Source organism: Streptomyces sp. NPDC058221 (genome assembly GCF_042882365.1).
In the GTDB taxonomy this organism is placed as follows: Bacteria; Actinomycetota; Actinomycetes; order Streptomycetales; family Streptomycetaceae; genus Streptomyces.
Map to the genome: position 1 here is coordinate 1 of NZ_JBHVWF010000037.1, position 55,161 is coordinate 55,161.

At 70.3% G+C, this 55,161-nt stretch carries 52 protein-coding genes and 2 pseudogenes (1 of these 54 only partly in view); 26 read left to right on the forward strand and 28 right to left on the reverse strand.

Features of this window, described 5'->3' with window-relative positions; all coding sequences use genetic code 11:
- On the reverse strand, positions 1-903 hold a 903-nt coding region (locus ACFVW8_RS14745), incomplete at its 3' end, for an iron-siderophore ABC transporter substrate-binding protein (RefSeq protein WP_389689776.1).
- A 119-nt stretch (positions 904-1,022) separates the two neighbouring features.
- The gene (locus ACFVW8_RS14750) at positions 1,023-2,372 is read right to left on the reverse strand and encodes a lysine N(6)-hydroxylase/L-ornithine N(5)-oxygenase family protein (protein ID WP_389689778.1); all 1,350 of its coding nucleotides are present in this window, start codon (positions 2,370-2,372) and stop codon (positions 1,023-1,025) included.
- A 249-nt stretch (positions 2,373-2,621) separates the two neighbouring features.
- On the opposite strand from ACFVW8_RS14750, the gene ACFVW8_RS14755 reads away from it, so the two are divergent.
- Positions 2,622-3,569, forward strand: coding sequence for a methionyl-tRNA formyltransferase (locus ACFVW8_RS14755; protein WP_389689779.1), 948 nt, complete (start codon positions 2,622-2,624; stop codon positions 3,567-3,569).
- Positions 3,570-3,701: 132 nt separating this feature from the next.
- Here the strand turns inward: ACFVW8_RS14755 and ACFVW8_RS14760 are convergent, their stop codons facing one another.
- Both ACFVW8_RS14760 and ACFVW8_RS14765 read right to left on the reverse strand, forming a co-directional pair.
- A complete protein-coding gene (locus tag ACFVW8_RS14760; RefSeq protein WP_389689781.1) occupies positions 3,702-4,553 on the reverse strand; it encodes a helix-turn-helix domain-containing protein in 852 nt (283 codons plus the stop codon).
- On the reverse strand, positions 4,550-5,458 hold the full coding sequence (locus ACFVW8_RS14765) for a helix-turn-helix domain-containing protein (RefSeq protein WP_389689783.1): 909 nt from the start codon (positions 5,456-5,458) through the stop codon (positions 4,550-4,552). The genes ACFVW8_RS14760 and ACFVW8_RS14765 overlap by 4 nt, the downstream gene beginning before the upstream one ends.
- Positions 5,459-5,767: 309 nt before the next feature.
- Here ACFVW8_RS14765 and ACFVW8_RS14770 point away from each other — a divergent pair, with 309 nt between their 5' ends.
- Positions 5,768-6,172: a hypothetical protein gene (locus tag ACFVW8_RS14770; RefSeq protein ID WP_389689785.1), complete on the forward strand. Its 405-nt coding sequence runs from the start codon at positions 5,768-5,770 to the stop codon at positions 6,170-6,172.
- Positions 6,173-6,322: 150 nt separating this feature from the next.
- Here ACFVW8_RS14770 and ACFVW8_RS14775 read toward each other — a convergent pair whose 3' ends face one another.
- Positions 6,323-8,713, reverse strand: coding sequence for a DNAJC11 domain-containing protein (locus ACFVW8_RS14775; RefSeq protein ID WP_389689787.1), 2,391 nt, complete (start codon positions 8,711-8,713; stop codon positions 6,323-6,325).
- Between the two features lie 440 nt (positions 8,714-9,153).
- On the opposite strand from ACFVW8_RS14775, the gene ACFVW8_RS14780 reads away from it, so the two are divergent.
- The gene (locus ACFVW8_RS14780; protein WP_389689789.1) at positions 9,154-11,856 is read left to right on the forward strand and encodes a glycoside hydrolase family 97 catalytic domain-containing protein; all 2,703 of its coding nucleotides are present in this window, start codon (positions 9,154-9,156) and stop codon (positions 11,854-11,856) included.
- Positions 11,857-11,909: 53 nt separating this feature from the next.
- On the opposite strand, the gene ACFVW8_RS14785 is transcribed toward ACFVW8_RS14780, so the two are convergent.
- From ACFVW8_RS14785 to ACFVW8_RS14815, 7 genes are read right to left on the reverse strand one after another with little or no spacing between them, the layout of a single operon-like run.
- Complete coding sequence (locus ACFVW8_RS14785; protein WP_389689791.1) at positions 11,910-12,641, reverse strand: N-acetylmannosamine-6-phosphate 2-epimerase; 732 nt, start codon at positions 12,639-12,641, stop codon at positions 11,910-11,912.
- 26 nt (positions 12,642-12,667) lie between these two features.
- Complete coding sequence (locus tag ACFVW8_RS14790) at positions 12,668-13,612, reverse strand: ROK family protein (protein WP_389689793.1); 945 nt, start codon at positions 13,610-13,612, stop codon at positions 12,668-12,670.
- Positions 13,609-14,364 (reverse strand): GntR family transcriptional regulator, encoded by a 756-nt coding sequence (locus ACFVW8_RS14795; protein WP_389689795.1) that lies wholly within the window; start codon positions 14,362-14,364, stop codon positions 13,609-13,611. Before ACFVW8_RS14795 ends, ACFVW8_RS14790 begins: the two co-directional genes overlap by 4 nt.
- Positions 14,365-14,389: 25 nt before the next feature.
- The gene (locus tag ACFVW8_RS14800; protein ID WP_389689797.1) at positions 14,390-15,292 is read right to left on the reverse strand and encodes a carbohydrate ABC transporter permease; all 903 of its coding nucleotides are present in this window, start codon (positions 15,290-15,292) and stop codon (positions 14,390-14,392) included.
- Complete coding sequence (locus ACFVW8_RS14805) at positions 15,292-16,245, reverse strand: carbohydrate ABC transporter permease (RefSeq protein WP_389689799.1); 954 nt, start codon at positions 16,243-16,245, stop codon at positions 15,292-15,294. The genes ACFVW8_RS14800 and ACFVW8_RS14805 overlap by 1 nt, the downstream gene beginning before the upstream one ends.
- Positions 16,246-16,250: 5 nt before the next feature.
- Entirely contained in the window at positions 16,251-17,585 is a 1,335-nt protein-coding gene (locus tag ACFVW8_RS14810) for an ABC transporter substrate-binding protein (protein WP_389689801.1), read from the reverse strand.
- Between the two features lies 1 nt (position 17,586).
- Positions 17,587-19,104, reverse strand: a complete 1,518-nt coding sequence (locus ACFVW8_RS14815) for a DUF4127 family protein (RefSeq protein ID WP_389689803.1) — start codon at positions 19,102-19,104, stop codon at positions 17,587-17,589.
- A 779-nt stretch (positions 19,105-19,883) separates the two neighbouring features.
- On the opposite strand from ACFVW8_RS14815, the gene ACFVW8_RS14820 reads away from it, so the two are divergent.
- Entirely contained in the window at positions 19,884-20,948 is a 1,065-nt protein-coding gene (locus tag ACFVW8_RS14820) for a biotin/lipoate A/B protein ligase family protein (protein WP_389689804.1), read from the forward strand.
- 27 nt (positions 20,949-20,975) lie between these two features.
- On the opposite strand, the gene ACFVW8_RS14825 is transcribed toward ACFVW8_RS14820, so the two are convergent.
- On the reverse strand, positions 20,976-21,659 hold the full coding sequence (locus tag ACFVW8_RS14825; RefSeq protein WP_389689806.1) for a response regulator: 684 nt from the start codon (positions 21,657-21,659) through the stop codon (positions 20,976-20,978).
- Positions 21,656-22,804: a sensor histidine kinase gene (locus ACFVW8_RS14830; RefSeq protein WP_389689808.1), complete on the reverse strand. Its 1,149-nt coding sequence runs from the start codon at positions 22,802-22,804 to the stop codon at positions 21,656-21,658. The genes ACFVW8_RS14825 and ACFVW8_RS14830 overlap by 4 nt, the downstream gene beginning before the upstream one ends.
- A 168-nt stretch (positions 22,805-22,972) precedes the next feature.
- On the opposite strand from ACFVW8_RS14830, the gene ACFVW8_RS14835 reads away from it, so the two are divergent.
- Positions 22,973-23,956, forward strand: a complete 984-nt coding sequence (locus ACFVW8_RS14835) for a carboxymuconolactone decarboxylase family protein (RefSeq protein WP_389689810.1) — start codon at positions 22,973-22,975, stop codon at positions 23,954-23,956.
- Positions 23,953-24,762: a class I SAM-dependent methyltransferase gene (locus ACFVW8_RS14840; protein WP_389689812.1), complete on the forward strand. Its 810-nt coding sequence runs from the start codon at positions 23,953-23,955 to the stop codon at positions 24,760-24,762. The genes ACFVW8_RS14835 and ACFVW8_RS14840 overlap by 4 nt, the downstream gene beginning before the upstream one ends.
- Positions 24,763-24,765: 3 nt before the next feature.
- Here the strand turns inward: ACFVW8_RS14840 and ACFVW8_RS14845 are convergent, their stop codons facing one another.
- Both ACFVW8_RS14845 and ACFVW8_RS14850 read right to left on the reverse strand, forming a co-directional pair.
- Positions 24,766-26,217 (reverse strand): amidase, encoded by a 1,452-nt coding sequence (locus ACFVW8_RS14845; protein WP_389689814.1) that lies wholly within the window; start codon positions 26,215-26,217, stop codon positions 24,766-24,768.
- A 190-nt stretch (positions 26,218-26,407) separates the two neighbouring features.
- The gene (locus tag ACFVW8_RS14850; protein WP_389689815.1) at positions 26,408-26,770 is read right to left on the reverse strand and encodes a hypothetical protein; all 363 of its coding nucleotides are present in this window, start codon (positions 26,768-26,770) and stop codon (positions 26,408-26,410) included.
- A 200-nt stretch (positions 26,771-26,970) separates the two neighbouring features.
- On the opposite strand from ACFVW8_RS14850, the gene ACFVW8_RS14855 reads away from it, so the two are divergent.
- The gene (locus ACFVW8_RS14855) at positions 26,971-27,744 is read left to right on the forward strand and encodes a hypothetical protein (protein WP_389689817.1); all 774 of its coding nucleotides are present in this window, start codon (positions 26,971-26,973) and stop codon (positions 27,742-27,744) included.
- Here the strand turns inward: ACFVW8_RS14855 and ACFVW8_RS14860 are convergent.
- From ACFVW8_RS14860 to ACFVW8_RS14870, 3 genes and pseudogenes are all read right to left on the reverse strand, one after another.
- Positions 27,707-29,257, reverse strand: a complete 1,551-nt coding sequence (locus ACFVW8_RS14860; RefSeq protein ID WP_389689819.1) for an NCS1 family nucleobase:cation symporter-1 — start codon at positions 29,255-29,257, stop codon at positions 27,707-27,709. The two genes, ACFVW8_RS14855 and ACFVW8_RS14860, sit on opposite strands and share 38 nt — an antisense overlap.
- 65 nt (positions 29,258-29,322) lie before the next feature.
- Positions 29,323-30,324, reverse strand: a complete 1,002-nt coding sequence (locus tag ACFVW8_RS14865; protein ID WP_389689821.1) for a TIGR03842 family LLM class F420-dependent oxidoreductase — start codon at positions 30,322-30,324, stop codon at positions 29,323-29,325.
- An 11-nt stretch (positions 30,325-30,335) separates the two neighbouring features.
- Positions 30,336-30,524: pseudogene (locus tag ACFVW8_RS14870) on the reverse strand (dihydropyrimidinase); the annotation flags it as partial.
- A 510-nt stretch (positions 30,525-31,034) separates the two neighbouring features.
- Here ACFVW8_RS14870 and ACFVW8_RS14875 point away from each other — a divergent pair.
- A pseudogene (locus ACFVW8_RS14875) lies at positions 31,035-31,154 on the forward strand (IS5/IS1182 family transposase); the annotation flags it as partial.
- 30 nt (positions 31,155-31,184) lie between these two features.
- Here the strand turns inward: ACFVW8_RS14875 and ACFVW8_RS14880 are convergent.
- A complete protein-coding gene (locus ACFVW8_RS14880; protein WP_389689823.1) occupies positions 31,185-31,961 on the reverse strand; it encodes an IclR family transcriptional regulator in 777 nt (258 codons plus the stop codon).
- A gap of 134 nt (positions 31,962-32,095) precedes the next feature.
- Between ACFVW8_RS14880 and ACFVW8_RS14885 the strand changes: the two genes are divergently transcribed.
- From ACFVW8_RS14885 to ACFVW8_RS14925, 9 genes are all read left to right on the forward strand, one after another.
- The gene (locus ACFVW8_RS14885; protein WP_389689825.1) at positions 32,096-33,283 is read left to right on the forward strand and encodes an amidohydrolase/deacetylase family metallohydrolase; all 1,188 of its coding nucleotides are present in this window, start codon (positions 32,096-32,098) and stop codon (positions 33,281-33,283) included.
- Positions 33,280-33,690, forward strand: a complete 411-nt coding sequence (locus tag ACFVW8_RS14890; RefSeq protein ID WP_389689827.1) for a hypothetical protein — start codon at positions 33,280-33,282, stop codon at positions 33,688-33,690. Before ACFVW8_RS14885 ends, ACFVW8_RS14890 begins: the two co-directional genes overlap by 4 nt.
- A 47-nt stretch (positions 33,691-33,737) precedes the next feature.
- Positions 33,738-34,121, forward strand: a complete 384-nt coding sequence (locus ACFVW8_RS14895) for an SFCGS family glycine-rich protein (protein ID WP_389689829.1) — start codon at positions 33,738-33,740, stop codon at positions 34,119-34,121.
- Positions 34,118-34,453 carry a DUF4312 family protein gene (locus ACFVW8_RS14900; RefSeq protein ID WP_389689831.1) on the forward strand — a complete coding sequence of 112 codons (336 nt, stop codon included), beginning with the start codon at positions 34,118-34,120 and terminating at the stop codon, positions 34,451-34,453. Before ACFVW8_RS14895 ends, ACFVW8_RS14900 begins: the two co-directional genes overlap by 4 nt.
- A gap of 134 nt (positions 34,454-34,587) precedes the next feature.
- On the forward strand, positions 34,588-35,376 hold the full coding sequence (locus ACFVW8_RS14905) for a DUF4311 domain-containing protein (RefSeq protein WP_389689833.1): 789 nt from the start codon (positions 34,588-34,590) through the stop codon (positions 35,374-35,376).
- A gap of 13 nt (positions 35,377-35,389) precedes the next feature.
- A complete protein-coding gene (locus ACFVW8_RS14910; protein ID WP_389689835.1) occupies positions 35,390-36,103 on the forward strand; it encodes a DUF4310 family protein in 714 nt (237 codons plus the stop codon).
- A 68-nt stretch (positions 36,104-36,171) separates the two neighbouring features.
- A complete protein-coding gene (locus ACFVW8_RS14915; RefSeq protein WP_389689837.1) occupies positions 36,172-37,272 on the forward strand; it encodes a DgaE family pyridoxal phosphate-dependent ammonia lyase in 1,101 nt (366 codons plus the stop codon).
- 30 nt (positions 37,273-37,302) lie between these two features.
- Positions 37,303-37,620 (forward strand): HPr family phosphocarrier protein, encoded by a 318-nt coding sequence (locus ACFVW8_RS14920; RefSeq protein ID WP_389689839.1) that lies wholly within the window; start codon positions 37,303-37,305, stop codon positions 37,618-37,620.
- Between the two features lie 41 nt (positions 37,621-37,661).
- Positions 37,662-38,309 (forward strand): bifunctional 4-hydroxy-2-oxoglutarate aldolase/2-dehydro-3-deoxy-phosphogluconate aldolase, encoded by a 648-nt coding sequence (locus ACFVW8_RS14925; protein WP_389689841.1) that lies wholly within the window; start codon positions 37,662-37,664, stop codon positions 38,307-38,309.
- 230 nt (positions 38,310-38,539) lie between these two features.
- Here ACFVW8_RS14925 and ACFVW8_RS14930 read toward each other — a convergent pair whose 3' ends face one another.
- Positions 38,540-38,989, reverse strand: a complete 450-nt coding sequence (locus tag ACFVW8_RS14930) for a DUF5707 domain-containing protein (protein ID WP_389689843.1) — start codon at positions 38,987-38,989, stop codon at positions 38,540-38,542.
- 346 nt (positions 38,990-39,335) lie between these two features.
- Between ACFVW8_RS14930 and ACFVW8_RS14935 the strand changes: the two genes are divergently transcribed.
- The 8 genes from ACFVW8_RS14935 (at position 39,336) to ACFVW8_RS14970 (ending at position 47,180) form a co-directional block, all read left to right on the forward strand.
- Positions 39,336-41,702 (forward strand): histidine kinase, encoded by a 2,367-nt coding sequence (locus ACFVW8_RS14935; RefSeq protein WP_389689845.1) that lies wholly within the window; start codon positions 39,336-39,338, stop codon positions 41,700-41,702.
- Positions 41,699-42,376 (forward strand): response regulator, encoded by a 678-nt coding sequence (locus tag ACFVW8_RS14940; protein ID WP_389689847.1) that lies wholly within the window; start codon positions 41,699-41,701, stop codon positions 42,374-42,376. The genes ACFVW8_RS14935 and ACFVW8_RS14940 overlap by 4 nt, the downstream gene beginning before the upstream one ends.
- A 46-nt stretch (positions 42,377-42,422) precedes the next feature.
- Positions 42,423-42,737 (forward strand): SCO4225 family membrane protein, encoded by a 315-nt coding sequence (locus ACFVW8_RS14945; protein ID WP_389689849.1) that lies wholly within the window; start codon positions 42,423-42,425, stop codon positions 42,735-42,737.
- A 189-nt stretch (positions 42,738-42,926) separates the two neighbouring features.
- Positions 42,927-43,478: an RNA polymerase sigma factor gene (locus ACFVW8_RS14950; protein WP_389689851.1), complete on the forward strand. Its 552-nt coding sequence runs from the start codon at positions 42,927-42,929 to the stop codon at positions 43,476-43,478.
- Complete coding sequence (locus ACFVW8_RS14955) at positions 43,475-44,302, forward strand: zf-HC2 domain-containing protein (protein ID WP_389689853.1); 828 nt, start codon at positions 43,475-43,477, stop codon at positions 44,300-44,302. Before ACFVW8_RS14950 ends, ACFVW8_RS14955 begins: the two co-directional genes overlap by 4 nt.
- An 88-nt stretch (positions 44,303-44,390) precedes the next feature.
- A complete protein-coding gene (locus tag ACFVW8_RS14960; RefSeq protein WP_389689855.1) occupies positions 44,391-45,203 on the forward strand; it encodes an ATP-binding cassette domain-containing protein in 813 nt (270 codons plus the stop codon).
- Positions 45,204-45,270: 67 nt separating this feature from the next.
- The gene (locus ACFVW8_RS14965; protein ID WP_389689857.1) at positions 45,271-46,590 is read left to right on the forward strand and encodes a hypothetical protein; all 1,320 of its coding nucleotides are present in this window, start codon (positions 45,271-45,273) and stop codon (positions 46,588-46,590) included.
- Complete coding sequence (locus tag ACFVW8_RS14970) at positions 46,587-47,180, forward strand: hypothetical protein (RefSeq protein WP_389689859.1); 594 nt, start codon at positions 46,587-46,589, stop codon at positions 47,178-47,180. Before ACFVW8_RS14965 ends, ACFVW8_RS14970 begins: the two co-directional genes overlap by 4 nt.
- Positions 47,181-47,234: 54 nt before the next feature.
- Here ACFVW8_RS14970 and hydA read toward each other — a convergent pair whose 3' ends face one another.
- The 6 genes from hydA to ACFVW8_RS15000 form a co-directional block, all read right to left on the reverse strand.
- Positions 47,235-48,626: a dihydropyrimidinase gene (hydA, locus tag ACFVW8_RS14975; RefSeq protein WP_389689861.1), complete on the reverse strand. Its 1,392-nt coding sequence runs from the start codon at positions 48,624-48,626 to the stop codon at positions 47,235-47,237.
- Positions 48,627-48,819: 193 nt separating this feature from the next.
- Entirely contained in the window at positions 48,820-50,103 is a 1,284-nt protein-coding gene (locus ACFVW8_RS14980; protein ID WP_389689863.1) for an aspartate aminotransferase family protein, read from the reverse strand.
- Positions 50,100-50,942, reverse strand: a complete 843-nt coding sequence (locus ACFVW8_RS14985; protein WP_389689865.1) for a nitrilase-related carbon-nitrogen hydrolase — start codon at positions 50,940-50,942, stop codon at positions 50,100-50,102. Before ACFVW8_RS14985 ends, ACFVW8_RS14980 begins: the two co-directional genes overlap by 4 nt.
- A gap of 423 nt (positions 50,943-51,365) precedes the next feature.
- Positions 51,366-52,784: a hypothetical protein gene (locus ACFVW8_RS14990; protein WP_389689867.1), complete on the reverse strand. Its 1,419-nt coding sequence runs from the start codon at positions 52,782-52,784 to the stop codon at positions 51,366-51,368.
- 151 nt (positions 52,785-52,935) lie between these two features.
- Positions 52,936-53,316: a PPOX class F420-dependent oxidoreductase gene (locus tag ACFVW8_RS14995; RefSeq protein ID WP_389689869.1), complete on the reverse strand. Its 381-nt coding sequence runs from the start codon at positions 53,314-53,316 to the stop codon at positions 52,936-52,938.
- A gap of 49 nt (positions 53,317-53,365) precedes the next feature.
- Positions 53,366-53,635 carry a helix-turn-helix domain-containing protein gene (locus ACFVW8_RS15000; protein WP_389689871.1) on the reverse strand — a complete coding sequence of 90 codons (270 nt, stop codon included), beginning with the start codon at positions 53,633-53,635 and terminating at the stop codon, positions 53,366-53,368.
- A gap of 41 nt (positions 53,636-53,676) precedes the next feature.
- Between ACFVW8_RS15000 and map the strand changes: the two genes are divergently transcribed.
- Entirely contained in the window at positions 53,677-54,444 is a 768-nt protein-coding gene (map, locus tag ACFVW8_RS15005; RefSeq protein WP_389689873.1) for a type I methionyl aminopeptidase, read from the forward strand.
- Between the two features lie 30 nt (positions 54,445-54,474).
- Here map and ACFVW8_RS15010 read toward each other — a convergent pair whose 3' ends face one another.
- Positions 54,475-55,161, reverse strand: the 3' portion of a protein-coding gene (locus tag ACFVW8_RS15010; RefSeq protein ID WP_389689875.1) for a glycoside hydrolase family 75 protein. It continues 162 nt past the right edge of the window; 687 of the gene's 849 nt are visible here — the last part of the coding sequence; its start codon lies beyond the right edge, outside the window; its stop codon occupies positions 54,475-54,477.

Here is a 55,161-nt window from a genome sequence, read left to right on the forward strand (position 1 = left end):
GTTCCTGTACAGCGGCTCGGCCTTGATCCGGTCGTTGGCGTCGGTGCTGGAGGTCACCCAGACCAGTCGGTCGACGTCCAGCACGTTCAGCTTCTCGGCGCTGAGTTCGGCGGCGTTCCAGCCCGGCTTGGCCAGCTTGTCGATCTCGGGCTTGAGCTTGAAGCCCAGCTCGGAGAAGAAGATGGACTTGGGGTCGGTCTTCGTGAACGCGGAGTACTTCCCCGCCTCGAAGCTGTCTGCCACGGCGAGGGTCTTCGTGGCGAACTCGGGGTGCTCGTCCCGGACCTTCCTGAAGTCGGCGTCGATGCCGGTGATGAGCTTCTCGGCCTGGGCCTTCCTGCCGAGCGATGTGCCGATCTGCCGGGTCATCACCTGCCACGACGCCCCGTAGTCGGGCTGGCCCTTGGGCTGGGCGACGACCTTGGTGAACTTGGAGAGGGTGTCGTACTGCTCCTTCTTCATCCCCGAGTACTGGGCGATGACCAGGTCAGGCTTGAGCGCCGCGATCTTCTCCATGTTGTACTCGTCGCGCTCTCCGACGATGTCCGGCCGGTCGGAGCCCCACTTGTCCTTGGTCCACGGCCACTTGCCGTACGGCTTCTCCTTGAACCAGTCCACCGCGCCCACGGGCTTGACACCCAGGGCGAGGACCGCGTCCTGGTCGGAGAGGCCCAGCGTGACGATCCGCTTGGGCTCCGCCTCGATCGTCGTGCTGCCGTACTTGTGCTGGACCGTCACCGGGAAGGCGCCGGACTTCCCGCCGGCCTCGGCCGAGGCACTGGACCCGGCCTTGTCCTCGCCGCCCCCACAGGCGGCCAGAGCGACGGCGGCGACGACCGCGACGGCCACTCGGGGAGCGAATCTGACGAACCGCGTCAGCGCGGGGCGTGTACCAGTGGACACGGATGTTCCTTTCAAGGGGTTCTCTCACTGCGCGTGCCGAGCCCGCCGCGTACAGCCGTACGAGCGGCGGGCAGGGCTGGTGTGTGGGGGGCGGGCCGATGGCGGACCGGGAAGGGGGATCAGGGCGTGGCGACGCCGTCGGCGAGGGGGCGGGGCTCGTCCGAGGTGTTCTTCAGGCCGCGCTCGACGATCGAGTCGAGGATCTCGCCGACCCTGATCGCGGTGTTGGAGAGCAGCGAGGAGGTGATGCCGTGGGTGTGCTCGGTGCCGCCCTGGAGGTAGATGCCGCAGCGCAGTTCCTCGTCCGTCGCGATGCGGTAGTCGCGCTCGACCCGGACACGGCCCTCCTCGTCGCGCCGGCAGTGGCCGGCGACCTCGCCGAGCAGCCCGAGCGGTTCGACGGGGCTGTACCCGGTGGCGAGGACCACGACATCGGCCTCGAGCGTGCTCTCCTCGCCGGTGACCAGGGAGGTGACGGTGGCGTGGACCTTGTCCGCTGTCTCCTCGACGCCGGTCAGCCGGGAGATGTTGACGAAACGCAGCCGCTCGGTGCCGAGCACCTTCTCCTGGTACGCCTGGCGGTACAGGTCGTCGATCAGGTCGATGTCCACCACGGAGTAGTTGGTGTTGCCGTGGTAGCCCATCAGCTTGCGCTTGACGTCGTCCGGAGCGGTGAAGTACTCGTCCACCGCCTCCGGGTCGAAGATCCGGTTGGCGAAGCTGCTGTCGTCGGCGGGGCTGTAGCCGTAGCGGGAGAAGACCGCGCAGACCTCGGCCTGCGGGAAGCGGCGGTGGAGATAGGCGACGTTCTCGGCGGCGCTCTGTCCGGCGCCGACCACGACGAACCGGGTGGGGTCGGTGCCCTCCAGGGAGTCGACCTTGGCCAGCAGGTCGGAGTTGTGCCAGACCCGGTCGGTGCGCTCGATGCCCTCCGGCATCAGCGGGCGCAGTCCGGTACCGACGACGAGGTTACGGGCACGGTGGACGACCGTCTCGGTGCCCGACCGCGCAGTCACGTCGACGTACTCCACCACTCCGTCCCGCAGGACGGGCTCGACGGAGATCACCTCGTGGCCGTAGGAGACCATGTCGTCGACCTTCGCCGCGGCCCACTCGAAGTAGTCGTGGAACTCGACTCGCAGCGGGAAGAGGTTCTTGCCGTTGACGAAGTCGATCAGCCGGCCCCGGCTCTGCAGATAGCGCAGGAAGGTGTACTCGCTGGACGGGTCCCGCAGCGTCACCAGGTCCTTGAGGAACGACACCTGCATCGTCGCGTCGTCGATGAGCATGCCGCGGTGCCAGCCGAAGGACGGCTGACGCTCGAAGAAGTGAGCCGTGACCGCCTCCTGCCTGCCGACTCGCGCGTTGTGCTCACTGAGCGCGATTGCCATGGCCACATTGGACGGGCCGAAGCCGATTCCTATGAGGTCGTGGATCAGAGGTGCGTCGCCAGGATCAACCTGTGACATGTCACTCCCATCGTGCGGGACAGCCGCCTGTCAGGCGTGGACGAAAAGAACGGGACGCGGGCACACCGGAAGCGGCAGCCAGCTGAACTTAGGTAAAGCTAACCTGACTTTAACGGCCCTGTCGACCAGACAAACCGGACGAATCATCAGGCTGCCCACCTAACGCACCTGAAATCAGGGCGCGTTGCGTCATTAGGTAAGGCTTGCTTTACTTGGGCCTCGATCAGTCGCTCACCTGAGGAGGAACCCATGCGGGTCGCCATGTTCGGTTACCAGACCTGGGGCCACCGCACCCTGCAAGCCCTCCTGGACTCCGAGCACGACGTGGTGACAGTCGTGACGCACCCCAAGAGCGAGCACGCGTACGAGAAGATCTGGAGCGACTCGGTCGCTGACCTGGCCGAGGAGCACGGCGTCCCGGTGATCATCCGCAACCGGCCCGACGACGAGGAACTGTTCCGGCTGCTCCAGGAAGCCGCCCCGGACATCATCGTCGCCAACAACTGGCGCACCTGGATCCCGCCGCGGATCTACAACCTGCCCCCGCACGGCACGCTGAACGTCCATGACTCGCTGCTCCCAAAGTACGCCGGCTTCTCGCCGCTGATCTGGGCGCTCATCAACGGTGAGAGCGAAGTCGGTGTCACGGCCCACATGATGGACGAGGTGCTCGACGCCGGCGACATCGTGGACCAGCGCGCGGTGAAGGTGGAGCCGGGCGACACGTCCGTGGACCTGTTCCACAAGACCGTCGAGCTGATCGCCCCGGTCACCGTCGGCGCACTGGACCAGATCGCCTCCGGCCGGACCGAGTTCACCCGGCAGGACCGCTCGCAGGCGACGTTCTTCCACAAGCGCGCCGAGGAGGACATCCGCATCAACTGGGACTGGTCCGCCGAGGTGTTGGAGCGCCTGGTGCGCGCCCAGACCTCGCCGTACCCGAACGCCTTCACCTTCCACCGCGGAAAGCGGCTGGAGGTGGTCTCCGCCGTCGTGTCCGAGGGCCGCTACGGCGGGACGCCCGGCCGGATCTTCTACCGCGAGGGCGAGGGGGTGGCCGTCGTCGCCGGCGCCGACGCGCGCACGGGCCTCAACCACGGCCTCGCCATCACCCGGGTGAGGACCGAGGACGGCCGTGAGCTGCCCGCGACCGAGTACTTCACCACCATGGGCGGATACCTCACCAGCCGCCCCTGAGCACGGTGAAGGCCCCGGCCGACGAGGGGTCGGCCAGCTCCCCGGCCTACCCGACGTACCCGGCGTACCCGAAGGGATGGTTCGGGCAGCGAAGCGCGCGAGCGGCACCTGCTCGGGACAGAGCCCCAACGGTCAGGAGTTGACGCATTCCCGGCCGGGGCCGCGCGCCGGCAGGAAGCACAGGTGCAGGCCGGTGCGGTCGGGTCCACCGATCATCAGGGTGAAGCGGTAGGCGTCCGTGTCCGATGTGCTCATGATGACCACGCGACGCGGGCGCGAACCAGGTGTCGAGATCTCGACGGCGTCGCCCGTCTCCGCGTGCCAGATCCTGCCCCAGGCGGCGGCGCACACCGGGCTGTACCGGATCTCCATACGCGCGCCGCTCGCGGTACGGCGCTGTGGGACGAGGGAGGTCGCCCGGCCGGGCAGTCCGCAGAACATCTGCGCGGGGTCCTTCCCGTCGCAGGCCCTGCCCTGGCATCCGGGTTCGGGATCGAGCACGGGAGATGCCGGGCTCGCCGGCGGATCCGTGCCCCGGCCGCGCACGGCCGACGCCGTCAGCAGCGCGGCCGTCGCCACGGCGGCCGCGCCCACCGCGACGGTGAACAGCCACTGCCGACGGACCCGCCCGGGGCCGGCCGGGCCGCTCCCCGGAGCACCCGCATCGGCCGGAGCACCTGCGTCGACCGGGGCGGGCGCAGGTGCGGGCCGGGCCGCGGGCAGGGTCCGCCGGGCGCGGCCGCTCCATTCGGCGTCCGCCAGCTCCCACAGCGCGAGCAGCCGCCCGGCAGGCTCTCCGGCCATCGTGCACAGCCCGTCGACGGCCTGACGGGGCACGGGACTCTTGCCGTTGAGATAGCGCTCCCAGGAGGACTTGCTGTACGCCGTGCGCTCGGCCAGCACCGCCAGGCTCAGTCCCGTGCGGGCCCTCATGTCACGGAGCCCTTCGGCCAGTGCCACGCATTCGGGTGCGGGGCCGGTCACCTGCGGAGCTCCTGCCAGGTGTGGGGGCCCGCGACGCCGTCCGCCGGCAGCCCGGCCTTCTTCTGCAGGCGCATCACGGCCGCGATGGTCTGCTGCCCGTAGACCCCGTCGACGGTGCCCGGGTTCAGTCGGCGATGGCTCAGCAGGCATTGCGCCTCCACCACGTCCCACCCCGGACCGGCGAGAACGGCAGTGCGGGTGGTGCTGTAACCGGCGTACAGACCTCCACCTGCCTCGTCGGCCTCACGGACCTTGCAGGGGTAGGACTTTCCTGGCTGGAAGACGTACCGGCCCGGCCCCTGGGCGGCACCGGCCGGAGAACTGCTCGGCACGGGGCCGGCCGCCACGGACTTCATCCGGGCAACCGTCCCGTCGTCCTCGCCCCAGGGCGCGGCGATCAGCATGCCGGCGCCCATCCCCACGAGGGCGACGGTCACCACGGCGGCCAGAGCGACGGACTTGCGCACTGTCCACGGCTGTGCGGCTCCCACCGCCGGGGACCGTGCCTCAGCGTCTGCGGGTCCCTCAGCCGGCTCCGCGCCGGCCTCGGCCGCACGGATGGGCCCGGTTACTTCCTGACCTGGTGCTTCCTGTCGGCCCGCGTCCTTCGCACCGGCCGCCGGAGGCGGGGTGACCGGCTGCTGCCACGCCTCCTCGGCCACTTCGTGCAGCACCAGAAGCCGGATCGGGTCCGCTCCCGCGGCACGCGCCAGTTCCTCCACCGCGCGCCGCGGCGGCAGGGCCTGACCGTTGAGGTAGCGATCCCATGAAGAGCGGCTGTAACCGGTCTTGGCCGCGAGCGAGACCAGGCTCAACCCGCTCCGGTCTTTCAGCCTCCGTAACTGCACCACGAGTTGCCGGACTCTCTGGTCCTGAGAATCGGGCAATGCCTTCCAACGCGGCATGACTCCCCCATTTGCCTACAACAGTCCTCGACGTTCTCTCCCCCGTGCCCCGTCGGTACACCTCGCGGGGCACGGGCCGGCCGCCGCAACCGACGCTTTCGGCCACGCGCGACCGGGGCTCGCGTCCCGCCGCCACTTCATCCCACGCGGCGTCTTCGCAGGTCACGGCGGACCGCGTCTCGCCATGACACCATCCGGCCGGCGGGCCTCGCGGCGGCGGCGGGAAGGCGAGCAGTGTTGGTGCCACAAGCCGGGCGGTGCGGTCCACCCCGCGTCGCCCCTCGACCCCACGGGGAAGGACACCCGGACATGAACGTACGCAAGCGGCTCACGGTGGCCGGTCTGACGACCGTCCTGAGTATCAGCGGCCTCGGGCTCGCACTCGCACCGTCGGCCTCCGCCGAGGGCGCCTGCACCGGCTGGCGCACCATCCAGGTCAACCACAACGCGGCCGGGCTCAAGTACCGGGAGTGCGACCGTTACAGCGGCTCCAACACGCAGACCAAGGCGCAGCTGTACCTCTGGGACAACAAGAGCGACGGCAAGGTCGCCCAGGCGTACACCGCGACGGGCTCGAACCTGAACGGCTCCTGGCACCAGAGCTGGTACCGCTACTACAGCTGGGGCAACGAGAAGCGCCACAGCCCGCTGGTCGACACGGGCTGGCACAAGGGCCACGACGTGCACGTACTCCTCAAGGCCGCGAGGAGCTGACCGTACGGCACCTCACGCCCACCTCCGTGGTGTCACCGCACCCGGCGGTGACACCACGGAATCACCCACTGCCACCGGCGGGACTCTCGCCGGGCCGGCAGCCGGCGCGACCGGTTCACGGCCATGCCGACTCGCTCATCGTCCGTGGACTCACAGGGCCGGCTGCAGCCCTTCGAAGCGCACCGTCCAGCGCCGGTCTGCCGGAAAGCCCGGCGCGTGCCGGTCCGGTGCGCCGTCCCAGCCGGCTGCCATGAACGCGATGGCGTACAGCAGCGCGCCGTTGCTCGGGAAGTACGGGAACGGCCCGCCGGTTGCCAGGCCGGCGTCGTCGAACTGGAAACCGTCGGCCGGGTGGAGCAGGAAGTCCACTGCGTCGTCGGGGCGTCCGAGCCGCGCGGCGCACATGGCGAGCATCGGGAAGTCCCATCCCCAGGTCCGGTCGAACTGCCAGCCGGTGAAGACCTTCTCTGCGGTGCGGGCCATCGTGGGGACGTCGACGCCGTCGCCGGGCAGCCAGCCGTACGCGCCGATCAGGGCCGGGTGCTCGTAGTTCCACTGTGTCCACATGTCCTGGACGCCTTCGTGCAGGATGTACGTGCCGTCCTGCACCGGCAGCGGAGCGAGCCCGTCGTGGACACGCTGCCACGCCGGATCACTGTGCAGGCCGAGCCGTTCACGCCACTGCTGTGCGACCCGCAGGCCGAAGCGCCAGTAGGCGAGCTCGAACGCCGGGTTCTGCGTGGTCTTCGGGTCGGTGTTCTCCGAGACGATGTGCAGGGGCGGGCCGAGGATGTAGCGGCGCGTGTCCTTGTCCCAGAAGGCCCAGGAGGAGAGGAAGTCGGCGGTGTCGAAGACGATGTCGCGCCACTTGTGCAGCGTGCTCTCGTCGGGATGCGCCCGGTAGTCCATCTCGGCCAGGAAGATCGGATGCGGCTGTTGCCACATCAGCAGGGCGTGGATGACGTGCGGTGACTCACGCCCGTCGGCCGTCGTGCACTTCGGCCAGCGCGCTCCCCGGAAGCCCTGGGACTGTGCTCGGTCGCGCGCCGACCGGTGGAAGCGTTCATAGACGTCCAGGCTGCGGTCGAGCATCGGCCATCGGTTCCACTGCGCCCAGTGCGCACCGTGCCACCAGTACATCTCCATGTGGAACTTGCCGTTCCAGCCGTTGTTGACGAGCCCGGACTCCTGCGGCGGCTGCGAGCCCGCCTCGTTCGCGCGCAGGAGGTACTGGGAGAGCACGACACGCCGCTCCAGTTCCTTCCAGCGCGGGTCGGTGCTCGCGGAGAGGTCGATCGCTCCGCCGGAGAGCCAGTACTGCCGCCAGGACCGCGTGCTCGCCGCGAAGGTCGCCCTCGACGTCGGCACATGGCCGGACGGCGTGGGCGTGAACGTGCAGGTGAACCGCAGCCGATCGGCGTGGCGGTCGCCGGCGAGCCGGTAGCGATGCCGGTTGGCCGCTGCTCCGATCGACAGGTTCTGGTCGTCGGGGACGACGATGTCGTGGTCCTGGCCCGCGTACGTGTAGCCGAGCTCCAGGCGCTTGGCCAGGCCGGGCGCCGGGTCGCCGAGGTTCAGGTGGTTGACGAGGAGAATGAGTGAATCGTCCGCGACCAGTTGCGCGAGCTTGCCGGTGACATCGGCCCAGTGACCGTCGGCTCCGTACCGCGCGGTGCGGATGACGAGTTCTCCGGCGTCGGCGTCCGGACCGGTGAACACCCCGTGGCCTTCCCAGGCGAGCGCGGCGTGGTACTCGGTGGAGTCCATGCGGTGGGTGATGTCGGCGTGGTTGTGCCCTCGGGTCGAGGCCGTCGTCCTGTGGGCGTCGGGGGCACCGTAGGTGCCGACATACGCCGCGAACTCCTGCTCATCGGCGTAGGGGAAGTCGAGAAACACCGCCAACCGCTCCGCAGCGACGAGCGGCGAGTCGATTTCCACCGCGACCGTGTCGTGATCGGGGTGGCAGCAGGTGCGGACGTGCACCGGTTCACCGGCGATCTCGAACCGGCTGTCGACGACGCCGGTCCACAGGTCGAGTTCCTGATGGATTCCCGTGATGTCGCCGGCGCCGGCGGCGCGGCCGTCGGGCATGGCCAGTTCGAGACCGATGCGTCCGAGGTTGATGCGAGCCGGGTTGGCGTAGAGCCACGACGACAGCTCGGGCTGGTCCGGATTCGGGATCGGGTAGTCGACGGGACGGCCGTGCGTGTCCCAGGTCTGGCCGCGGAAGTCCGACGGCTCCTGGCCGGGCGGCAGCGGGAAGCTGTGCCACCCCCAGTCGGACATGGTGTTGAAGGGGACGAACGTCTGCAGCCCGGTGACGTCGACACCGAACGCGAACCCGCCGTTGCCGACCTGCAGCGGGCTCTGCGTGTCGAGTTTTCCGCGCACGACTCGATGGCGTGCCACGACGGACTGCCGGTCGATCGGACGTACGGACGTCGCATCGGCCGGTGTGGGGGCAGCGGCCGCGGGCTCGGAAGTGACACCGACCACCGCTGCGGCCGCCGAGCCGGACAGGAACGTTCTGCGCGTGACCATGCGGTGCTCCCTGAAACTCGGCAGGAGACTGGTCGGTCAGTCAGCTGACCAGTGCTCATCGTGCTCGTTCACCGGCATCGAACGCTGGACAGCTCACCGAGATGACGAGGCGCCCGTTGATTCGATTCAACCGTGCGACAGGCTAAGCCGGTTGCCTCGATTCAGGCAATGCGCAGGAAGCAAGTGATCCGAGCCACCCCTCGACGTACAACCTCACCCGGACACACCTGACGCCATTAAACGTTTCAATCAGTTTCCGGCCTCCGGCCACGTCCGGACGCGACGCCGGACGGCCCCCAGGCCTTCATGGACCGCGGGCGTTGCACCGATTCCGGTGCGGCCTGTTTACAGGCTTCGTTCCGACCGGTAAGCAGGCACCAGCACTGTGCGAAGTCGTCCGGTGCTGTTGATAGTTGGTCGGTTCCGATACGGAGGACTGAATGAGACGACGAAACCTGCGCGCCGGCCCCATGGCGCTGATGGCCGCGACAGTCAGCGCCGCACTTGCCCTGGGTTCGGCCGGCCAGGCGAGCGCATTGTCTGACAACGTTGTCGCCTCGCATTCCGGTTCTGCGGCCACGTCATGGACGGTGCAGCGCGGTGGGCCCACCGCAGTCGTCACCCTCGACCGGACCGACGGCTCGCTCGACTTCTCCGTCCGGCGGAACGGACGGACGGTCCTGGAACCCGCACCCGTCGGCGTGGTCACCGGTCAGGCGGATCTGACCTCGGGACTTCACCTGCTGCACCGTGCCGACCGGGCGGTCAACGAGAAGTACACGACGACCGTCGGCAAGCAGCTCCGGCGGTCCGTCCACATGAACGAGTCGCGGTTCGCCTTCGAAGGGGAGAACGGCGCACGCCTCGATCTGGTGGTCCGGGCCGCCGACGACGGCGTGGCCTACCGCTATGTGCTGCCCGGCAAGAACGGCGTGACCATCGAGCACGAGGCCTCCGCCTTCCAGCCCCCGGCCTCCTCGCCGGCCTGGCTCAGCACCTACGCCGCCCCTCACGAACAGCCTTACGACCGGACCACCGCGGCCTCCGCGGGCAGCGGCGAGTACGGCTACCCGGCGCTCTTCCAGGTGGGCGACCAGAACGTCGTACTGGCCGAGTCGGACCTGGACGGCCGGTACTCCGGCAGCCGTCTGGTACACGAACAGGGCTCCGGACGCTACGCGTTGGCGCTGGCCGACAAGGAGGTCCACTCGGACGGGCCGCTCACCACCCCGTGGCGCACCGCCGTCATCGGCGATCTCGCGTCCGTCACCGAGTCCACTCTCATCGACGACCTGGCACCGCCGTCCCGGATCCGCGACACCTCCTGGATCAAGCCCGGGAAAGTCGCCTGGTCATGGTTGGCCGGGTTCAACGAGGCTCAGCGCAGCCTGGAGACGCAGGAGAAGTTCGTGGACTACGCGGCGGCGCACGGGTGGCAGTACGCCCTCGTCGACGACGGCTGGAAGACCACGGACTGGATGCCGCAGCTCATGGACTACGCGAAACGACGCGGAGTGAAGATCCTGCTGTGGATGGCCTGGACGGATCTCGACACCGCCGCCGAGCGTGACGCGCAGCTGGACAAGGTCAAGAAGTGGGGCGCCGCCGGCCTCAAGATCGACTTCATGGACTCCGACACCCGTGAGCGTTATCAGTGGTACGACGCGATACTCAAGGCCACGGCCGAGCGCGAACTCGTCGTCGACTTCCACGGCTCCACCATCCCGAACGGCATCCAGCGCACCTGGCCGCAGGTGATGTCGATGGAGGCGGTGCACGGCGCCGAGCAGGGCGACGTCCGGGCCGACAACATCGCGACACTCCCGTTCACCCGTAACGTCGTCGGGTCGATGGACTTCACCCCGATGGGTTTCCAGTTCGGTGAGCACAACACATCCGAAGCGGCTGAACTGGCCCTGTCCGTCATCTTCGAGTCGGGTCTGCAGAACTTCGCGGGCAGCATCGAGGAGTACCGTGCCCGCCCCGAACTGGCCCGCTTCCTGGAGCAGGTGCCGACGGTCTGGGACGAGACGAAGCTGCTGAAGGGCAGCGCGCCCGGCCGGAGCGCCGGCTTCGCACGGCGCAGCGGCGCCCGATGGTTCCTGGGCGAGATGGCCGCGGGTGCGGCTCGTACCCACCGAGTGCCACTGGACTTCCTGAGCGGCGGGAAGTGGCGCGTCGACGTGGTCCGCGACGGCTCGGACGGCCTGGTCCGGGAGAGCCGGCTGCTCACCCGCCACGACACCCTGGAGGTACCGGGGGTGGAGAACGGCGGATTCACCGCGATCGCCTGCCGTGCCGTGCCCGGCCGGGCCAGTTGCGACGAGCCCGTACGCCGTGTCCCTTCGGGCACGCTGACCGTGGACCCGCGGCAGACCTCGGCGGATCCGGGCACGGAGGTGAAGCTCGACGGCAGCTTCACGGTCGACGAGTCCGGTCCGGTCAAGGATGTCACGCTCACCGCGAAGGCCCCGGAGGGCTGGGGCATAGAGGGACCGGGGGCGACCACAGCCGAGCTGGCGACCGGTCAGCCGCTGAGCGCGGACTGGCGGATCACCGTGCCGGAGCAGCCCGCCTACGGCTGGACGGACATACCGGTGACCGTCACCTACCGGGACCCGGCCGAGGGCGCGACGGCCCCGAAACTGAGTCTGCACAGGCAGGCCCGGGTCTTCGTGTCGCCGCCCGGCATCGACTACGTCAGCGATCTCCCCTTCTCGGCGGAGAGCAACGGCTGGGGCCCGGTCGAGCGGGACACGTCCAACGGCGAGTCGGCCAAGGGCGACGGGGGCCCGCTGCGTATCGGCGACCGGACGTACGACAAGGGGCTCGGCACGCACGCGCCCTCCGAGGTGACGGTCGACCTGGGGGGTGCCTATGACCGTTTCGAAGCCGACGCCGGCATCGACGAGGAGAAGCCGGACAAGGGTTCCGCGGTCTTCGAAGTCATCGGCGACGGGAAGGTACTGGGCACGAGCGGGGTCATGGGCCCGAACGACGCCGCCCATGCCTTCGACATCGACGTCACCGGCGTGCAGCGGCTGACCCTGCGCGTGACGGACGGCGGCGACGGCAACGACTCCGACCACGCGGACTGGGCCGACGCACAACTGCACGTCGCCGCCGGCACCGACCGCCGATAGCCGGTCGGGCCCGGGACACGTCGTTGCCGTGAGCCGCGGGAACGCCCCACGACTCACGGCAGCGGCGCTGAGAGGTGGCACGGAGCCGCGTCGGCGAAACGGCGGGTGATCCAGGTGGGAGCGGTGATGGCGGTGCCCACCACCACGCTGAATGCCCCGGCACGGAAGGCAGCAGACACGTCGTCCGGGGTCCGCAGCCTCCCTTCGGCGATCACCGGTACGGAGAGCCGGCTCGAGAGCGCCGTGATCAGACCGAAGTCCGGCTCCGGACCCGGCGGGCTGTCAGGTGTGTAGCCGGACAGGGTCGTGGAAACCAGGTCGGAACCTGCCTCGGATGCTGCGATGCCCTCCTCGAACGTGGAGACATCAGCCATGACCAGCACGCCCCGCGCGTGCAGGGCGACGATTATGTCCCCGAGTGTCTCTCCGTCCGGCCGTGGCCTCGCCGTCCCGTCGACGGCGACGATGTCCGCACCGGCCTCCGCGACGGCCACGGCGTGACCGACTGTCGGAGTGATGTAGACACCGTCGTCGCCGTCCTTCCAAAGACCGATCAGCGGAAGGGCTGTCGAGGACGCGATGGCCCGCACATCGGCGGTGCCGTTGGCACGGATGGCGACGGCTCCGCCGAGCTCCGCGGCGTGCGCCATCGCCGTCATGTGAACGGGACCATGCAGGGGACTACCGGGCGCGGCCTGGCAGGAGACAATGAGTCCTCCCTCCAGTGCGGCCGGCTCAGCGCCCAGCGGCCTTTCGGACCGGCTGCGGGGGTGGTCGATAGACATGGAGAGGCTTCCTGTCGATGAGGCGGTCATGGCACTTCGAGCGGGAGCAGCGCCGCCCCGGCCACAGCGGCGAGCGGGCCCGCTGAAGCGGGGAGCAGGGGGACGGAATCGACTCCCGGCAGGAGTTCGGACCGGAAGGCCGTTTCGAGTGCGTCGCGGTACAGGTCGCCACAGGCCATTACGCCCCCTCCCACGACGACGGCATCGGGGTCCAGGAGATTCACCAGACCGCCCAGCGTGCGGCCGAGGACGGTGGCTCCTTCGCGCAGTACGTTCTCGGCCAGTGAGTCACCGGAGACGGCGAGCGCGGTGACAGCCGGCAGGTCCGTGGCGGTGGGGTCGCCGCGCAGACTCCGGAAGCGCGCGGTCATCGACGGACCGGCCGCAGCCGCTTCAAGGTGGCCCAGCCGTCCGCAACTGCAGCGTCTGTCGTCCGCCCCCACGGCGGGCAGGTGACCGAGCTCTCCCGCCGTGTGATGGGCTCCACGGACGAGCCGACCGCTGAGGATGAGCGCCCCGGCGACGCCCGTGCCCACTGCGGCGAACAGCACGTCGTCCAACCCTCGCGCGGCGCCGAACCTGCTCTCGCCGAGCCCCAGGGCATTGCCGTCGTTGTCGGCGGCGACCGCTACGCCGTCCAGCCGTTTCGACAAGCCCGCCCCCACGGCTGTGCCCGCCCAGCCACGCAGCAGGTCGGTGGCCGAGACGACCATTCCCGTAGCGCTGTCGATCACCCCTCCTGTGCTGACGCCGACGGCAGCGGGCAGTGTCCTGCCCGCCTTGTGAAGGACGCTGCGTGCCGCTTCGGCCATCGTGTCCAGAACCGCGTCGGGTCCAGCCTGGGCCGGGGTGGGGAGGGACACCGAGTGGTGAAGGATGCCGGTCGGGCCGACGACGGCCGCCGCCGTCTTCGTACCGCCGACATCGATGCCCAGGCCCCACCAGTCGGGGGGCAGCGGGGCCTCTGTCATGACTGGCTCCTGCGTACGTTCAGTCGGACGTTGTACCGGTCGGCCCGGTAGATGCTGGTGGTGGCTTCCTGCGGCCGGTCCCGGTCGTCGAAGCTGGTGCGCTGGACGAGGAAGGCAGGCGAACCGGTGGGCACGCCCAGCAGGACGGCGCTTCGGTCGTCGAGGGCAATGGCGGTCCATACCTGTTCGGCACGCACCAGGCGCAGCCCGTAGTCATTCTCCAGCAGGACGTAGAGCGAACCGCCGAGGTCGCGGCGCAGCAGGTCGGGCACGCGCTCGGCCACGAGCTGTACGGTCTCCAGGCACATGGGGCGCTCGTCCGCGGACCGTACCCGCACCAGACGGACAACCGGATCGGTGGGCGTGATCTGCAGTTCCTCCGCGATCTGCCGCCCGGCGGGCGCCTCGTCGGCGGCCAGGAGACGGGTACCCGGTACGAGTCCTCGGGCCCGCATGTCCTCGGTGAAGGAGGTCAGCCGATGGGACTTGGAGATGGTCGGGGCCGCGACGAACGTACCCGCGCCGTGCACCCGGTAGACGATTCCGTCGTCCGCGAGGGCGTCGAGCGCTTGGCGCACGGTTGAGCGGGAGACCTGGTAGCGCGAGACCAGTTCTCGTTCGGTGGGCAGAGCGGTGTGCGGTTTCATCAGCTCGATCTCGCCGCGCAGCCGGGCGCGCAGTTGCTCGTGCTTGGGTCTGCGGTCCGCGTCGTGCGGTCCGTCCCCGTCCGTGAGGACTTCCTCTGTGGTCACGACCACGTCCTTTCCAGCTCGTACGTCATCCCTTGACACCGGTGAGTGCGATACCCCTGACAAAGGTCTTCTGCGCGAAGAAGAACAGCACCACCACGGGCAGCGCCGCGACGAGGGACGCCGCCATGGTCAGGTTCCATTCCACCTGATACGTCGACCGGAACTGGGCCAGTCCGACGGACAGGGTCCAGTTCCGGTCGTCGTTGCCCACGTAGAGCAGGGGCCCCATGAAGTCGTTCCAGCAGAAGGTGAACTGGAAGACGGCTACGGCCGCTATGGCAGGGCGTACCAGGGGGAGAACGACACTGAACAAGGTCCTCAGTTCACCGCAGCCATCTATCTTGGCCGCCTCCAGGCACTCCTGCGGGATCGTCAGGAAGAACTGGCGCAGCAGGAAGATGGAGAAGGCGTGGCCGAAGAACAGAGGGACGATCAGCGGAGCCAGGCTGCCGACCATGTCCATGCTTGCCCACATCGAGTACAGCGGCACCAAAGTGACCTGGGCGGGGAGCATCATGACGGACACCGTCATCAGGAACCACAGGTTCCGTCCACGCCAGCGCATCTTCGCCATGGCGTAGGCGGCAGGCACGCTGGAGATGATCGTTCCGATGGTGGCCAATGCCGCGTAGAGGAGCGTGTTGCCCGCGTAGCGGACCAGCGGTATGCGCGTGAAGACGTCCGAGAAGTTGTGCCACTGGAACGTGGAGGGCCAGAGATTGGGCGACAGCGTCTGCTCGTTCGACATCAGGGCCGTCAGCCCGATCATGACGAACGGCATGAGGACGATGACGACGAGGGCGATCAGCAGGGATCGCTCGGCCACCACAGTCAGAAACCGGTGCCTGCGGGCCAGACGCCGCTCGCGGCGCGACGGGGGCCGCACGGGTGAGGTGGCGGAAGCGGGTGGGGAGGACAGGACGGTCATCAGCTCACTCCGGACAGATCCGACGACCAGCGGTTCGCCCGCCGGAGTATGACGAAGGCGACGACGAACGACACCGCGAACAACAGCAGCGCCAGAGCGGACGCGTAGCCCATGTTGAAGTAGCGGAAGCCCTGCTTGTACAGCAGCACAGGGAAGAAGAGCGTCGAGTCGTTCGGGGAGCCGAGGGACTCCGCGCCGGTTGTGGCGCCTCCGGACAGCGACGTGGCCACCACGTATGCCTGGGTGAAGTACTGCAGTGCGTCGATGGCCGCGGTCACGGCCGCGAAGGCGAGCACGGGGCGGATGGACGGCAGGGTGACGTGCCACAGTTTGCCCAGCCGGCCCGCGCCGTCGAGTTCGGCGGCCTCGTAGAGCTGCTGGGGGACATCGAGCACCGCCGCAAGGAAGATCACCATAAGGTTGCCGACCATCCAGCTGTCCAGCATCAGCAGGGACGGCTTCGCCCAGTCGGGGTCGTTGAACCAGAGCGGCCCGTCCAGACCGATCATGTCCAGCAAGGTGTTGACAGGACCGGACGCCGGGTTGAGCAGGACTACGAAGGCCAGTGCGGCGGCGACCAGCGGCATCAGGTGCGGCAGATAGAACACGGTGCGGACGATGCCGGCGCCGCGTCGTACCCGGGAGACCAGCATGGCGATGCCGAATGCGAGGAGCAGCTTGACGGGTACGCCGATCAGCAACATCCAGGCGCTGTTGCGCAGGCCGGTGAGCAGGGCGTCGTCACGGAAGAGGAAGAGCCAGTTGTCGAGACCGACGAAGCGGGCCGACGAGATCAGGTCGTAGCGGGTGAAAGAGAGGTAGACGTTGGCGAGCAGTGGATAGACGAAGAAGACGGTGAATCCGATGGCCCAGGGCGTCATGAAGGCAACCGCCGCCCAGTTGACCCGTCTGCGCGGCCTGGTTCGGGTGGCGGGGGCCGTAGACGTCGTCATCGTTGTCACTTCTCCTTCCCGATGGTGATCTGGTCGATGAACTCGTCGATCTTTGCCGCCTGTTCGGACAGCCCTTGCTGGGCGTCGGAGACGGCACCGGCTTCCCACTCCTGCAGGAAGGAGGCCATGGTGTCCTGGTAACTCACGCCGGCCGGCGTGTTGGGCGGTACCTTGCTGTGCGCGTTGGCCGCCATGTCGAGGAACGGTTTGAAGTGGGGAATGGCCGCCAGTTCGGGCGACTTCACGGCTGCTTGCGTGGTGGGCACGTTGTGCAGGCCCTTGGCGAGTGCGGTCTGCGCGCCGGTGTCGGTGGCCAGCCACTTGACCAGCTGCCAGGCCGCCTCCGGGTGGGTGCTGCGGTTGGTGATTCCCGCAAGGTGCACGGTCCAGGCACCCGCGCCGTAGCTGTCCGGCCGGTCATCCGGGGCGGGGAACGGCGCGGTCCCGTAGTCGAGGTCGGGTGCCTCGTCCTGGACGAAGGCCGTGCGGAACTCGCCGTCGAGCATCATGGCCAGCTGCCCGGTCTGGAAGGCGTTCGAGGTGCTGTACTGGGCGCCGGCCCCGGCAGTGAAGGCACGGAGGTTGTCGTAGCCATACCAGTCGATCAGCTTTTTGCGCCATTGGAGCAGGCGCTTCCAGTCCGGGTCGCTCGCCACTGTGGACTTCCCGTCCTTGTCGAACCATTCGGCGCCCCACAGCTGGCCCTCGTAGCTCGGACGGTTGGCGTAGAAGAGTGTGAGCGGCGCGTACCCTGCCCGCTCTATCTTCTTGCCGCTTCGGACGGTGAGTTTGCGTGCGTAGGAATCGAGTTCGCTCATCGTCCGCGGCGGGCCGTCGAGGCCGGCCTCGGCCAGCAGCTTCTTGTTGTAGTAGAGGCCGTACATGTCGCCGAGGACGGGAAGCGCGCAGCGGGTGTCGTCGGCGGTGCTGGCTCCCCAGGCGGCCGGTACGAAGGTCTTGGCGTCGATCCCGTCCCGTTCGATGTAGTGCGCGAGGTCGCGCCAGCCGCCGCTCGGGCAGTAGACACCTGCCAGGTCGCTTTGCGGCGCCCACTGCACGTCGGGGGCCGGACCGCCACGCAGGGCGGCAACCATCCGGTCGTTGTCCTGCGATCCGACGCTCTTGACGGTGATCCAGGGGTGTTCCCGCTCGAAGTCATCGATGACGTCATCGAAGACGCCGAGTTCGCGGCCGTTGTAGGCACTCCAGACAGTGATCGTGACCGGCTCCCTGCCCGGCTGGTCGAGGGGAACGTCGGATGTGGCGACCCCGCACCCGGTGGACGTCAGGCAGACGGCCACGGCGTAGGCCAGCAGATGGCGCAGTCTCCGCATCGCCATCTCAGGTCCCCTCGGGCGCGGCCACGGTGAAGTCGACCTCGAAGGTGCGCTTCCACGGCAGGGTCACCGTGTTCGGGGTGAGCCTCCATCCCTCGAAGCCCTGGAACTGAGCGGGGGCCGTGGCCAGCCGTTTCGCGATCCACTCGCGTACCGGTTCCACCAGGTCGTCCGACAGAGTGCTGTGGCGGACCTGGTCGGTGAAGGTCGCGAGCGCACGTCCTCGGATTCCGGCCATGTAGGCGCAGTCCTCGACAAGACGGTGCAGCAGCAGGCCGCGGTGCGCGGTGTGGTCGACGGTGCCGGCCCGCAGGGCCGCCGTGTACACCGTGGCTTGGGCGATTACGCTGCCCATGGTGTTGCCGGCGGTGTTCCAGCCGGCGTATCCCGCGAGCGAGGTCAAGGGCAGCTGTTCGGCCAAGGCGGCCACCAGTGCCGGGTCCGAGCCGTTGGGGTAGGCGCAGTCGGCGACCGCCACCGGCACCCCGCGCCGTGCATGGCGCAGGACCTCTTCGACCGTGGCCCGCACCTCCGGGTCGTCGCCACTGCGGACGACGGGATGGCGGTGCGCCCAGTCTCCTCCTGCCGGGTCCGGCGGGTGGATCACGACGACCAGATCCGCCTCCTCGGCGGTGGCCACCGTGGAGCCTGTGCCGTGCACATGCCCCTTTGCTCCCTGAGCGATCGGGATGTTCTCGTACGGTGCCACGCGTTCCGCTCCCCCAGGAACCGCGCAGACGGGTGCGACGCGCAGCGCGACGCCGAGGCCGGCCAGGACAGCACGGGCAGTCAGGACCGCGCCGACCTCGTCTGCGCCCGGATGCATGAGAACGCTGCCGGACACGTCAGCCAAGGCGCGGTGCCACTGCCCCAGCCACTGCTGTTCCAGACTTCCCGCTGAGCGTTCCGCAGTGTCGTCAGCGGTGATCAGCAACGTGTCGAGAACCCGGTCCGCAGCCAGGGAGACCGCCGCGAGATTGGCCGTGTGATTGCGCAGACGACGACGTGCGAAGTCGTCCACGGCGTCCGCGGGCAGTCGCTTGCGGAACTCGTCCGGGGTTTTCTCGGGTGCGTGCGGCTCGCTGCGGAACTCGCGGTCCAGAGAGGCTCCGTACTGATGGAGGTCCACCCCGATGCGCTCCCAGTACTCGGGCTCCTCGTCGTTGTTGTACGAGTTGGGGGCTCTGGTCACAAGGGAGACCGCATGTATCGCGCAGGCCGGTGCGGCTGCCCGAACCCGGCGTAGCACCTCCCACCGGGAGAGCACCAGAGCCGTCGAATCCTGAGTGGTACGGGCGGCGATGAGGCCCCCGTACCCGAGCATGTCCAACGCGATGACCAGGGCCTGCGTCTGCTCCGCTCCGGTCACACACTCCTCGAGCCACCGGGCCAGGACTTCGGTGTCCCCCGGCTCCCGCTTGCGGCTGAGCGCCGCCACGGGCGGAAGCACGGTCTCGAAACCGGCGATCGCGGCGACCTGCTGTGGGAGACGGGCGTTGACCGGGCGTTCATCAAGCGGCATCAAACCGATGCGCACAACAGCCTCCAAGGGCCGAAGAAGAAGTACACGGCGATTTTGGTCCGATCCAATCACCGGGTCAAGAGGATAAAACGCGCTAATTCGCGCACAGTTGGGCCGAGTGGTCCGAACCACTGGGTCAAGGCGTGGAATGCCCCTGGCAGGCGACCGGCTTGCACCGCAGTGCACCGCCCAGCGATCCAGACGCCTCCACCAAGCACCTTCACCGGACGCCGCAGTCCTCACCGGTCTCGACCCGGCCAAGCGGGTGCCCGGCGGTGTCCATGCGGCCGTCGGGGCCCCTGCCGTCACGAACGGCGGGACCGTTCCCGGACCGGGCAGCGCAATAGTTCTTGGATGACCTGGCCGGTCTCGTCATCCCGCCGGGCCGCGAAGCGGGGTGTACTACCACGAGAACAGCAAGCCCATGCTCGGCTCGCTCCAGGTGCGTGGCCCCGCGTTCAGCGACCGAGTCGTGACAGAGACCCGCGTCCTGCTCGCCCGGATCCCCAGCCCTACCCGCTGATGCTGTAACCGCGCATGCGTGAACGGCCGGCCCGGATCGACGTATGACAAGCCGCTGTACGCCGGGTCCTGTTCGGCCCGCAGGCGTATGACAAGCCTGACGGTCGCACTTCCAATGCCACTCCAGCGGTACCGGGGCCCAGCAGCCGCTCGGCACGAGCAAGCATTACAGTGCGATGCGAAGTATGTGCGCGTCTATCCGAATGGCGGAGCAACCGGCTCGGGACCCACAGCGCGCACTGGAAGGGAACGAAGCCGTGCATGGCGAGTACAAGGTCCCCGGCGGCAAGCTCGTCGTGGTGGATCTGGACGTCGAGGGCGGCGCCCTGCGCAACGTGCGGGTCGCCGGGGACTTCTTCCTGGAACCGGACGAGGCGATCCAGGCGATCGACGCGGCGCTGGAAGGGGCCCCGGCCAACACCGGCACCGCGGACCTCACCGCCCGGATCGACGCAGCGCTCCCCCCGGCGACCGTGATGTTCGGCCTCACCTCCGAGGGTGTCGCCGTCGCCGTGCGCCGGGCGCTGGCGCACGCCACCGAGTGGAGCGACTACGACTGGCAGCTCATCCACGAGCAGCCGCAGTCCCCCGCCCTGCACATGGCCCTCGACGAGGTCATCACCGCGCAGGTCGCGGCCGGCCGGCGGCCGCCGACGCTCCGGGTCTGGGAGTGGGCCTCGCCCGCCGTCATCATCGGCAGCTTCCAGTCCCTGCGCAACGAGGTCGATGCCGAGGCCGCCGCACGCCTCGGGGTGAGCGTCGTCCGACGTGTCTCGGGCGGCGGGGCGATGTTCGTGGAGCCGGGCAACACCATCACGTACTCCCTGTCCGTCCCCGACTCCCTCGTCTCCGGACTCTCCTTCGCCGACAGCTACGCCTACCTGGACGACTGGGTGCTCGAAGCCCTCGGCGACATGGGCATCAAGGCCTGGTATCAGCCGCTCAACGACATCGCGACCGATATCGGGAAGATCGCCGGGGCGGCACAGAAGCGTGTCGTGGGACCCGACGGCGGACCGGGCGCGGTGCTCCACCACGTGACGATGTCCTACGACATCGACGCGGACAAGATGCTCGACGTCCTGCGGATCGGCCGGGAGAAGCTGTCCGACAAGGGGACCAGGAGCGCCAAGAAGCGGGTCGACCCGCTCCGCCGGCAGACAGGTCTCCCCCGGCAGGCCGTCATCGACAACATGATCGAGTCGTTCCGCACCCGCCACGGACTCACCGTCGGCCAGGTGACCCAGGAGGAGCAGGACCGCGCCGAGGAGCTCGTCCGCACCAAGTTCGGCACGGCGGAGTGGACCGCCCGGGTTCCGTAGGACCGGCCGTCGGCGCGCTGCGTGACCTCAACGCTCACGAGGTGTGACGAGCCCCGACTCGTAGGCGAACACGACGAGTTGGGCCCGGTCCCGGGCGCCCAGCTTGATCATGGCCCGGCTGATGTGCGTCTTGGCGGTGAACGGGCTGACCACCATGTGCGCCGCGATCTCCTCGTTCGTCAGACCGCGTGCCGCCAGGGCGCTGACCTCGCGTTCGCGGCGGGTCAGGGTCTCGAAGCCGGGTGCGGTGGTCCGGTCGGGGGGCCGCGAGACGAACTCGCCGATCAGCCGGCGGGTGATGGCGGGCGAGAGCAGCGCGTCCCCGCGGGCCGCGACGCGGACGGCCTGGAGCAGTTCGGCCGGCTCGGTGTCCTTGAGCAGGAAGCCCGCCGCGCCGGCACGCAGCGCCTCGAACACGTACTCGTCCAGGCCGTAGTTGGTCAGGATCACGACGTGGACGCCGCGCAGCAGCGGGTCCCCGGCGATCGCACGGGTGGCTTCGATCCCCGTCATCACGGGCATCTGTACGTCGACGAGCGCGATGTCGGGGATGTGCAGCCGGGCCAGTTCCAGCCCTTCCCGGCCGTCGGCGGCCTCGCCGATCACCTCGATGCCGTCCTCCGCGTCGAGCAGTGCCCGGAAGCCGGCCCGCATCAGGGCCTGGTCGTCGACGATCAGCACCCGGAGCGGACGGCCGCCGTGCTCGCTCATCCGGTGGTTCCGACGGTACGCAGCGGAAGTTCGGCCCGTACGGAGAAGCCTCCGGCTCCTCTCGGTGCGGCGTCCAGAGTGCCGCCGAGCGCCGTGACGCGCTCACGCATACCGGTGAGACCGGTGCCCGCGGTGACGGCGTCGCCCGGGGCGCAGGGGCCGTGGTCGTCGATGTGCACGGTCAGGGACCCTTCGCCGTAGGTGAGCCGGACGACCGTACGGGCCCGGTCGGCGTGCCGGGCCACATTGGTGAGGGCCTCCTGCACGATGCGGTACGCCGCCCGGTCCACGTCCACCGGCAGCGGCCGCTCGTCGCCGCTGATGTCGACCGAGAGCGCGATGCCCGCGCTGCGGGCCCGTTCGGCCAGTTCACCGATCCGGTCGAGTCCGGTGCCGGGCTCGACCACGTCCGTGCGCAGCACCTCCAGGGTGGCGCGCAGCTCACGCATGGCCTCACCGCTCGCCTCCTGGATGGCCAGCAGAGCGGGCTCCACCTCGGTGCCGCGCTTGCGGGCCAGGTGCACGGCGACCCCGGCCTGGAGCTTGACGATCGAGATGGAGTGGGTGAGCGAGTCGTGCAGTTCGCGGGCGATCCGCAGCCGCTCCTCCCCCGCCCGGCGCAACGCGGTCTCGTCGCGGCTGCGTTCGGCGTCGAGTGCCCGCTGCTCGGTCTGCCGGAGATAGGCCTGCCAGTTCTTGTCGATGAGTCCGGTGACGCCGGCGCAGAGGAACCAGCCGAGCAGCAGCAGGGTGCGTTCGACGGTGTCCTCGGCGGCCGGTGCGGCGGCCATCATGACGGTGAAGTAGCCGGTGAGGAAGAGGGCGCTCGCCGCGACGCCCCAGAGACGGTGGCCGCTGCGGGCGGCGGTGTGCACCGCGGCCAGCACGGGGAAGGCCGCCCAGCTGCCCGGCTGCGCGTGGAGCACGTATCCGGACATGGCGAGCGTGGTGACGACGAGTACCGTGCGGGGCGCCCGGCGGTGCTCGGCGAGGGCGAGCGAACCGGCCGCGACGAGCACCAGGTCGAGGGCGTCGGGCGCCGCCGCGGCCGTGGCCGCGAGGACGACCGCCGCCCCGATCGCGACGGCGAGCAGCGCGTCCAGCAGGCGGGCGCGCCGGCCGGTGTTCCCCGTGTCCCCGTTCATGTGCCGCACCCTAACTCCGGTACGGCAGCGGCGGCATCGCCCGCAGGGACCGGCCGGGCACTACTCCCCGGGCAGTAGTGCGCGCCGCCCGGAGTCGGTCCGGATCAGCGCCGACTGCATCCGGGCGTACGACGACCGGGGGCGGGTCCGCGGGTGAGCATCGTCCCCATGACCGGACCTTTCCGCTACACCTCACCCGCTCCTTCGAAGTCGGCGACCGGAGTGGTCGCCGACGTGTACGCCCAGCTGGCAGTGGACTTCGGCATCGAGCGTGCCTCGGCCTTCGTCGTGCTGTCCGCCTCCCCTCCGCTGCTGACGGGCACCTGGGCCCTGGTGCGTGAGTCCCTGCTGGCCGGCCGGGTGTCCCGGACCGACAAGGAGGTGGTGGCTGCCGGGGTGTCGCTCGCCAACCGCTGCCCGTTCTGCGTGGACGCGCACACCGTGCTGCTGCACGCCACCGGTGACCACCGGCTGGCCGAGACGATCGCCCGCGGCGAGCAGCCCCGGGACCCCGCCCACCGGCAACTGCTCGCCTGGGGAAAGGACATGAGCACGGCACAGCCGTTCCCCGCGGACGCCGCCGCCGAGCACATCGGGACGGCGCTCGCCTTCCACTTCATCAATCGCGTCGTCTCCTCGCTGCTGACCGAGAGCACGCTGCCCTGCGGCCTCCAGCGGCTGCGGGCCGTACGGAGCGTGGCGGGCCGCACCCTGGCCAGGACCGTGCGCCAGGAGCTGGAACCGGGGCTGAGCCTGCCCCTCCTGGAAACGGAGGGCGAGGCGCCGGCCTGGGCGGCGGGCACCCCCGTCGGCACCGCGTTCGGCGCGCTGCGCACCGCGGCGGAGCTGGGCGCCGGACTGCTCGACGACCGGGACGCGGCGCTCGTACGGGAGTCGGTGGCGGCCTGGGACGGCGTCACGCCACTGCCGCCGCACGGGGCGGCCCTGCCGGACCGGGCGGAGCGGCCGGGCGCCCGGCTGGCCCTGCTCGCGGCGCGCGCCCCGTACCGGATCACCGACGAGGACGTGGCGGCCTGGCTGGCACCGCCGTTCACCGACCACTGCCTGGTCCATCTGATCGCGTTCGGTGCCATCTGCGCCGTCGAGCGCGTCGAAGCCACCCTCACCACCCGGCCGAAGGAGCACGCATGAAGGTCGCCGAAGCATGGAACGGGCCGGTCGGACAGCACTGGGCCGCCCACCCCGACCGCTACAACACGATGCTGGAGGCCTTCGACGGCCCGCTGTTCGACGCGGCGGCGATCGGCGCGTCGGACCGGGTGCTGGACATCGGCTGCGGCAGCGGGCTCACGACCCGGATGGCCGCCCGTCGGGCGCCGCAGGGCAGCGTCACCGGGGTCGACATCTCCGAGCCGCTCCTCGAACGGGCCCGCGAGCTCACCGGTGCCGAGCGGCTCCCCGCTGTCGGCTACCGGCTGGCCGATGCGCAGACCTGCCCGTTCGAGCCCGCCGGGTACGACCTGGCGATCAGCCGGGGCGGAGTGATGTTCTTCGCCGACGCGGTCGCCGCCTTCACCAACATCGCCGGCGCGCTGCGTCCGGGCGGCCGGCTGGTGTTCCTGTGCCCGCAGCCCGCCCGGGCGGACGGCGAGGAGGCCAAGGCGCTCGGTCTGCTGGCCTCGCTCCTGGGCGAGGACCACACCCGGGAGAACGCGCTGGCCACCGCGATGGCCTCGCTCTCGGAGCCGGACCGCATCCACGAGGTGCTGGGTGCGGCCGGCTTCACGGATATCGAGGTGACCGGCGTGGGCGCCGAATCCGTCTGGGGGAAGGACGCCGCGGACGCGGTGGACTTCTTCGTCTCCCGCGCCCCCGGCCGCACCGTCTCCGACGCCACGCGTGCGGCGATGACCCGGGCGCTGCTGCCGCACGAGACACCGCGCGGGGTGCTGCTGCGCGCGGGCGTGTGGGTGGTCACCGCCCACCGCCCGGAGTGAGCTCTACGGCGCGGCCGGCGGACGGTGCTCGTACCAGCGCCGGCCGGCCTCCAACTGGGCGGCCAGCGAGATCAGCCGCTCCTCGCTGCGGGAGGGGCCGAGCAGCTGGGCCCCGACGGGGAGACCGTCGGGGGTGAACCCGGCCGGGACGTTGATCCCGGGCCAGCCCAGTACGTTCCAGGGCCAGGCGTACGGGCAGGCCTCGGCCATCGCGACGTCGGTGCGCCAGGCGCTCAGCCCGTCGAACCTGCCGATACGGGGCGGCGGGACGGCGGTGGTCGGGGTGAGCAGCACGTCGAATCCCGATCCGGCCCGGCCGCGGGAGGGGTGGAACAGCGCGCCGATCCGCCGGTGCTGGCGCACCTCCCGCGCCCTGGCCGCCCGCACGACCCGGCCGCCGAGCCGGGTGCCGGTGCGCAGGGCGCTGCGGGTGCGCGCGTCGAGGAGCGCGGGCTCGGGGTGCAGCGCGGCGAGTTCGGCGATGCCCGCGGTGGCGCGCGGCACGAAGCCGAGGCCGATCAGCCCGTAGCGGGGCCGGGCCTCCTCGACGTGGTGGCCGAGCGCGGCCAGGGCCTCGGCGAGCTCCGTGACGGCACGTCGTACGTCCGGGTGGGGCGCGGTCCGGGTGAGCGTGAGCGGGGGCCGCCAGGCGACGGCGATGCGCAGTCGGCCCGGATCGCGGCGGGCGGCGGCGCGGGCCCCGACGGGCGGGGGGCGGTGCGGGTCGTCGGGGTGGGCCCCCGCGACGGCGTCCAGGAGGAGCGCGGCGTCCGCGACGGTCCTGGCCAGCGGCCCGTTGACGGTGAGGCCCTGGAAGGCGTCGCTCTGCGGGTGGACGGAGATCCGGCCGCGCTGCGGTTTGATGCCGACGAGGTGGGTCCAGGCCGCCGGGATCCGGACGGAGCCGGCGCCGTCGGACCCGAGTGCGGCGGGCACCAGGCCGGCGGCGACGGCGGCCGCCGAACCGCCGGACGAACCGCCGGGCGTGTGGTCGGTGTTCCACGGGTTGCGGGTGGCTCCAAAGGCCGGCCCCTCGGTGAACGGCCACTGGCCGAGTTCGCAGGCGTTGGTCTTCCCGACGATCACGGCCCCGGCAGCACGCAGCCTGCGGACGGCCTCGCTGTCCGCGACGGCGGATGGCCGCTCCCCGGCGCAGCCGAAGTAGGTGGGCATCCCGGCGACATCGGTGTCGTCCTTGACCGCGACGGGCACGCCCAGCAGCGGCAGCCGCTCCCCCGCTGCCAGCCGGCGGTCGGCCTCGGCGGCCTCGGCGAGTGCGGCCTCGGTCCGCAGGTGGCGGAAGGCGTTGAGGGTGCCCTGGCTCGCCTCGATCCGGGCGAGTGCGGCGGAGACCAGCGCGGTTGCGGTGGTGGCGCCCTCCGCCAGGGCCCGCACGCTGTCGGCCAGTCCGGCCGGTACCGCCACGTCCGTTCCGGTGGAATCCGCTGAGGACATGTGCTGCCCGCCTCCCTCGTACCGTCAGGTGCGCGCACCTGTCCGCCCGAACGAACTTACTGGAGGGTAACGAGTGGAGGCGGCCCGCTCAACCGTTCGGCGACGGGTGTCGGGCCCCGGCGCCCGCGCGAGGGTGCGGCCTGTCCCCGGCCACGGTTGTGTCCTCAATCGCCGGACAGGCTGAATTCCCCTACGGCTGGACGGTGATCTCGCCGATCCCGGTGCCGAGGCCCGCACAGTGCGCGGTCGACTGCCCGGACTGGCCCGGGTTGAGCGTGACGTGTTCGCCGTCGACGTCCGGGGACCAGCCGCAGACCAGGTGCACCCAGAAGGTCTGCGTCGCGCCACCGTTGTTCCGGCACAGCGCGTAGCCGGTGTAGTCGTCGACAGCGTGCTTGCCGGTATCGCAGGAGAGCCCCGGAGGCGTCGCGGTCGGGGCGGCGGCCGAGGCTGCCGTGGCCAGTCCGGTGGCGACCGCGAACGCCGCGGTCAGCCCCGCGACGGCGGCGCCCCGCAGGACGCTCCCGGACAGACTCCGCATGGACTTCTTCATGATTCCCTCTCGGTCGTGACGAATCGGTGCGCCGTCAACCGCACACCCGCCCCACTAACCGAAAATCCCGCGCTTCGTCACGCTGGGTGCGCGTTCGGGTGGTGATCCCTCCGCCGGGCGGCCGTCCCTGCCCCGGCGTACGCTCGAAAGATCCGACCGCGGACCAGAACAGCCCCGCCAGGACCTTTCGAGGAGGCGACGTGACCGGTCCCCACCTGGGCGCACGCCCGGCCGCATGGGCAGCGGCGATCGTGCTCTCCGTCACCGGAAGCGGCCTCGTCGGCGGCGGCGTGGCGCACGCGGAGGACATCGACACGCTCACCGCCCAGCAGATCGCCGACCGCTCCCGTGACGCCCTGCTCGGCGCGCACTCCATGCACCTGCGGACGAAGGGGGATCTCGGCAGGGGCCGCACTCCGATGTCCGTGGACCTCACCCTGGACCGCGACGACAACTGCACCGGCTCGGTGGACCTCGGCAACAGCCAGGGCTCCGTGCGGATCGTCAAGCGCGGCGACGAGGTCTGGATCAAACCGGACGCGGACTTCTGGAAGAACCAGGTCCCCGACGGCGGCCAGGCCTTCGCCGCGATCCTGAACGGCCGCTACATGAAGGCCTCGGCCGACGACCCCCGGCTGCTCACGCTGACGAAGGCCTGCGATCTCGACACCTTCCAGAAGCTGGTCAGCGACAACGCCGACAACGACCACGGCACGCTCAACAAGGCCGCGAGGACCACACTCGGCAAGGCACCCGTCGTACCGCTGACCAGGATGCGCGGCGAGACGACGCTGCGGCTTTACGTGGCCGCCACGGGCAAGCCGTATCCCCTGCGGCTCACCGTTCAGGGCGGCGGCGCGGACGCGACCGTGGACTTCTCCGCCTTCGACAAGCCGGTGCCCACGTCCACGCCGCCGCCGGACGACACGTTCGACATCAACGCCCTGCTGGGCCGCTCGACGGGGACGGTGTGACGCCCGGCCGGCCGGTGAGCACCACGTACAGCACCAGCGACGCGGCCAGTCCGACCGCCCACCCGTAGTCGGCGAGCGGCCGCAGGAACGGAATCAGTCCGTCCGCCGGGAACGGCCCCTTTCCGGGCTCGGAGTGCGAACCGCCGATCGCCAGGACGCCGCCGACGGCGAACGCGGCGACGGCCCGCCAGTTCCAGCCGTTCGTATACCAGTAGCGCCCGCCGGGCCGGTAGAGGTCGGACAGGTCGAGCACGGTGCGCCGGACGATCCAGTAGTCGGCGATCAGGATGCCGGCGACCGTACCGAGCAGCCCGCCGACGAGACCGAGCCAGGTGTAGATGTACAGCTCGGGCGTCTCGGTGAGCTTCCACGGCATCACCAGCACCCCGACGACGCCGGTGACCAGCGCGCCGGTACGGAAGTTGATGAACTTCGGCGCGAGGTTCGCCAGGTCGTACGCGGGTGACACGACGTTCGCCGCGATGTTCACGGAGATCGTCGCGACCAGCACCGTCACCAGGGCGTAGAGCAGCCCGAAGACGTTGTCGGTCCTGGCGACCAGCTGGACCGGGTCCCAGATCGCCTCGCCGTACACCGCCTGCGAGCCGGAGGTCACCAGCACCGAGAGCAGCGCGAAGAGTGTCATCGTGGTGGGCAGCCCGAACGACTGGCCCCGGATCTGGGCGCGTTGGCCGGCTCCGAAACGGGTGAAGTCGGGGATGTTCAGGGAGAGCGTGGCCCAGAAGGCGATCATGCCCATCAGGGAGGGGAAGAATACCGGCCAGAAGTCCTTGCCCCAGCCGAGCTTCGAGGGCTGGTCGAGCAGCGGGCCGAAGCCACCGGCCTTGACCGCGACCCAGACCAGCAGCACCACCGCGCCGACGATGACGAAGGGCGCCGCCCAGTTCTCGAACCGGCGCAGGGCGTCCATCCCCCGGTAGATGATGGCGAGTTCGACCGCCCAGAACACGACGAAGCAGACCCAGAGCGTCCATGGCTGTCCGCCGATCTCCTCGGCCTTCGCCCAGCCGCCGAACATCTTCCCGAGCAGGGTGAAGATGCCGACGCCGCCGATCCAGGTCTGGATGCCGAACCAGGCACACGCCACCGCGGCCCGGATGAGCGCGGGCAGGTTGGCGCCGCGCAGCCCGAACGAGGCACGGGCCAGGACCGGGAAGGGGATGCCGTACTTGGGTCCGGCGTGCCCGGTGAGCAGCATCGGCCCGAGGACGATCAGGTTGGCGAGCGCGATCGTGAAGACGGCCTGTTTCCAGTCCATGCCCAGGGCGACGAGGCCGGAGGCGAGCAGCCAGGAGGGGATGTTGTGGGCCATGCCGACCCAGAGCGCGGTGAAGTTGTACGTGGTCCAGTTGCGCCGCTCCAGCGGGACGGGCAGCAGGTCCTCGTTGACGAACCGGTTGTCGGTGGGGACGGCACCCGGGGCGAGTCCGACGCGGTCCGGGACCGCGGGTATCCGGTCCTGCGGTGGTGGCGGTGGGACGGTCGATGTCATGGCGGCTGGACCCTTCGCTCGGAATCGGTGCCGTGCGGGGCGGGGCGCGGGGTGTGGGGTGTGGCTCAGTTGGAGAGTGCGGGGATGATCTCGGCGCCGTAGGCGTCGATGGTCGCCTCGCGGGCGTCGTGCATGTTGTAGACGGCGAACTGGTCGACGCCCAGGTCGCGCAGGGCCCGGAGCTTCTCGATATGCGCCTCGGGCGGCCCCAGCAGGCAGAACCGGTCGACGATCTCGTCCGGGACGAAGGTCGTGTCGGGGTTCCCGGCCCGGCCGTGGTGGCTGTAGTCGTAGCCGGAGCGTCCGGCAATGTATGCGGTCAGGGCCTCGGGGACGAGGCCGGAGTGCTCGCCGTACCGGGTGACCAGGTCGGCGACATGGTTGCCGACCATGCCGCCGAACCATCGGCACTGCTCGCGGGCGTGGTCGAGGTCGTCGCCCACGTAGGCGGGAGCCGCGACGCAGATGGTCACGGAGTCCGGGTCGCGGCCCGCCTCGGCCGCCGCGTCCCGCACCGTCTTGATCATCCATTCGGTGAGGAAGGGATCGGCGAGCTGGAGGATGAAGCCGTCGGCCTTCTGCCCGGCGAGCGCGAGGGCCTTGGGACCGTACGCACCCATCCAGACGGGCAGCCGTCCGTCCTTGATCCAGGGGATCTGGACGGGCTGTCCGTCGATGACCGCTTCCCGCCCCTCGGCGAGGTCGCGGATGGCGTCGATGGCCTCGCCGAGCCGGGCCAGGGTGTTGGGGCGGCGGCCGGCCACCCGCATCGCCGAGTCGCCGCGGCCGATGCCGCAGACCGTCCGGTTTCCGTACATGTCGTTGAGCGTGGCGAACGTGGAGGCGGTGACCTCCCAGGTGCGGGTGGACGGGTTGGTGACCATCGGGCCGACCACGAGGCGTTCGGTGTGTTCGAGGATGCGGCTGTAGATGACGAAGGGCTCCTGCCAGAGCACGGCCGAGTCGAAGGTCCAGCCGTAGCGGAAGCCGTTGCGTTCGGCGCGGCGCATCAGGCCGACGACGGCCGAGGCGGGCGGGTCCGTCTGCAGGACGAGTCCGAAGTCCATGGCAGGTGCTCCTAGTCCACGTACTGAAAGGTGGCGCGCGGGGTGTACATGCCGTGTCCGGCACGGCCGGTGAACGTACGGCGGTCGATGACGACCTCGCCGCGCGAGAGCACGGACGCCACCTGACCGGTGAGCCGCCGCTTCCCCTCGTACGCCGAGTGGTCGACGTTCATGTGGTGCGTCTCGGCGGACACGGGCTCGTTGTTCCGCAGGCCCCGCCGGAGCGCTGCATGGCCCGAAGGATCTGGCCGTCGTCGCTGTGGAAGACACCGGGGCAGGCCATGAACAGCTCGAAACGTGTGGGGGCGCGCCATCCCGTGCGGTGGTGACCGCGCCCGGTCCACGGCCCTTGACCGGATCGGTCAGGCACGGGTCGAAGGTGCCGGTGATGTGAGGACCGGGCGGCCCGTACAGGGGCGGAACCGGTGTGCCTTCGTAGTCGCCCAGCTCGCATACCGCCCTCTCCCGAACACCGGTCTTCAGGTACTCAAGCGCACGCTGGCAGAGGCTCCGGGGCGTTGCCCTTGGGTGACGTGCCTCGGCAGATCCTTCCATATGAGTCCGCGCCGAACCTTGTGCAACGCCGCCTCGAACGCGAGTCGCGGGGGACGATTCTGGACTGCTTTCTCGGCTTTGGGAAGGGGCCCTCCACCCGCGCCCGCCGATCGTCCGCGAGCGCCGGCGGCACCGAGCGCTGCTGACTGACAAGGCGTCGGGCCGGTGACCGTGAGGTGCCGGCCGCGGTCATCTCCGTAGCCACCTCGGGTTGTACGTGGCGGCAGCTCCCGCCGGTGTCCGGGCCGGCCCGGCAGACGTTCTGCCGGCGGTTCGCCCCGGCCCGGGGCCACCCCAGCAGCCCCTCAGAGACGTTTGGCCACGTCGGATGCGGCCAACTGCACCTCGGGCGCGAAGGCTCGCAGCTCCTCCGGGCTGACCAGGAAGGCGAGTGCGGAGACCGAGACGGCGCCCACCGGGTATCCCTCTGCGTCGAGTACCGGAGCAGCCAGCGAACAGATCGCCTGCTCGTGCTCCTCGTAGTCGGTCGCGTAACCGTCCTTGCGCGCCGACGTCAGTCTCTTCTCCAGCGTCCGCCTGCCGGTCACCGTCTTCGGCGTATGAGCGGTCAGCGCGGTGGCGTCCAACAGGGCGGCCGCTTCCGGCTCCGGCAAATGGGACAGCAGGGCCAGGCCGGCGGCGGTCGCGTGCAGGGGCAGGCGCATGCCGACCTCGGTCGTGATGCGGTAGGCCCGGTCGGGGTCGACCTTGTGGGTGTAGATCGCATGGTCACCGTTGAGGACCGCGAGATGAACGGTCTGGCCCAGTCGTTGCTGCAACGTCCGGAGCACTGCCCCGATACCGACGGAGTCCTCGGACAGCACGCGCGCGGCCATCGCCTGCAGCCGGACGCCGATGCCGTAGCGGCCTTCGCCTTCCGTCGTGGCGTAGCCCTCCTCGATCAGTGTGCCGAGGATGCGATGAGCACTCGCCTTGGAGACTCCTGAGCGCTCGCCGATCTCTCCGAGCCGATGCGGCGTATCCGGATGTGCCAGCGCGTCCAGCACGCGCAGCGTCTTCGCTACGGAGTTGCCCGCTCCCCCCGCGACACGTGTCCCGGAAACTGCCTCGTCGGTATCCATTGTCTCTCCGGTTGCCTCTCAGCTAACGTCACTCGGGTCCGCCATCCGGAACGACAATCTATCGTACGGAACGCGGATGAGGGGTGTCCGGTCGCTCGACGGGCCCCCAAGTGCCAAGCGCGAGGTGGTTGTTCATGTCCGCATCTGACGATGAGCTGAACCCGTACGACCTGGTGATCGGTGGTGGTCTCCTGGTCGATCCCGGACAGTCCGTGCCCGTCGCCGGCGATGTCGCCGTCCGCGACGGCCGGATCGAGGCCGTCGTGGCTCCCGGCAGCGCCGACAGCCGTGCAGCGAGATTCCTCGATGCCCGGGGGCTGTTGGTCGCACCGGGACTCATCGACCTCCACACACACATCTACGACGGCCGGACCCGCATGGGCACGGGGGTCGACGCGGTAGGCCTCGCATCGGGCGTCACCACCCTCGTGGACGCCGGCAGCGCCGGATCCGACTCCTTCGCCGACTTCACCGAAACCGTTGTCGCGCCCAGCGGAACCCGTGTCCTGAGCTGGCTGAACATCTCGCGCCACGGCCTGACCAAGGGCACCCGGGAACTCGCCGGAGACGACGACATCCGGCATGCCGCGACGGTGGAGACGATTCTGGGCAACCCGCGGACCATCCGCGGCGTGAAGGTGCGGATGAGCCGCTCGGTACTGGGCGACAACGGCTTGGAACCACTGCGCGCGGCCAAGCGGGTCACCGCCGAGATCACGGCCGCCACGGGCCGGCCCTTCCCCGTCATGGTCCATGTCGGCAACGCTCCCCCCGCACTCGGTGATGTGCTCGACCTGCTCGAAGCGGGCGACGTCGTCACGCACGCCTTCCACGGAAAGACCGGCGGGCTCTTCCCGGTCGCCGGGGAAGGGCCCATCCCGCAGGCGCCGGCGGCTCTCGGACGCGGGGTCCGCTTCGATGTCGGACACGGTAGTGCCAGCTTCGCCTTCGAAACCATGGAACGCGCACTCGCGGCCGGGATCACGCCGCACACCATCAGCACCGATATCCACCGGCAGAACATCGCCGGCCCGGTACACAGCCTCACCACCACCATGACCAAGCTGCTCGCCGTGGGCCTCACCCTCAACGAGACCGTACGGGCCGCCACGTCGGCCGCCGCCGAGTCCATCGGCCTCGCCGGGGAACTGGGAACCCTTCAGGACGGGTCGGTCGCCGACATCACCCTCCTGGACCGGGCCGAAGGCGCTGTCGGCCTCGTGGACGCCGAGGGCATCACGCGGACGTCCGAGTGGCTGCTCACACCGGTGGCCGCGGTACGGGCCGGCGTCGTCCATGACATCCGAAAGGCCACCGCATGACCGCCATACCCCCGGACTCCACTCATCCACGCAGGCTGCTCACACTGCTGGCCGAGGACACGCACATCGGCGAACCCGATGCCACCGACGCGGAAGGCTTCCTCACCGTCGCCGACCGCTTCGCCTGCGACCGGGGCATCACGATGAACCACGTCCGCCGGCTGGCCCTGGCGGCGCACGGCCTCGCCTTCGTGCGGCGGGTACGCGCCCACGAGTATCCGCCGGAGCTCGACCGAGCCCTCTACGACGAGGTCGGTGCGGAACTGTTCGCAGGCGTGGGGAAGTTGCTCGACGCCTACTGCGCCGATCGCGCGCACACCGTCAACGACACCGAGGTGCTGCTCCTCACGCTGCACTTCGAGGCGGCCCTCCAGGAAGAATCGCCGGGTCCCGGTCACGGCGTCTGAACGCTCACAGACAGCGGTAAACCGCCTACCAGACAGGAAAGAACACCATGTCAGACACTGTGAAGATCGTCATCGGCAACCGGCTCGGCAAGGGCCAGGCGGTCGCCGAAGGCATTCGGAAAGCCGGAGCCGAGCCCGTGCTGATACCAGGGCCGGGCGCCGACATGAAGGTCGGTGACGTCATGGCTTCGGAAGGCGCCGTGCTCGGCCTCAGCTTCTGTGGCAGCGGCGGCGCCGGTGCGGTGACGGCCAAGGCGAAGTACGGGCACAGCATCGAGTTCGGCATGCGCACCGCGGAAGCCGGCGTCACCGCCGTACGGCAAGGCAAAAGGGTCCTCGGCTTCGGCTTCACCGACACCGAGGAGCTCGGTTTCAAAATCGCCCAGGCACTGCTGCAGGAGCTCAACTCCGATGCGGACAAGGCCTCATGAACACCACGGAACAAACACTGCGGCTGACCGGGACCGGACCGACGAAGGAACGCGCCTTCGGGGCCGCGATGCGCCAGGTGCAGTCAGCGGCGTCCGGTGAGGGCGACGGTGTCACCTTCCGGGTCGAACCCCTCTCCCTCGACGTGCTGTCGGCCGCCGAACACCGCAGGACCGAACGCTTCCTCGGAATCCTCTTCGCCAGGAGACGGATCCATTTCGAGATCACCGTGCGGGTGCGGGTGCGTGTCACCTCGCTCGACCTGGACGGTGTCGACTTCGCCGTACGTGAGGAAAAGCTGACCCCGACGCAGCACCTGCTGCAGATGAGGTAAAGGCCTCCCCGCTCCCGACAACGCCGGCCCGGCGGTCCTGCCCGCTGCCGGGCCCTGTCCTGCCGGGGCGAGGCACCGTCATGCCTCAAAACCCTCATTCGAGGACTCTGATGTCCCTCTGAAGTGGACCATCCATGAACGAAACACTCACCGTTCTGCTGGAGTCGGTCGTCATCGGCGCGCTCGTCGGCTTCGGCGCCGGTGCCGGTATCGCCCGCATGTTCCATGCCCCCAAAGCCCAGGGCATGGGTGCGTTCCGTACCCTCGGCGAGCTCAACGCCTGCGAGAACGACCCGATCGCGCACTTCTCCTTCGGGTTCGGCTTCTTCTTCAACGCCTGGGCCAGCACCGTCGGAGCGGGCGCGCTCTCGGGTGATGTGGACCATCGGATCCTGCCGCACTGGGCGGCCTCGATCAGCATGATCAAGAACCGCAATCTCGCCGAGACCCTGCACAACCCGCGACGCATGGCCTTCACCGGCGCCGGCGTAGGCGTCGTCCTGATCTCCGTCCTCAACACCACGGCCGCGGCCATTCCGCACTCACTGCAGAGTGTGGCCGCCGACGTACTCGGACCCGCCTCCGAGTGGCTGCTCAGCCCGGTGATGCCGGTCATCTTCTGGATGGCCGCGATCGACGCCGGACGGCGTACCGGGGGATGGGGCACGGTCCTCGGCGGCCTGGCCCACATCGTCATGGGCAACGCGGTCCCCGGCATCGTGCTCGGCATCGTCGTCGGCAAGGGGCTGGACGACATGGGCTGGAACCGCGTCACCAAGAGCCTGGTCACCGCGGTCGTCCTGCTCTTCCTGATCAGCTCCTTCCTGCGAGGCGTCGACATGCAGCTGCTCCAGGAAATGAAGGTCGCCGTTCCCGGCTGGCTGCACACGTTGCACGAGACGACCGGCACAGCCGGACAGTGAAGGAGGCAATGACGTGAGCACCACGGACATCGGCGTCGACGATGCCACCGGAGGCAGCGAGAGCGGTGGGCACCCGAAGCCATGGGAGGGCGGCTTCTGGCTCTCCGAAAGGGCCTTCCCCCTCTTCGTCGCCGCCCTCGCCTCCGGCATCTTCGCCGGAACCCACCTCTACTACACCTACCGGACCGGCGTGTTCAACGAGGTCGCGGTGGTCGCGCTCCTCAAAGCCGGTATGGAGAACGGCAGTTACGGCGCAGCTGCGGCATTCGGCGCCGGCTTCCTGTTCGCCAGGATCATCGAGGCCCCGATGGTGGGCATCCTGGACATCGGCGGCTCGCTGCAGACCGGCGTCGGAATCGGCATCCCCGCCATGCTGCTGGCCGGCGGGATAACCGCCCCGCTCGAACACTTCTGGATCGCCCTGCCGACCGGCGCCGTCATCGGACTGGGCATCGGCTGGCTGGTCCTGCTGATCCGCCGGGCCACCGTCAACTCGGCGGACGCCGGATCGACCTTCGGCGCCGACGTGATGATGGGCGCCGGCAACGCGGCCGGACGCTACCTGGGGCCGCTGGTCATTCTCGCCGCGGCGTCCGCCTCGATCCCCGTCGGCCTCGGATCGACCATCGGGGCCATCCTCTTCTACTGGTGGAAGAAGCCGCTGACCGGCGGCGCCATCCTCGGCGCGATGGCTGCCGGGGTCTTCTTCCCGCTCCCCGGCAAGTGATCCGGCCCTCTTCGCCGTTGCCCGGCCGCACGACATCCCGCACCACGAGAACTGAGGAGTGCCCTCCCATGGGTGTGTACGAAGAACTCGGGCTACGGCCCGCCATCAACGCCAGCGGAAAGATGACCGCCCTGGGAGGCAGCGTCCTGGACGACGCCGTCGTGGCAGCGATGGGCGAGGCCGCCCGCAGCCATGTGGTGATGGAGGATCTGCTGCGCGTCGCCGGCCGGGTCATCGCGGAGACCACCGGTGCCGAGGACGGCTGCCCCACCACGGGAGCCGCATCGGGCATCGCGATAGCGGTCGCCGCCGTGATCGCCGGCTCGAACCCGGCTCAGGTCGAGATGCTGCCCGATGCGGGTGGGCGGCCGTGCGAGGTGCTCCTGCTGAAGGGGCACTCCGTCAACTTCGGCGCTCCGGTGCGCCAGATGATCGCCCTCGGCGGCGGTCGCGCGACCGAGGTCGGCTCGGTGAACAAGGTGAGCGCCGCCCACCTGGAGAGCTCCATCACCGAACGCACCGCGGCCCTGCTGTTCGTCCAGTCGCACCACACGGTGCACAAGGGGCAGATCACTCTCACCGAGATGATCGCGACAGGCAAGCGGCACGGCATCCCGGTCATCGTCGACGCCGCGGCCGAGGACGATCTGCGCCGCTGGCCGGCCACCGGAGCCGATCTGGTGGTCTTCAGCGGAGGCAAGGCAATCGGCGGGCCGACCTCCGGGCTCATCTGCGGCACTCACGAACTGATCGAGTCGTGTCGCTCCCAGTACACCGGTATCGCCCGGCCGATGAAGGTCGGCAAGGAAACCGTACTCGGGCTGCTGCAAGCCCTGCGGCAGTACGGCAACGAACAGGCCGGCGACGGCGGCCTGGACCGGATGACCCGGCTCGCGGACAGGCTCGGGAACTTGTCCGGCGTCACCGGGACGGTGGAACAGGACGAAGCGGGACGCCACATCTACCGTGCCGTGCTGACCATCGACCCCGCGAAGGCCGGACGCGACGCGCAGGCACTGGCGCGGGAGCTGGCGGCAGGCGACCCCCCGGTCTTCCTGCGTGACCACCAGGCGGGCACCGGGCGTCTGTCCGTCGACCCCCGCCCCATCACCGCCGACGAGGAAGAGCAGTTGGTGCGCCGGTTCACCTCGGTGCTCGGCGCCTCCTGACGTCGCGTCCACACCCCCGACCACGTATTCATGCACATGGAAAACCTCAAGGAGCAGGACATTCCTACCGTAGAACGCCGACTCGTCGTGACCGAAGAGGCCGGGCTGCACGCCCGCCCTGCCGCGCTCTTCGCGCAGACCGCCGCACGTTACGAGGCCGAGGTGACGGTGACACGTTCAGCGGTTCCCGCCGACCGGCCCGATGCCGGCCGCGAAGTGTCCGCGCGAAGTGTCCTGTCCCTGATGACCCTCAACATCCGGTGCGGCGACGAGATCGTCATCAGGGCCCGGGGCGCGGACGGTTCCGAAGTGGTCGACGCCCTCGCGGCCATCGCCGCCCCCGCCTGAAATCGCCGCCCCTCCCCCGCCTGAAACGGATATTCATGTCCATGCCTGTGTCCCCGTCGTTGTCTCCCGCGGTGCACGATGTCGTCGAGCAGCTGCGCCGGGCCCGCATCGTGCCGACGGTGCGAGCCGCCGACGCCGACGCTGCCGACGCGGTCGCCCGTGAACTTCTGGCCGCGGGCCTCACCGCCTTCGAGTTCACCGCCACCACACCGGGCTGGCAGGCGCTGGTCGCCGGGTGGACCTCCGATCACCCGGAGGCCATGATCGGTCTCGGTACCGTCACATCGACGCACATCGCCGAGCAGGCGCTGACCGCCGGAGCCCGCTTCCTGGTCAGCCCCTTCCAGATCCCCGAGGTCCGGCCGGTCGCCGACGGCGCAGACCGGCTCTTCGTCGAAGGCGGGCTGACCCCCACCGAACTGCGTACCGCTGCGAACCGGGGAGTGGCCAAGCTCTTCCCCGCACACGTCGGCGGCCTCCAGTACCTCAAGTCTCTGCTGGCGGTACTCCCCGGCGCCCGCATCATGGCCACCGGCGGCGTGACGGTGGCCAACGCCGTCGACTGGCTGGCGGCGGGCGCCTTCACCGCCAGTGTGGGCAGCGACCTCTACCGGGGCGCCGACATCGGGGCCAACGTCGCACGCCTGCGCGCGTCCCTCGACGGCCAGGAGGCACTGTCCGGCGGATGATCCGGACATGTCGGCGCGTCCACGTCCGTGACCGGTCTTCGGTGTCGAGTTCGGGGCTGGGGGCGGCACAGGGGCAGGTCAGCAGGGCGTCCGTATCGGAGTCGGGTCGTGATGTCAGTGCGGGCGAGAGGGCCCGCCGGCACCCCGTTCGGGCCCCGGAGAGACCCCACGATCCGAGTGGAGCGCCGCCGAGCCGGATCGGCGGCTCGGCGGCTCGGCGCGTCAGCAGGTCAGCGGCTGATGTCGACGGAGGCGGCGTGGGGCAGGAACAGCGTGTCCCCGTCCTCGGCCGTCGCGAGTGCCGAGATCCGCCAGGTGCCCTGGTCCAGCCCGGCGGCCTCCTTCTTTGTGACCGTCAGCCGGTAGGTGCACCGGGAGGTCTCGTCCGAGAGACTCCGGCAGGTCGCGTCTTCCACCTTGCGGAGCTCCGCCTCGGTGGGGTCGAGCTTCGAACTCGTGGGCCATGCGAGGACCTTGAGCCCCTTGATGCCCGAGTCATCGCTCACCTTCGCGGTGAAGGTGAACGCTCCCGCGACGGTGTCGGTCGGGGCGGTGTAGCGGACCGAGCCGTCCTTCAGCGCGGGCTTCGAGCCGGTGGAGGCCATGGCGAGACCACCGGCGGCCACCGCGGCGAGGGTGACGGCACCGATGAGGGACGGGACGAGAACGCGCTTGGACATGACAGATCTCCTGAATCGTGGACGAGGAGCAGGCACGGTGTCCTGCGGGTCGCAGCGGGAGTCGATGCACCGGACGGGTGCGGAACAACCGCTGGTGGAGCTGGTGAGGAGCAGGCCGCGGGTCCCTTGCCGGTTCCGCGATCGGTCGCTGCCTCGATGTGATCGAGACTATGGCGGGGAGCATGGCGCGGGCGTCGGACGCCGGGACGATTGCCACGTCTAACCTGAGGTGGAGCACCGGCGCCCGTCGTAGTCCTCCACCCGCGTCTGCACCTCAGGTAAGAGAACGGAATCCGTCTTCAGCCGGAGCCGGACCGCCGGAGTGCCGTCCTAGCCTTGGCGTGTCATGAAACGAACCGACGACCGGCTGATCCCGGTCCTGCTGATCTGCGCCCAGGCCGTGGTGTGGCCAGGAGCTGCCCTGCTGCGCGGGGACCTTCCCTCCGCATCCGCCCTCCTCATGGCCGCCCTGGTCGCCGGACCGGTGACGGCCGCGCTCGCTCTGCGCCGGGGCCGCCCGGTGACCACCCTCGTCCTCACCGCCGCCGCCTGCGCGGTGGGCGCCGGACCGCTGCCCACCGGCGCGATGGCGGTACTCGGGACCGCGGGCGTCGCGCTGGCCCTGTTCACGGTGGCGACCGAACGCGACATGTTCACCGCCGTGCTGTGCGTGGTGGCGCTCACCGCCTGGCAGCTCCTGCAGGGGCTGAGCCTGAACGGGCTGCGCGAGGGCGACGGGCTCGACCTGGTCCTCACCGCCCTGCTGTACGCCGCCGCCTGCGGCAGCGGCCTGCTGGTACGGCGGATCCGTCGTGCGCGACGGGCGGCCGAGCAGCGGCTGAAGCGGGCCGAGTCCGAACGGCACCGGCTCCCCGCAGCCGAACGCAAGCGTATGGAAAGGGAGCTGCACGATGTCAGCGCCCATCACCTGACGGCCGTGGTGGTCACGGTGGGGGCGGCGGTGGGGCTGCGCGACCGCCGTCCCGAACTCGCCGACGACGCGGCCCGGTTCGCGGTCGAGACCGGCCGCGAGGTCACCCGGGCGCTCGGTGCGGTACGGGCGCCGACGCCCTCACGTACCCAGCAGCCCTCGCCGGAGGAACGCTTGCTGGATCTGGTCGCGGGGGTCCGCCGGCTGGGGCAGCAGGTGGACTGCGAGATCGACGCCCTGCCGGACGGCGGCGTCGCGGACGCGGCCTTCGGCATCGTGCGCGAGGCGCTGACCAACGTGGCACGGTACGCCCCCGGCGCCCGCACCAGGGTGCTGTGCCGGTACGGCGACGCCCGTACGGACGTCGTGGTCACGAGCGGGGCGCCGCTCCCCGGCACGGTGGCGCACGGCGCGGGCCTCGGCGGAGGGCGCGGCCAGAGCCTCCTGCGGTCCCGGGCGCGGGAGGCGGGCGGCACCCTGACCACCGGCCCGACCGCGGAGGGCGGCTGGGAGGTACGCGCGGCGCTGCCCGGACGGACCGCCGCCCCGGTGGAGCGGTCCGTTCCGCGCAGCTACCGCGTGGCGCAGGTGACGGCCGCCGCCGGCCTCGTCCTGCAGCCCCTGCTGCCGGTGCTGGTCATCAGGGACGAGACCGTATCGGCCGGCGCGCAGGTGTCCGCGGGCGTGTTCTTCGCTCTGCTGGCCGCGGCGCAGGCGGTCACGCTCCTGTGGCTGCGCCGGGCGCCGCGCGCAGCCCAGGGCGTGCTGTGCGCGCTGGCCCTGCTCTGGCCGGTGGCGATGGTCACGGGTGACTACACCGGTCCGGTCCTCCTCCCGCCGGCGTTGAGCCTGCTCGCCACCTGCGCGGCGCTCGCCGCGGACGCTACCGGCGCGGAGGCAATCGGCAGCCGCCCCCGCTCGCTCCTGACGGTCGCGGCCGTGGCGGCGCACGCGGTGGCCGCGACCGCCGCCGTCCTGGAACGGGGCACGGCGCTTCCGCTCTGGGCGGTCGCCGCGTTGTCGACGGCCGGGGCATCCTCGGCCGTCTGCGCGGCCCGGTGGGGCGGGGCCGTGCGCGGGCGGCGGGACCTGGCCGCCCGCCGCGCGCGGGAGGACCGCGTCGCCGACTGGACCGGGGAAGCGGTCCGGGACGCGTGGGGTGAGCGCCGCCGCATCGCCTCCGGACTGGAGACCACCGTGCTGGCGCGCACCGCCGACATGGTCGAGGAGGCACAGGCGGGCCGGCTCGAAGCGACCGCGCAGCACGCCCGAGAGGCTCTGGCCGCGATGCGCGCCCTGCTCGACACGGTGCGGGACGACGAGCCCGGGCAACGGCTGCGGCCCCAGCCCACGCTCCACGCTCTGGACCTGCTCGCCCGCCAGTGCCGGGCCACCGGCCGCGAGGTGGAGATACGGCTGACCGACCGGGTGCCGGAACACCTGCCCACCGCGGTGGACCTGGCTGCCTACTACGCCGTCGAGACGATCCTGACCGCAGGCGGCGAGGATCCGGCCGTCGTCGAGCTCGACGCCCGTGACGGTACATTGACGCTCACGGCCACAGGGGTGCCGGATGCCGTCCACCCCGCCGTGCAGGAACGGCTGGCGGCACGGATCGCGGCGCTCGACGGCACCGTGACCACCCGGCCGGCAGGCACGTTCGGCTTCCGGCTGCCGTTCGCTCCGGGCCCAGCGGGCCGGGCCGCGGACACGCCACGGGCCGCCGCGGACACGCCACCGGCCGTCGCCGGGCCCGGCGACGAGGAGCAGGGGAAACCATGAGCATCAGCGTGCTGGTCGCCGACGACCAGGGCATCGTACGGGCGGGGTTCGCCGCAGTGATCGACGCCGAGGAGGACATGACGGTCGTCGGCGAGGCCGCCGACGGGGCCGAGGCGGTACAGCTCGCCGCGGAGCTCGCACCCGACGTGGTCGTCATGGACGTCCGGATGCCCGAACTGGACGGCATCACCGCCACCCGGATCATCACCGGCCGCCAGGACACGACCCGCGTCCTGGTGCTGACCACCTTCGACCTCGACGCTTACGTCTTCGACGCACTGCGCTCCGGTGCCTCCGGTTTCCTGCTCAAGGACGTGCACGCCGCCGAACTGCTCCAGGGCATCCGGGTGGTGGCCGCCGGCGAAAGCGTGCTCTCCCCGTCCGCGACCCGCCGGCTCATCGGCCACTACGCCTCAGCCGCAGTCACCGGAACCGAGAGCGGCGTCCGCGAGCTGGACAGCCTGACCGACCGCGAACGGGATGTCCTGGCCGTGATCGCGTCCGGCCTCACCAACGCGGAGATCTCCGGGCAGCTCGGCATCACCATCGGCACCGTCAAATCCCATGTGAACGCACTGCTGCGCAAGCTCGGCCTGCGCGACCGGGTGCAGGCGACGATCCTCGCCTACGACCTCGGCCTCGCCCGCCCCAACCCTCCCGGCGCGCCTCTGTAGCGGTTGCGGATCAGCTCCACACCACCTGTCCGAGGAGTTCACCACCATGCCCGTTTCCGACCGGTTCCCCGGCCGCGTCCCGCGCCTCGCTGTCGGCGATGTCATCGCCCTCGTCTACCTCGTGGCCTGCGCCGGCCTGCTCATATGGGCTTGTGTGGTGACCGCGATCGACGACTCGGGCGAGTCCATGGCGGGAGTCGTCCCACTGCTCGCCTCGGCCCCGGTCAGCCTCGTGCTGCTGATGCTGCCGGGAGGCACCGCGACGCTCGTCCTCGCCGGCGCCCTCGGCGCGCTGGTCAACGCCGCGATCATCAGGTGGTGCGCCCGCGCACTGCGCCGCGGCACCAACTCGACATCCTGAGCCCCGGCACCCCGCCACGCCGCCGCCTCGTTCACCACGGCCCTCGGCGGACGGCGCCTGCCCCACACGCGTCGCGGCAGCGCGCACCGCACCGTCCCGAACTCCGAACCTGAGGTGAGATCCACTGATGTGACGTGGATCTCACCTCAGGGGAAAACCTGGAGCCGGCGTGCTCCGTCAGACCAGGACGTGAAACGTTCACCGGCCTCGTTGACCGAGGCGCAGTTGGTCCGGCGGATCTCCCGCGGAGACACCGCGGCCTTCGACGAGTTGTACGGCCGCAGCGCCCCGTGGCTGACGGCGCGGCTGCGTCGGCGCTGCGTGGACGACGAGATCGTCGCCGAGGTTCTGCAGGAGACGTACCTGGCTGTGTGGCGGGCGGCCGGATCCTTCGCCGACAGCCTGCGCGGCGAGGAGGCCGGCGGCTGGCTGTGGACGGTTGCCTCCCGTCGGCTGGTGGACGCCTTCCGGGTACGCGGCCGGCACAGCACCCTCCCGGCGGCAGCCGCCGTACCGGAGCCGGCGCCCTCGGCCGAGCACGAAGTGCTGGATGGAGCGGTAGGGGGCGACCTGGGCACGGCACTGGACCGGCTGGCCCCCGAGCTGCACCAGGTCCTGACAGCGATGGTGCTGGACGGGCTGACGGTCCGTGAGACCTCCGCACTCCTCCGGATCCCCGAAGGCACCGTCAAGACCCGTGCCCGCCGCGCCCGCCTCGAAATGCGAAAGGCCCTGTCATGACTCCGCACGTCCGCCGCGAGCTGCTGGTGAGCTACGTACTGGACTCCGGCGCACCGGCCGGTCCGGGCACGGGGGCGCTGTGGGCGCTGGAGGCACACCTGGAGCGGTGCGCGGCCTGCCAGGCCGAGTTGAGGGAGGTGTCCGCCGCCCACTGCCCGGCGGACACCGCGCTGATGGAGCAGGTGCACCGGCGCCTGTCGGCGACGCTGCCGCCGGTTCCCCACCGCCGGTGGCGCCGGGTACGGGGCGCACTGGCCCGGTGGGCGGCTCCCGCGCTCGGGCCGTGGACCGCGGCGGTCGTCATCGTCGTTCTCGGCGCCCTGGTCCTGTCATCGGCCCTCGCACACGACTCCCCGGTCCTCCTGCTGCTGGCCCCGGCGATGCCGTTGCTGGGAGTGGCCGCGAGCTGGGGTCCGCACTCCGACCCGGTCCATGAGCTGATCGCCACCACACCGAGGGCGGGGCTCGGCCTGATCCTTCGGCGGACCCTGGCCGTGCTGACCCTGGTGATCCCGGCCCTGGCGGCCGCCGGCGGGATCACCGGCACCGCACCCGCGCTGGTCCTGCTGCCCGCCCTCGCCCTGACCTGCGCGGTCCTGGCGCTGGGCAGCGCGGTGGGTGTCCAGCGCGCCGCCACCGCGCTGGGCACCGGGTGGGCCCTGATCGTGGTCCTCCCCGCCATCGCCGCCAGCACCGTCCCGTCCTACCTACAGGAGTCCGCCACCCCGGGGTGGGCTGCCGCGACCGCGGTCCTGGGCGCCGTCGCCCTCCTGTGCCGTACCGCCTATCTGCACCCCGTCGAGGCCCGCACGCCCCGGCGCTGACCGCCGAACCACCCCTCGTCCGAGGGGCCTTCACCCACGTCCCCTTCACCCGGCACCGCATTCACCCGCACCGCGAGGAGACCCGACCATGCCCAGAACCGTCAGTGCGAGCGAGACGGCCCCCACCCGCTACGCCCATCACATCGAGGCCCACGCGCTGACCGTGCGGCGGGGCCGCCGCAACGCGGTCGACGGGGTCGACCTGAACCTGGGCCTCGGTGTGCACGGCCTGCTCGGTCCCAACGGAGCGGGCAAGACCACCCTGATCCGCACCCTCGCCACCGTCCTGACCCCGCACAGCGGCGACCTGGAACTCCTGGGCGGCGGCCATCGCAGCCGGGGCGAGCTGCGCGAACTCCGCCGAAGGCTGGGCTACCTGCCGCAGGCCTTCGGGCACTACCGGCGCTTCACGGTGCGCGAGTTCGTCGAGTACATGGCCTGGCTCAAGGAAGTGCCCCGCCACCGGGTCGCCGACGCGGTGCAGCACGCCATCGACCGGGTCGACCTGTCCGGCCGGGCCGATGACCGGATGGGATCGCTCTCCGGCGGCATGCTGCGCCGGGCCGGCATCGCCCAGGCGATCGTCAACGACCCCGACATCCTGCTGCTCGACGAACCCACCGTCGGCCTGGATCCCGCCCAGCGCGTGGAGTTCCGCACCCTGCTGCGCGACATCGGCGCACAGTCCTGCGTCCTGGTCTCCACCCACCTGGTCGAGGACGTCGGCGCCGCCTGCGTCGGCGTCGTGCTGATGGACGAGGGCCGCACGGTCTTCTCGGGCCACCTCGACCACCTCCGTGCCGCGGGCACCGACGCCGACCCGGGCGACAGCGACATCGAGCGCGGCTACTCCGCCCTGCTGCGCCTGCACCGCGAGGAGACGGCCGGGGCCGGGCGGTAGGCGGCGCGGCACGATCACCGTTCGACACACCCTTACGCACTGACACGACCGACCTCTGGAGACTGTGATGTTCCGAATGGTGCGCCTGGAGGCGAAGCGCTCGATCGCTCTGCCGCTGTTCCTGGTGCTGGCTGCCCTGACCCGTGTGTTCGTGTGGATGGATATCCAGCAATGGGCCGCCAGTTGGGCATCGCTGGTCTACTCGGTGCGGGGAATCGCCTGGGTCGCGCTGCCGGTGGTGCTGGCTGCCGGGATCTGGCACGGCGGGCGGGAGGGGCGCAGTGATGTCTCCGAGCTGTTCGCCACCACGCCGCGCCCGCGCTCCGTGCGGCTGCTGCCCGCCTTCCTGGTGATCGCCGGCGCGGTGGTGCTCGCCGAGGCGGCGGTGGTCCTGTGGGCAGGGGTGCTGATCACCCGGCACGCGACCTACAGCGGCGGCCAGTGGCCGCTGGCCCTTGCGGTGGGACTGCTGGCCGCCATCGCCCTCACCCTGCTCGGACTGGGGATCGGACGCCTGGTGCCCACGCCGGTCGCGGCGCCGCTGGGCGCGGTGGTGCTGTTCCTGATCCTGACGGTCAGCCAGTCGCGGGACGGCAAGCCGGCCAACCGCCTGGTGGACACCGTGCTGCCGATGCTGCCGCAGACGGACGACTTCCACCGGGTGCTGCCTTCGCTGTCCGCGGCCCAGGGCATCTGGTTCGGCGCCCTCGGTGTCACCGGCGTACTGCTGACCGCCGCGGCCACCCCGCGGACCCGGGCGCTGTCCCTGGCGCCGGCCGTGATGGGGATCGTCCTCGGAGTGCTGCTGGCACCGTCGGGCGCGATCGTCCCGGACCGGCGGGCCACGGCCCTGGTCTGCGCGCCGGGCGACAGCCGGATCTGCGTGACCGGGGTGCACACCCACGCACTGGCCGAACTCGTCCCCCCGGCCCGGAAGGTGCTCGATGCCTTCGCCAAGGTGCCCGGTGGCCCGACACGGGTGGAGGAGTCCACGGTGAGCTGGATGTTCAACGACAGCAAGCCGGGGGACAGTGCCGAGGACCTCCGTACGATCCGTGAGGAGCTCCCGTACCTGACCCAGGGAGGCGGCATCAGGTGGACGCCGGCCATGCTCCTCTCCCGGGTCGCCGGCGACGCCGTGATCGACGCCGAGTGCTTCGCCGGTGGCAAGGAGGGGGACCGTGCGAGCGACGCCGCCGACGCGATGACCACGCTCCTCCTGGACACCCGCACCGATGAGCTGGGCCCCGACGCCCGCAGGGCCTACGACACGCTGCGCGCACTGCCCGCCAAGGAGCGCTACGAGCGGATCGGCGACGGCCGGAAGGCCGGACTGACCTGCGGTGACCCGATGGCCGTCGTCATGGGCCAGGGAGCCGGCCGATGACCCCGGGCCTGCACGGCATTCTGCTGCACCTGCGCTGCCGGGCGGCTCCGGCGACCGCACTGGTCTTTCTGGCCGCGGCCGGTCTCACCTGGGCCGGGTACCTGTCGGACGATCCGGGGCTGACCCGCATGACCGGCCTGATCGCCGTCGTACTGGGCGTCGCCGTCACCTCGCGCACCCTCGCCGGCCCGGACGAGGAACTGGAACGCGGCACGCCCATGCCCTGGCGGCTGATCCGCACCATCCACCTGCTGCTGCTCAGCGGCTCCCTCCTCGGCCTGCTCGCCGCCGTCCACCTGGTCGCCGGCCGGCAAGCTCCCGCCGTGCCCTTCGGCACCCTCGTGCAGGCCGTCCTGGCGCTCACCGCGTTGACGGCCCTCGGCGCCGTGCTCTTCGGGGCCCACACCGCCTGGGTTCCCGCCATCGGCTGGGGCCTGCTCATGCTGGCTCTGGGGCCGCTGAAGCCCGCCGGCGGACAGGTACTGGTCTGGATGGTCCAGGATCCCCGCACCGCCACCTCCACTGCGGCGGCCGCCGTCCTGACCGTCGTCGGCACCGTTGCCTACACCCAGCGCGGCAGCCGCCGGTGAACGGGCCGCGCCCGCGGCCGGTCGGCCCCCTGGCATCCCAGCACCCCTGCCGGCTCAATTCGTGTACTGGCCAATGCCCCGCGGCAAGTACGCTCCGTGCCCTGGCTTCCCCACGTACGCACGCTTATCGATCACTGGAACCCCACGCGACAGCACGGCCTCGACCCGTCCCCTGACGCGCTTGCCTTCGTAAGCCGAGTAGTCGACATTCATGTGATGTGTCCTGGCGGACATGATCTGTTCGGCAGCAGGGTCATAGATGACGATGTCGGCGTCCGCCCCCGGCGCAATCGTGCCCTTCTTCGGATACAGGCCGAACATGCGGGCCGGTGCGGCGCAGGCGATCTCGATCCAGCGGCGGCGGCTGATATTCCCGTCGACAACAGCCTGGTGCAGCAGATCCATGCGGTTCTCGACGCCCGGCATCCCGTTCGGGATCTTCGAGAAGTCTCCCCGCCCCATCTCCTTCTGGCCCTTGAAGCAGAAAGGGCAATGATCCGTGGACACCACCTGCAGATCATTCGTCCGCAACCCACGCCACAAAGCCTCCTGGTGCTCTTTCGGGCGCAGCGGGGTGGAGCAGACGTACTTCGCCCCTTCGAAGTCGGGTTCAGCCAGGTTGTCGGTCGACAGAAAGAGGTACTGGGGACACGTCTCGCCGAACACGGGAAGTCCCTCGTCCCGAGCTCGCGCCAGTTCGGCGACGGCCTCCTGGGCCGAGACGTGCACCACATAGAGAGGAGCCCCCGCCACCTGGCTCAGCTTGATCACTCGATGCGTGGCCTCCGCTTCGAGCAGCGCCCTGCTGACTTCACCGTGGTAACGCGGGTCTCGCTCCCCCCGGGCCAGCGCCTGCTCCACGAGCACGTCGATCGCAAGGCCGTTCTCCGCGTGCGTCATCACAAGGCCGCCGTTGGAGCCGGCGCGTTGCATGGCCCGCAGGATCTGGCCGTCGTCAGAGAGAAATACTCCCGGATACGCGGTAAAGAGCTTGAATGATGTGACGCCGGCCGAGACCAGACCGTCCATCTCCCTGAGCGAGGACTCGTTCACGTCGGACATGATCATGTGGAACGCGTAGTCGATCGCGCACTTTCCATTCGCCTTTTCATGCCAGGCATCGAGACCTTCGGCCAGGGACCCGCCCTTGGACTGAATCGCAAAGTCAATGATGGTGGTCGTGCCGCCCCACGCCGCAGCCCGGGTACCGGTCTCGAACGTGTCGGAGGCAAACGTGCCGCCGAACGGCATCTCCATATGCGTGTGACCGTCGACTCCACCCGGAATCACGTACTTCCCGGCAGCGTCGATGACATGGTCGGCCGTCCACCCATGACTGTCATGAGTGGCCATGGCCACGACGCGGCCACCATCGATGAGCACATCAACGTGCAACTCGTCGGAGGCCGTAATCACCAGTCCGCCAGTGATGAGGGTGCGTGCCATGGCTTCTGCTCCATTCGCGTCGGATCAACGGCGTTCGCTCATGAACCGTTCCTGTTCGCCCCGATAAGGCCCCACCGACGGGCTGGATGGGCGACTCCACCCGCCGGCGACAAACGGCATGCATCTCGTCGGACGCGGTGCTGACGAGAAGCGCCCCCGCGCGGACACACGGGAGCGCCGCACCCCCGAGAACTCACCCCGCCGCTTGCAGCGCGTCGGCGAGGATCGCCGCGCCCTCCTCCGCCTCCGGAATGGAGAGCGAGAGAGGCGGGGCGATACGCAGCACGCTGGTGTTGTGGCCACCGCCCTTGCCGATGAGCAGCCCGCCCTCGCGGGCCGCCTCCAGCACAGCGGCGGCCGCTTCCGGGTTCGCCTCGTCGGTGCCGGGTTTCACCAGTTCGATGCCGATCATCAGTCCTCGGCCCCGCACCTCCCGGACACACTCCGAGCCGGCGGCGACCGCCCGCAGCCGCTCGATGAGCAGCCCGCCGACCCGGCGGGCGTTGCCCTGGAGATCGTGTTCGAGGAGGTAGGAGAGGTTGGCGAGTCCCGCGGCCATGGTGACCGGGGAGCCGCCGAACGTCGAAATGGAGTTGGAGTCCAGGCAGTTCATGACGTCGGCGCGGGCGATGACACCGCCGATCGACATGCCGTTGCCAATCCCCTTGGCGAAGGTGACGATGTCGGGCGGGCCGCTCTGCCCGTGTGCCTGCCAGCCCCAGAAGTGCTCGCCGGTACGCCCCCAGCCGGTCTGCACCTCGTCGGAGATCCACAGGATGCCGTGCCGGTCGAGGACTTCGCGGAACGCCGCGTACAGACCGTCGGGCGGCGAGGTGAACCCGCCCACGCCCTGGATGGGTTCGGCGATCAGCGCGGCGGCGTCCCGGGTGTGGCCGAGCAGGTCCTCCAGGTCGGCCACACAGGCCTCGATGAACTCCTCGTCACCCAGGTGCGCGTACGGTCCGCGGCCACGGACACCCCCGTGCACGTACAGCGTCTGGAGCGGGGACAGGCCGGTGGGTGACCAGGCGTGGTTGCCGGTGACGGAGACCGCGGAGAAGGACCGGCCGTGGTAGCTGTTGCGCATCGCGAGGATCTGGTTCGACCTGCGGTACGCGGTGGCCAGCAGCAGCGCCGTGTCGTTGGCCTCGGTGCCGGAGGTGGTGAAGAAGACCCGCGCGTCCGGGATGCCGGAGAGGCTGACGACGCGCTCGGCGAGGTCGACCATCGGCCGGTTCAGATAGAGCGTGGAGGAGTGGATGATCCGCCCGGCCTGCTCGGTGACCGCCTTGGTGACCTCGGGCAGCGCGTGGGCGGTCATCGTGGTGAGGATGCCGCCGAAGAAGTCGAGGTAGCGCTTGCCGTCCGCGTCCCAGACGTGGCGGCCCTCGCCGTGGGTGATCTCCAGCGGGTGCCGGTAGTAGAGCGCCAGCCAGTCCGGGCTGACGGCGAGATGGCGGTGATGCAGACCGGTCACGGCTCCACCAGCCCCTCGTACGCGTCGGGCCGGCGGTCCCGGTAGAACGCCCACTGCTGACGGACCTCGTCGATGAGCCCGAAGTCGAGGTCACGGACCAGGAGTTCCTCGGCCTTGTCGCTGGCCACATCTCCGACGAACCGGCCCTGGGGGTCGACGAAGTAGCTGGTGCCGTAGAAGTCGTTGTCGCCGTACTCCTCCTGGCCGACGCGGTTGATCGCGGCGATGAAGTACTCGTTGGCGACGGCGGACGCCGGCTGTTCCAGCTGCCAGAGGTGCCCGGAGAGTCCACGCGAGGTCGCTGACGGGTTGTACACCAACTGGGCACCGTTGAGCCCTAGTTGGCGCCACCCCTCAGGAAAGTGCCGGTCGTAGCAGATATAGACGCCGACCTTGCCGACCGCGGTGTCGAAGACCGGCCAGCCGACGTTGCCGGGCTTGAAGTAGTACTTCTCCCAGAACCCCTTGAGCTGCGGGATGTGGTGCTTGCGGTACTTGCCGAGATACGAGCCGTCGGCGTCGATCACGGCGGCGGTGTTGTAGTAGAAGCCGGACTGCTCGACCTCGAAGACGGGGACGACGATCACCATGCCGGTCTCACGGGCCAGCTCCCGCATCCGCTGCACGGTCGGTCCCTCGGGAACGGCCTCGGCCCAGCGGTAGTGCTCGGGTTCCTGCACCTGACAGAAGTACGGGGCGTTGAACACCTCCTGGAAACCGATGATCTTCGCCCCCTGCCGGGCGGCCTCGCGGGCGTGCTCCTCATGCTTGGCGATCATGGATTCGGTGTCGCCGGTCCAGGTCGCCTGGACGAGTGCGGCGCGTACGACTTGGGACATGAGCTGCTCCTTCGACGCGGCGTCAGAGAGCCTCTTCGCGTTTCTACGCCCGTAGACACGTGCGTAGAGGAGAACGTAAGCCCCGCCACACAGCGGGGCAAGACCATCGCCGTGAACCAGCGGAGTCGATCATGTTTCACACCCGTGCGGTCCATTGCCGGTAACGCCCGTGATCCGTACGCCTAAGGGCTGTCCCGTAATCCCTGGTGGATCAGCGCGCGGCGTCGGATGCGGTGCATCGCAAGGCGCCGGAGCGCCCTCAGATGGGGTCTCCCCTGCTCGAACGGAGTTGAGAGCTTGGGGAAGGAGCGATTCGGGCGTTTCGGCAACGCGGCGAGAGTGGGGTCTCCCCTGCTCGAGCGCAGCCGAGAGCTTGGGGAAGTAGCTGTCGTCGCGCGCCCGCCAGGGGTTACGGGACAGCCCTTAGCCGATCCCCGCCACCCTCAGCGCGTGCACCACGTCCCGCTCCCGCGCGTCGGACACCCCACGGGCCGCCGCCAGCAGTTGCGGTACGAGATGGCGCGGATCGCTCTCCGCGATCCTGGCCGCGTCCTGCGGCGTCCGCACCCGGACGAAGGCGCCGAGCAACGCCTGCGCCTGGGGGCCCCTGCCGTCCCGGTCCAGGGCGACGACGGCATCGGCGATCTCGGCGGCGGGTCTCGCCACCCCCTGCCGCAGCAGCCGGTCGCAGTCCTCCGGCCGGCCCGCATCGGCCAGCGCGGCGGCCGCCGCCGCGAGGGCCCGGGGAGGCAACGAGGACACCTCCCACAACAAGGTGGCCCAGTCGGCGCCGAGCCCCGCCCGCTGGAGTTCTGCGGCGAGCACCGGCAGCCAGTCGGCGGGCCGCCCGGCCACCTCGCAGAGCACCCCGTGCGCCTCCCCGCTGCGGCCGTCCGCACGCAGCCGGAGCAGCACCGCGACGGTACCCCTGGCGGACTTCAGCGCTGCGGGATCCGGGGCGGCCGCAGCACGCTCGGCAGGATCCCTGCCCCCGCCCGGGGCGCCGCCGAACCGGGCACCGCGCGGCACGGCCGCCGCCACCGGTGGGACGGGCAGAACGGACACGGTGGATACCGGCTCCTCGTCCTCCACGTCCAGCCCGGCGAACCTGGCCCCGCGCGGCCTCTTCCGCGCGGGCGCGACGGGGGCGGATGGTGCGACGGGTGCGGGCGGGGCGGCAACGGCGCTGTCGGGTGCGAGCGCGGCTTCGGGAGCCGGGCCCGGCACCATATCCGCACCGGGTTCCCGCACACGGCGACCCGGCCCCGGTTCCGCACGGGGTTCCCGCACACGGCGCTCCGGCTCCTGCTCCGCCCCGGATTCCGGACCCCCATCCGTGCGGAACCACCCCGCGGGCACCGTCACCGCCGCCAGCCGCCGGCGCAGCTCCGTACAGCGGGCCGAGGCGCGTTCATGGTCGTCGCGGGCCCAGGCGACCGCCTCGGCATCGGCCACGCCCGCCTCGCCGCTCGTGTGGGCCGCGCGGAGCCGCTGGGCGGCCTGCTCCTGCTCCCGCAGCATCAGCTCCAGACGTTCCACCAGCTGCCGGCGTCCGCCGGGGCGGTGGTCGTGGGCCGCGGCGGAGGCGGCGAAGAGTCCGGCAGCCCGCGCCGACTCACGCTCCGCGAACCCGGCGCCCCGCACTGTCGCGAGGTCCGCGAAGAGCGACTCCATCACATCCCAGGGCGGGATCTCGGCACCCTCCAGACAGGCCCGCATCCCTTCCGGATCACGGCCGCAGAAGACACCGAACCAGCCCCGGGCGGGATCGAGCAGCTCCGTCAGGTCACGCAGGTAGCGCGCGAACTCCCCTACCGATACCGCTTGCTGATGCACCGTCATCATCACCCTCGGCCGCCGTCGGCTGGAACCTTCCAGTCCGCAGGCATTCGACCGCAGGTGTGTTACGACGCGGCTACGCGCTCTTTTCGACCCTGGTGCAAGCGGCGCCTCCGCACGGCCGCACACGCCCCCCGAGGCATGCGTCCAGGACTCAGAAGGTGACGGCGATCCCGGTGTGCGGCCGCTTGCCGAGCCGGGCGATCATCGCGGGGTAGTCGAGAAGCCAGTACTTCCAGGTGTACTTGCGGGCGATGGCCCGGCGCACTCCGGCCGTCCCCCCGGCGTCGAGCAGCCGACCGGTCCCCTCGGCGCTCGGGGCGTCCGGTGCGATCCGGCCGCGTACATCGCAGACGGTGACGACGACCCGGCTGTCGTTGCGCAGCCGCTTGACCTTCCACGAATCCGTCTTCGTCCAGACGAGCAGCTCCGCCCCGTCGACGGCCGCCCAGACCGGGGTGGCGACGGGGGTGCCGTTCTTCCGGTACGTGGTGAGGCTGACGTACTCGCTTCGGGCGAACTCCTGGAGACTCATGACCGCAACCCTACGCACCGCGCGAGGGCGTTTCGCGGGCCCTCGGCCGCTACCCGGCCAGCGGGACGATGTCCGGCTCCGGTGCGCAGCGAAGGAGCAGTTCATCCATGGAGAGGCCGAGCGCCCCGGCCAGTGCGGCGACGGTGAAGAACGCGGGGGTGGGAGCGCGGCCGGTCTCGATCTTGCGCAGCGTCTCGGCCGAGATCCCGGCACTCGCAGCGATCTCGACCATGCTGCGCCGGCCGCGCACCTCACGGAGCAGCCGGCCGAGCCGTTCGCCGCGCAGGCGCTCTTCGGGGGTCAGAGGCGTTCGTACCATGCCGTCATTCTAATACCATGCGAACCGGTATAGTAATTGGCATGGTGCAACTCAAGACAGACACACAGATCGAAGCCATGCGCGACTCCGGCCGGGTCGTCGCACAGTTGCTGGCGGCCGTCCGGGACACGGCGGCGGTCGGCGTCTCGCTGCGCGAACTCGACGAGGTGGCCCGCGGGGTCCTGCGCGAGGCGGGGGCCGGATCGCCGTTCCTGAACTACCGGCCGCACTTCGCGCCCACCCCGTTCCCCGCCGTGATCTGCGCATCCGTGAACGACGCGATCGTGCACGGAATCCCGACCGACCTACGGCTGCGCGACGGTGACCTGGTGAGCATCGACGCGGGCGCGATACTGGACGGCTGGGCCGGGGACTCGGCGATCAGCTTCATCGTGGGCCGTGCGCGCCCGGCGGACACCCTGCTCGTCGAGACGGCGTTCGCCGCGCTGGACGCGGGCATCGCGGCGGCCGTCGTCGGCAACCGGATCGGCGATATCGCGCATGCGATCGGCAGCATCTGCCGCAAGGCCGGCTACGGCATTCCGGAGGGCTTCGGCGGGCACGGAATCGGCCGGGCCATGCACGAGGACCCGGGCGTCCCCAACGAGGGACGCCCGGGTCGCGGGATGGTACTGCGGCACGGGATGGCGCTGGCCATCGAGCCGATGCTGACCGCCGGCGGCCACGACGAGTTCTATCCCGACCAGGACGGCTGGACACTGCGCACGACCGACGGCAGCCGGGCCGCACACGCCGAGCACTCGGTGGCGATCACTAACGACGGACCCCGGATCCTGACCGCACTGTGAAGCTCGCCGGACCACACTTCGGGCCGGCCCTCAGTTGTTCTTGAGGAATTCCTCGGCGAGGGCCTCCCCCGCGGTCACGGCGGCGTCATGGCTCTCGATCGGCGACACCACGGAGTCCTTGAACAGGATGTAGGTGACGCCGGATTCGGTACCGCCGGTCTTCGGGTCGGGGTCGATGCCGAGGGCCTCGGCCGTGGCGTACGAGGCCTCACCGATGATCTTGTCGGGGCCGGTGTCGCCGACGACGGCGTACTCCACCCTGTCGCCGTGGATGACAGCGACGACGCCGCCCCCCTTGATACCGGCGCCGCTGTAGTCCCAGATCCCGCTGCTGCTCGGCACGACGACGTACGGCAGCTTCTCCGCACTCAGCGGCTTGTCGCCGGAGGTGTGGAACGCGGTGTCGTCCTGGAACCACGGGTCGGTGTCCTCGTTGCAGGCGGTGGTCACCTGGCCGTCGCAGTCGATGTCCATGTCGGCTTTCCAGAACACCGCGCCGTTCTTTCCGCAGACCGGCACGGTGGCCGAAGCCTCCTCGTCCGTACGGTATGTGCCGTTCGAGATCTGCGAGCAGGACGAGACCTTGGCGAGCAGGTCGGCGGCGCTGACCGACCCCTCCCTGACGCCGGGCGAGGGCCGCTCCCCGGCCGATGAGGCCCGTGCCGCCGCGGCGGAGGCACCGCCGGAGGGGCCTTCGTCGGAGAGCGGACGGGTGTG

What these genes read in the sequence shown, in the direction of transcription:
- ACFVW8_RS14750 (WP_389689778.1), bottom strand. Translation starts at nt 2,372, where the DNA reads ATGTCACAGGTTGATCCTGGCGACGCACCTCTGATCCACGACCTCATA.
- ACFVW8_RS14755 (WP_389689779.1), top strand. Translation starts at nt 2,622, where the DNA reads ATGCGGGTCGCCATGTTCGGTTACCAGACCTGGGGCCACCGCACCCTG.
- ACFVW8_RS14765 (WP_389689783.1), bottom strand. Translation starts at nt 5,458, where the DNA reads ATGCCGCGTTGGAAGGCATTGCCCGATTCTCAGGACCAGAGAGTCCGG.
- ACFVW8_RS14770 (WP_389689785.1), top strand. Translation starts at nt 5,768, where the DNA reads ATGAACGTACGCAAGCGGCTCACGGTGGCCGGTCTGACGACCGTCCTG.
- ACFVW8_RS14775 (WP_389689787.1), bottom strand. Translation starts at nt 8,713, where the DNA reads ATGGTCACGCGCAGAACGTTCCTGTCCGGCTCGGCGGCCGCAGCGGTG.
- ACFVW8_RS14780 (WP_389689789.1), top strand. Translation starts at nt 9,154, where the DNA reads ATGAGACGACGAAACCTGCGCGCCGGCCCCATGGCGCTGATGGCCGCG.
- ACFVW8_RS14785 (WP_389689791.1), bottom strand. Translation starts at nt 12,641, where the DNA reads ATGTCTATCGACCACCCCCGCAGCCGGTCCGAAAGGCCGCTGGGCGCT.
- ACFVW8_RS14790 (WP_389689793.1), bottom strand. Translation starts at nt 13,612, where the DNA reads ATGACAGAGGCCCCGCTGCCCCCCGACTGGTGGGGCCTGGGCATCGAT.
- ACFVW8_RS14800 (WP_389689797.1), bottom strand. Translation starts at nt 15,292, where the DNA reads ATGACCGTCCTGTCCTCCCCACCCGCTTCCGCCACCTCACCCGTGCGG.
- ACFVW8_RS14805 (WP_389689799.1), bottom strand. Translation starts at nt 16,245, where the DNA reads ATGACGACGTCTACGGCCCCCGCCACCCGAACCAGGCCGCGCAGACGG.
- ACFVW8_RS14810 (WP_389689801.1), bottom strand. Translation starts at nt 17,585, where the DNA reads ATGGCGATGCGGAGACTGCGCCATCTGCTGGCCTACGCCGTGGCCGTC.
- ACFVW8_RS14815 (WP_389689803.1), bottom strand. Translation starts at nt 19,104, where the DNA reads ATGCCGCTTGATGAACGCCCGGTCAACGCCCGTCTCCCACAGCAGGTC.
- ACFVW8_RS14825 (WP_389689806.1), bottom strand. Translation starts at nt 21,659, where the DNA reads ATGAGCGAGCACGGCGGCCGTCCGCTCCGGGTGCTGATCGTCGACGAC.
- ACFVW8_RS14830 (WP_389689808.1), bottom strand. Translation starts at nt 22,804, where the DNA reads ATGAACGGGGACACGGGGAACACCGGCCGGCGCGCCCGCCTGCTGGAC.
- ACFVW8_RS14835 (WP_389689810.1), top strand. Translation starts at nt 22,973, where the DNA reads ATGACCGGACCTTTCCGCTACACCTCACCCGCTCCTTCGAAGTCGGCG.
- ACFVW8_RS14840 (WP_389689812.1), top strand. Translation starts at nt 23,953, where the DNA reads ATGAAGGTCGCCGAAGCATGGAACGGGCCGGTCGGACAGCACTGGGCC.
- ACFVW8_RS14845 (WP_389689814.1), bottom strand. Translation starts at nt 26,217, where the DNA reads ATGTCCTCAGCGGATTCCACCGGAACGGACGTGGCGGTACCGGCCGGA.
- ACFVW8_RS14850 (WP_389689815.1), bottom strand. Translation starts at nt 26,770, where the DNA reads ATGAAGAAGTCCATGCGGAGTCTGTCCGGGAGCGTCCTGCGGGGCGCC.
- ACFVW8_RS14860 (WP_389689819.1), bottom strand. Translation starts at nt 29,257, where the DNA reads ATGACATCGACCGTCCCACCGCCACCACCGCAGGACCGGATACCCGCG.
- ACFVW8_RS14865 (WP_389689821.1), bottom strand. Translation starts at nt 30,324, where the DNA reads ATGGACTTCGGACTCGTCCTGCAGACGGACCCGCCCGCCTCGGCCGTC.
- ACFVW8_RS14880 (WP_389689823.1), bottom strand. Translation starts at nt 31,961, where the DNA reads ATGGATACCGACGAGGCAGTTTCCGGGACACGTGTCGCGGGGGGAGCG.
- ACFVW8_RS14885 (WP_389689825.1), top strand. Translation starts at nt 32,096, where the DNA reads ATGTCCGCATCTGACGATGAGCTGAACCCGTACGACCTGGTGATCGGT.
- ACFVW8_RS14890 (WP_389689827.1), top strand. Translation starts at nt 33,280, where the DNA reads ATGACCGCCATACCCCCGGACTCCACTCATCCACGCAGGCTGCTCACA.
- ACFVW8_RS14895 (WP_389689829.1), top strand. Translation starts at nt 33,738, where the DNA reads ATGTCAGACACTGTGAAGATCGTCATCGGCAACCGGCTCGGCAAGGGC.
- ACFVW8_RS14900 (WP_389689831.1), top strand. Translation starts at nt 34,118, where the DNA reads ATGAACACCACGGAACAAACACTGCGGCTGACCGGGACCGGACCGACG.
- ACFVW8_RS14905 (WP_389689833.1), top strand. Translation starts at nt 34,588, where the DNA reads ATGAACGAAACACTCACCGTTCTGCTGGAGTCGGTCGTCATCGGCGCG.
- ACFVW8_RS14915 (WP_389689837.1), top strand. Translation starts at nt 36,172, where the DNA reads ATGGGTGTGTACGAAGAACTCGGGCTACGGCCCGCCATCAACGCCAGC.
- ACFVW8_RS14920 (WP_389689839.1), top strand. Translation starts at nt 37,303, where the DNA reads ATGCACATGGAAAACCTCAAGGAGCAGGACATTCCTACCGTAGAACGC.
- ACFVW8_RS14925 (WP_389689841.1), top strand. Translation starts at nt 37,662, where the DNA reads ATGCCTGTGTCCCCGTCGTTGTCTCCCGCGGTGCACGATGTCGTCGAG.
- ACFVW8_RS14930 (WP_389689843.1), bottom strand. Translation starts at nt 38,989, where the DNA reads ATGTCCAAGCGCGTTCTCGTCCCGTCCCTCATCGGTGCCGTCACCCTC.
- ACFVW8_RS14935 (WP_389689845.1), top strand. Translation starts at nt 39,336, where the DNA reads ATGAAACGAACCGACGACCGGCTGATCCCGGTCCTGCTGATCTGCGCC.
- ACFVW8_RS14940 (WP_389689847.1), top strand. Translation starts at nt 41,699, where the DNA reads ATGAGCATCAGCGTGCTGGTCGCCGACGACCAGGGCATCGTACGGGCG.
- ACFVW8_RS14945 (WP_389689849.1), top strand. Translation starts at nt 42,423, where the DNA reads ATGCCCGTTTCCGACCGGTTCCCCGGCCGCGTCCCGCGCCTCGCTGTC.
- ACFVW8_RS14955 (WP_389689853.1), top strand. Translation starts at nt 43,475, where the DNA reads ATGACTCCGCACGTCCGCCGCGAGCTGCTGGTGAGCTACGTACTGGAC.
- ACFVW8_RS14960 (WP_389689855.1), top strand. Translation starts at nt 44,391, where the DNA reads ATGCCCAGAACCGTCAGTGCGAGCGAGACGGCCCCCACCCGCTACGCC.
- ACFVW8_RS14965 (WP_389689857.1), top strand. Translation starts at nt 45,271, where the DNA reads ATGTTCCGAATGGTGCGCCTGGAGGCGAAGCGCTCGATCGCTCTGCCG.
- ACFVW8_RS14970 (WP_389689859.1), top strand. Translation starts at nt 46,587, where the DNA reads ATGACCCCGGGCCTGCACGGCATTCTGCTGCACCTGCGCTGCCGGGCG.
- hydA (WP_389689861.1), bottom strand. Translation starts at nt 48,626, where the DNA reads ATGGCACGCACCCTCATCACTGGCGGACTGGTGATTACGGCCTCCGAC.
- ACFVW8_RS14985 (WP_389689865.1), bottom strand. Translation starts at nt 50,942, where the DNA reads ATGTCCCAAGTCGTACGCGCCGCACTCGTCCAGGCGACCTGGACCGGC.
- ACFVW8_RS14990 (WP_389689867.1), bottom strand. Translation starts at nt 52,784, where the DNA reads ATGACGGTGCATCAGCAAGCGGTATCGGTAGGGGAGTTCGCGCGCTAC.
- ACFVW8_RS14995 (WP_389689869.1), bottom strand. Translation starts at nt 53,316, where the DNA reads ATGAGTCTCCAGGAGTTCGCCCGAAGCGAGTACGTCAGCCTCACCACG.
- ACFVW8_RS15000 (WP_389689871.1), bottom strand. Translation starts at nt 53,635, where the DNA reads ATGGTACGAACGCCTCTGACCCCCGAAGAGCGCCTGCGCGGCGAACGG.
- map (WP_389689873.1), top strand. Translation starts at nt 53,677, where the DNA reads ATGGTGCAACTCAAGACAGACACACAGATCGAAGCCATGCGCGACTCC.